This window comes from Caballeronia sp. INML3B (assembly GCF_023631305.1).
Classification (GTDB): Bacteria; Pseudomonadota; Gammaproteobacteria; order Burkholderiales; family Burkholderiaceae; genus Caballeronia; species Caballeronia turbans.
Genome location: NZ_JALQDI010000001.1, coordinates 115085 through 170840, shown reverse-complemented (window position 1 = coordinate 170840; position 55756 = coordinate 115085). Strand labels below are relative to the sequence as shown.

At 63.8% G+C, this 55756-nt stretch carries 58 protein-coding genes (2 of these 58 cut by a window edge); 26 read left to right on the top strand and 32 right to left on the bottom strand.

All coding sequences use genetic code 11. The annotated features are described in order from the left end of the window. Nucleotides 1–139 carry the 3' end of a 16S rRNA (cytidine(1402)-2'-O)-methyltransferase gene (gene rsmI, locus NCS58_RS00775; protein WP_250537609.1) on the top strand. It extends 752 nt beyond the left edge of the window, so only the last 139 of its 891 coding nucleotides appear in the window; its start codon lies beyond the left edge, outside the window; its stop codon occupies nt 137–139. 52 nt (nt 140–191) lie between these two features. Here rsmI and NCS58_RS00770 read toward each other — a convergent pair whose 3' ends face one another. After that, nucleotides 192–797 (bottom strand): septal ring lytic transglycosylase RlpA family protein, encoded by a 606-nt coding sequence (locus tag NCS58_RS00770; RefSeq protein ID WP_250537608.1) that lies wholly within the window; start codon nt 795–797, stop codon nt 192–194. 663 nt (nt 798–1460) lie between these two features. Between NCS58_RS00770 and NCS58_RS00765 the strand changes: the two genes are divergently transcribed. The 3 genes from NCS58_RS00765 (at nt 1461) to NCS58_RS00755 (ending at nt 3291) form a co-directional block, all read left to right on the top strand. Continuing rightward, complete coding sequence (locus tag NCS58_RS00765; RefSeq protein WP_061116672.1) at nt 1461–2105, top strand: MBL fold metallo-hydrolase; 645 nt, start codon at nt 1461–1463, stop codon at nt 2103–2105. After that, entirely contained in the window at nt 2102–2737 is a 636-nt protein-coding gene (locus tag NCS58_RS00760) for a hypothetical protein (RefSeq protein WP_061116671.1), read from the top strand. Before NCS58_RS00765 ends, NCS58_RS00760 begins: the two co-directional genes overlap by 4 nt. 95 nt (nt 2738–2832) lie before the next feature. Further along, the gene (locus tag NCS58_RS00755) at nt 2833–3291 is read left to right on the top strand and encodes an Lrp/AsnC family transcriptional regulator (RefSeq protein WP_008352298.1); all 459 of its coding nucleotides are present in this window, start codon (nt 2833–2835) and stop codon (nt 3289–3291) included. Between the two features lie 8 nt (nt 3292–3299). On the opposite strand, the gene NCS58_RS00750 is transcribed toward NCS58_RS00755, so the two are convergent. From NCS58_RS00750 to NCS58_RS00740, 3 genes are all read right to left on the bottom strand, one after another. Next, nucleotides 3300–4487 (bottom strand): cation diffusion facilitator family transporter, encoded by a 1188-nt coding sequence (locus tag NCS58_RS00750; protein ID WP_061116670.1) that lies wholly within the window; start codon nt 4485–4487, stop codon nt 3300–3302. Nucleotides 4488–4701: 214 nt separating this feature from the next. Continuing rightward, entirely contained in the window at nt 4702–5004 is a 303-nt protein-coding gene (locus tag NCS58_RS00745) for an H-NS family nucleoid-associated regulatory protein (RefSeq protein ID WP_061116669.1), read from the bottom strand. A 356-nt stretch (nt 5005–5360) separates the two neighbouring features. Further along, a complete protein-coding gene (locus tag NCS58_RS00740; protein WP_250537607.1) occupies nt 5361–6041 on the bottom strand; it encodes a HugZ family protein in 681 nt (226 codons plus the stop codon). A gap of 156 nt (nt 6042–6197) precedes the next feature. Here NCS58_RS00740 and NCS58_RS00735 point away from each other — a divergent pair, with 156 nt between their 5' ends. Further along, nucleotides 6198–7421 (top strand): MFS transporter, encoded by a 1224-nt coding sequence (locus NCS58_RS00735; protein ID WP_250477251.1) that lies wholly within the window; start codon nt 6198–6200, stop codon nt 7419–7421. 54 nt (nt 7422–7475) lie between these two features. Here NCS58_RS00735 and NCS58_RS00730 read toward each other — a convergent pair whose 3' ends face one another. Next, complete coding sequence (locus tag NCS58_RS00730; protein ID WP_250477250.1) at nt 7476–8621, bottom strand: branched-chain amino acid ABC transporter substrate-binding protein; 1146 nt, start codon at nt 8619–8621, stop codon at nt 7476–7478. Between the two features lie 543 nt (nt 8622–9164). On the opposite strand from NCS58_RS00730, the gene NCS58_RS00725 reads away from it, so the two are divergent. After that, a complete protein-coding gene (locus NCS58_RS00725) occupies nt 9165–9869 on the top strand; it encodes a dienelactone hydrolase family protein (protein WP_250477249.1) in 705 nt (234 codons plus the stop codon). 41 nt (nt 9870–9910) lie between these two features. On the opposite strand, the gene NCS58_RS00720 is transcribed toward NCS58_RS00725, so the two are convergent. Both NCS58_RS00720 and NCS58_RS00715 read right to left on the bottom strand, forming a co-directional pair. Beyond that, nucleotides 9911–10093, bottom strand: coding sequence for a hypothetical protein (locus tag NCS58_RS00720; protein WP_041730863.1), 183 nt, complete (start codon nt 10091–10093; stop codon nt 9911–9913). Between the two features lie 224 nt (nt 10094–10317). Next, nucleotides 10318–11580, bottom strand: coding sequence for an MFS transporter (locus tag NCS58_RS00715; protein ID WP_250537606.1), 1263 nt, complete (start codon nt 11578–11580; stop codon nt 10318–10320). A gap of 323 nt (nt 11581–11903) precedes the next feature. Here NCS58_RS00715 and NCS58_RS00710 point away from each other — a divergent pair, with 323 nt between their 5' ends. The 3 genes from NCS58_RS00710 to NCS58_RS00700 all read left to right on the top strand — a co-directional run bounded on the left by NCS58_RS00710 (nt 11904) and on the right by NCS58_RS00700 (nt 14112). Beyond that, the gene (locus tag NCS58_RS00710) at nt 11904–12116 is read left to right on the top strand and encodes a hypothetical protein (RefSeq protein ID WP_008352308.1); all 213 of its coding nucleotides are present in this window, start codon (nt 11904–11906) and stop codon (nt 12114–12116) included. Between the two features lie 60 nt (nt 12117–12176). Beyond that, on the top strand, nt 12177–13208 hold the full coding sequence (locus NCS58_RS00705) for a serine/threonine protein kinase (protein WP_061116664.1): 1032 nt from the start codon (nt 12177–12179) through the stop codon (nt 13206–13208). Nucleotides 13209–13383: 175 nt separating this feature from the next. After that, a complete protein-coding gene (locus tag NCS58_RS00700) occupies nt 13384–14112 on the top strand; it encodes a PepSY-associated TM helix domain-containing protein (RefSeq protein WP_250537605.1) in 729 nt (242 codons plus the stop codon). Between the two features lie 282 nt (nt 14113–14394). Here the strand turns inward: NCS58_RS00700 and NCS58_RS00695 are convergent, their stop codons facing one another. From NCS58_RS00695 to mgrA, 13 genes are all read right to left on the bottom strand, one after another. Continuing rightward, a complete protein-coding gene (locus NCS58_RS00695) occupies nt 14395–15414 on the bottom strand; it encodes an XdhC family protein (RefSeq protein ID WP_250537604.1) in 1020 nt (339 codons plus the stop codon). Continuing rightward, nucleotides 15387–15938: a CoxG family protein gene (locus tag NCS58_RS00690; protein ID WP_061116661.1), complete on the bottom strand. Its 552-nt coding sequence runs from the start codon at nt 15936–15938 to the stop codon at nt 15387–15389. Before NCS58_RS00690 ends, NCS58_RS00695 begins: the two co-directional genes overlap by 28 nt. Then, nucleotides 15929–17113 (bottom strand): VWA domain-containing protein, encoded by a 1185-nt coding sequence (locus NCS58_RS00685; RefSeq protein ID WP_250537603.1) that lies wholly within the window; start codon nt 17111–17113, stop codon nt 15929–15931. The genes NCS58_RS00690 and NCS58_RS00685 overlap by 10 nt, the downstream gene beginning before the upstream one ends. Nucleotides 17114–17115: 2 nt before the next feature. Next, a complete protein-coding gene (locus tag NCS58_RS00680) occupies nt 17116–18009 on the bottom strand; it encodes a MoxR family ATPase (RefSeq protein WP_061116659.1) in 894 nt (297 codons plus the stop codon). Between the two features lie 5 nt (nt 18010–18014). Continuing rightward, nucleotides 18015–18815: a xanthine dehydrogenase family protein subunit M gene (locus NCS58_RS00675; protein WP_250537602.1), complete on the bottom strand. Its 801-nt coding sequence runs from the start codon at nt 18813–18815 to the stop codon at nt 18015–18017. 12 nt (nt 18816–18827) lie between these two features. Then, nucleotides 18828–21209 (bottom strand): xanthine dehydrogenase family protein molybdopterin-binding subunit, encoded by a 2382-nt coding sequence (locus tag NCS58_RS00670; protein WP_250537601.1) that lies wholly within the window; start codon nt 21207–21209, stop codon nt 18828–18830. Between the two features lie 104 nt (nt 21210–21313). Continuing rightward, nucleotides 21314–21790 (bottom strand): (2Fe-2S)-binding protein, encoded by a 477-nt coding sequence (locus tag NCS58_RS00665; RefSeq protein WP_061116656.1) that lies wholly within the window; start codon nt 21788–21790, stop codon nt 21314–21316. A gap of 280 nt (nt 21791–22070) precedes the next feature. Continuing rightward, entirely contained in the window at nt 22071–23531 is a 1461-nt protein-coding gene (locus NCS58_RS00660; protein WP_284502063.1) for an amino acid permease, read from the bottom strand. A 157-nt stretch (nt 23532–23688) separates the two neighbouring features. Continuing rightward, nucleotides 23689–24342 carry a response regulator transcription factor RqpR gene (rqpR, locus tag NCS58_RS00655; RefSeq protein WP_061116654.1) on the bottom strand — a complete coding sequence of 218 codons (654 nt, stop codon included), beginning with the start codon at nt 24340–24342 and terminating at the stop codon, nt 23689–23691. Nucleotides 24343–24353: 11 nt separating this feature from the next. Continuing rightward, entirely contained in the window at nt 24354–25226 is an 873-nt protein-coding gene (locus NCS58_RS00650) for a sensor histidine kinase (protein WP_250537600.1), read from the bottom strand. Nucleotides 25227–25567: 341 nt separating this feature from the next. After that, on the bottom strand, nt 25568–26338 hold the full coding sequence (locus tag NCS58_RS00645; RefSeq protein ID WP_061116652.1) for a ferredoxin--NADP reductase: 771 nt from the start codon (nt 26336–26338) through the stop codon (nt 25568–25570). Further along, entirely contained in the window at nt 26325–26705 is a 381-nt protein-coding gene (locus NCS58_RS00640; RefSeq protein ID WP_250537599.1) for a hypothetical protein, read from the bottom strand. The genes NCS58_RS00645 and NCS58_RS00640 overlap by 14 nt, the downstream gene beginning before the upstream one ends. A 109-nt stretch (nt 26706–26814) precedes the next feature. After that, the gene (gene mgrA, locus NCS58_RS00635) at nt 26815–27858 is read right to left on the bottom strand and encodes an L-glyceraldehyde 3-phosphate reductase (RefSeq protein ID WP_061116650.1); all 1044 of its coding nucleotides are present in this window, start codon (nt 27856–27858) and stop codon (nt 26815–26817) included. Nucleotides 27859–28089: 231 nt separating this feature from the next. On the opposite strand from mgrA, the gene NCS58_RS00630 reads away from it, so the two are divergent. Together NCS58_RS00630 and NCS58_RS00625 are read left to right on the top strand one after the other, a co-directional pair. Further along, on the top strand, nt 28090–28887 hold the full coding sequence (locus NCS58_RS00630) for a mechanosensitive ion channel family protein (protein WP_250537598.1): 798 nt from the start codon (nt 28090–28092) through the stop codon (nt 28885–28887). A gap of 65 nt (nt 28888–28952) precedes the next feature. Further along, nucleotides 28953–29156, top strand: coding sequence for a DUF3185 family protein (locus NCS58_RS00625; RefSeq protein WP_061116648.1), 204 nt, complete (start codon nt 28953–28955; stop codon nt 29154–29156). 9 nt (nt 29157–29165) lie between these two features. On the opposite strand, the gene NCS58_RS00620 is transcribed toward NCS58_RS00625, so the two are convergent. Continuing rightward, nucleotides 29166–29942 (bottom strand): phytanoyl-CoA dioxygenase family protein, encoded by a 777-nt coding sequence (locus NCS58_RS00620; protein ID WP_250537597.1) that lies wholly within the window; start codon nt 29940–29942, stop codon nt 29166–29168. A 311-nt stretch (nt 29943–30253) separates the two neighbouring features. Here NCS58_RS00620 and NCS58_RS00615 point away from each other — a divergent pair, with 311 nt between their 5' ends. Continuing rightward, on the top strand, nt 30254–30604 hold the full coding sequence (locus NCS58_RS00615; protein ID WP_250537596.1) for a hypothetical protein: 351 nt from the start codon (nt 30254–30256) through the stop codon (nt 30602–30604). Between the two features lie 5 nt (nt 30605–30609). Here NCS58_RS00615 and NCS58_RS00610 read toward each other — a convergent pair whose 3' ends face one another. Both NCS58_RS00610 and metK read right to left on the bottom strand, forming a co-directional pair. Continuing rightward, nucleotides 30610–31725 (bottom strand): alkene reductase, encoded by a 1116-nt coding sequence (locus NCS58_RS00610; protein ID WP_250537595.1) that lies wholly within the window; start codon nt 31723–31725, stop codon nt 30610–30612. 123 nt (nt 31726–31848) lie between these two features. Beyond that, the gene (metK, locus tag NCS58_RS00605; RefSeq protein ID WP_061116644.1) at nt 31849–33036 is read right to left on the bottom strand and encodes a methionine adenosyltransferase; all 1188 of its coding nucleotides are present in this window, start codon (nt 33034–33036) and stop codon (nt 31849–31851) included. A gap of 274 nt (nt 33037–33310) precedes the next feature. Between metK and NCS58_RS00600 the strand changes: the two genes are divergently transcribed. The 12 genes from NCS58_RS00600 (at nt 33311) to NCS58_RS00545 (ending at nt 46461) form a co-directional block, all read left to right on the top strand. Then, nucleotides 33311–34195, top strand: a complete 885-nt coding sequence (locus NCS58_RS00600) for a lipid A biosynthesis lauroyl acyltransferase (protein ID WP_061116643.1) — start codon at nt 33311–33313, stop codon at nt 34193–34195. Nucleotides 34196–34248: 53 nt separating this feature from the next. After that, a complete protein-coding gene (gene dapF, locus NCS58_RS00595) occupies nt 34249–35121 on the top strand; it encodes a diaminopimelate epimerase (RefSeq protein ID WP_250537594.1) in 873 nt (290 codons plus the stop codon). 15 nt (nt 35122–35136) lie between these two features. Continuing rightward, nucleotides 35137–35856: a DUF484 family protein gene (locus NCS58_RS00590; RefSeq protein ID WP_250477240.1), complete on the top strand. Its 720-nt coding sequence runs from the start codon at nt 35137–35139 to the stop codon at nt 35854–35856. 2 nt (nt 35857–35858) lie between these two features. Next, on the top strand, nt 35859–36809 hold the full coding sequence (xerC, locus tag NCS58_RS00585) for a tyrosine recombinase XerC (protein WP_061116640.1): 951 nt from the start codon (nt 35859–35861) through the stop codon (nt 36807–36809). Between the two features lie 37 nt (nt 36810–36846). Further along, on the top strand, nt 36847–38046 hold the full coding sequence (locus NCS58_RS00580; protein ID WP_250537593.1) for a class I SAM-dependent rRNA methyltransferase: 1200 nt from the start codon (nt 36847–36849) through the stop codon (nt 38044–38046). Nucleotides 38047–38167: 121 nt separating this feature from the next. Further along, nucleotides 38168–39235, top strand: a complete 1068-nt coding sequence (locus tag NCS58_RS00575) for a GTP-binding protein (protein WP_061116638.1) — start codon at nt 38168–38170, stop codon at nt 39233–39235. 567 nt (nt 39236–39802) lie between these two features. Further along, on the top strand, nt 39803–40219 hold the full coding sequence (gene dksA, locus NCS58_RS00570; RefSeq protein WP_035499449.1) for an RNA polymerase-binding protein DksA: 417 nt from the start codon (nt 39803–39805) through the stop codon (nt 40217–40219). Between the two features lie 371 nt (nt 40220–40590). Then, nucleotides 40591–41127, top strand: a complete 537-nt coding sequence (hslV, locus tag NCS58_RS00565; RefSeq protein WP_061116637.1) for an ATP-dependent protease subunit HslV — start codon at nt 40591–40593, stop codon at nt 41125–41127. Between the two features lie 12 nt (nt 41128–41139). Then, nucleotides 41140–42477: an ATP-dependent protease ATPase subunit HslU gene (hslU, locus tag NCS58_RS00560; protein WP_061116636.1), complete on the top strand. Its 1338-nt coding sequence runs from the start codon at nt 41140–41142 to the stop codon at nt 42475–42477. A gap of 336 nt (nt 42478–42813) precedes the next feature. Continuing rightward, nucleotides 42814–43896, top strand: a complete 1083-nt coding sequence (gene ada, locus NCS58_RS00555; protein ID WP_250537592.1) for a bifunctional DNA-binding transcriptional regulator/O6-methylguanine-DNA methyltransferase Ada — start codon at nt 42814–42816, stop codon at nt 43894–43896. 226 nt (nt 43897–44122) lie between these two features. After that, nucleotides 44123–45742 (top strand): glutamate--cysteine ligase, encoded by a 1620-nt coding sequence (gene gshA, locus NCS58_RS00550; protein WP_250537591.1) that lies wholly within the window; start codon nt 44123–44125, stop codon nt 45740–45742. 152 nt (nt 45743–45894) lie between these two features. Then, nucleotides 45895–46461 (top strand): hypothetical protein, encoded by a 567-nt coding sequence (locus tag NCS58_RS00545; protein WP_061116917.1) that lies wholly within the window; start codon nt 45895–45897, stop codon nt 46459–46461. Nucleotide 46462: 1 nt separating this feature from the next. Here NCS58_RS00545 and NCS58_RS00540 read toward each other — a convergent pair whose 3' ends face one another. After that, nucleotides 46463–48025, bottom strand: a complete 1563-nt coding sequence (locus NCS58_RS00540) for a DHA2 family efflux MFS transporter permease subunit (protein ID WP_061116633.1) — start codon at nt 48023–48025, stop codon at nt 46463–46465. A 125-nt stretch (nt 48026–48150) separates the two neighbouring features. After that, nucleotides 48151–48645 carry a MarR family winged helix-turn-helix transcriptional regulator gene (locus tag NCS58_RS00535; protein WP_061116632.1) on the bottom strand — a complete coding sequence of 165 codons (495 nt, stop codon included), beginning with the start codon at nt 48643–48645 and terminating at the stop codon, nt 48151–48153. 203 nt (nt 48646–48848) lie between these two features. Between NCS58_RS00535 and NCS58_RS00530 the strand changes: the two genes are divergently transcribed. Both NCS58_RS00530 and NCS58_RS00525 read left to right on the top strand, forming a co-directional pair. Continuing rightward, nucleotides 48849–49130, top strand: coding sequence for a hypothetical protein (locus tag NCS58_RS00530; protein ID WP_250537590.1), 282 nt, complete (start codon nt 48849–48851; stop codon nt 49128–49130). Nucleotides 49131–49314: 184 nt separating this feature from the next. Next, a complete protein-coding gene (locus tag NCS58_RS00525; RefSeq protein ID WP_250537589.1) occupies nt 49315–50859 on the top strand; it encodes an efflux transporter outer membrane subunit in 1545 nt (514 codons plus the stop codon). Nucleotides 50860–50862: 3 nt separating this feature from the next. Here NCS58_RS00525 and NCS58_RS00520 read toward each other — a convergent pair whose 3' ends face one another. The 7 genes in view from NCS58_RS00520 to NCS58_RS00490 are tightly spaced (at most 36 nt apart) and all read right to left on the bottom strand, a layout consistent with a single transcriptional unit that may run on beyond the window. Beyond that, nucleotides 50863–51642: a type II secretion system protein N gene (locus tag NCS58_RS00520; RefSeq protein WP_061116629.1), complete on the bottom strand. Its 780-nt coding sequence runs from the start codon at nt 51640–51642 to the stop codon at nt 50863–50865. Beyond that, complete coding sequence (gspM, locus tag NCS58_RS00515; RefSeq protein WP_061116916.1) at nt 51639–52142, bottom strand: type II secretion system protein GspM; 504 nt, start codon at nt 52140–52142, stop codon at nt 51639–51641. The genes NCS58_RS00520 and gspM overlap by 4 nt, the downstream gene beginning before the upstream one ends. Continuing rightward, on the bottom strand, nt 52139–53485 hold the full coding sequence (gspL, locus tag NCS58_RS00510) for a type II secretion system protein GspL (protein ID WP_250537588.1): 1347 nt from the start codon (nt 53483–53485) through the stop codon (nt 52139–52141). The genes gspM and gspL overlap by 4 nt, the downstream gene beginning before the upstream one ends. Nucleotides 53486–53521: 36 nt before the next feature. After that, entirely contained in the window at nt 53522–54640 is a 1119-nt protein-coding gene (gene gspK, locus NCS58_RS00505) for a type II secretion system minor pseudopilin GspK (protein ID WP_061116627.1), read from the bottom strand. Next, nucleotides 54637–55311, bottom strand: coding sequence for a type II secretion system protein J (locus NCS58_RS00500; protein WP_086960773.1), 675 nt, complete (start codon nt 55309–55311; stop codon nt 54637–54639). The genes gspK and NCS58_RS00500 overlap by 4 nt, the downstream gene beginning before the upstream one ends. Next, nucleotides 55289–55678, bottom strand: coding sequence for a type II secretion system minor pseudopilin GspI (gspI, locus tag NCS58_RS00495; RefSeq protein WP_061116625.1), 390 nt, complete (start codon nt 55676–55678; stop codon nt 55289–55291). Before gspI ends, NCS58_RS00500 begins: the two co-directional genes overlap by 23 nt. Further along, nucleotides 55678–55756: the 3' end of a GspH/FimT family pseudopilin gene (locus NCS58_RS00490; RefSeq protein ID WP_035499420.1), read on the bottom strand. The gene runs 395 nt beyond the window's last position; the window shows 79 of its 474 coding nt (coding positions 396–474); its start codon lies beyond the right edge, outside the window; the stop codon is at nt 55678–55680. The genes gspI and NCS58_RS00490 overlap by 1 nt, the downstream gene beginning before the upstream one ends.

Below are 55756 nucleotides of genomic sequence, written 5' to 3'. Positions count from 1 at the left end.
ACTGCTCGCGACGCTGCTGGAAGAGTTGTCGGTGAAGAGTGCGGCGCGCATCGCCGCGACGTTGACGGGCGCATCGCGCAGCGCGCTGTACGAGCGCGCGCTCAAGCTGGCAAAGCGGCACGAAAGCGCAGACGAATGAAAACGGGCCGTCGCGAGACGGCCCGTCCGGTTCTGCAAGGCGCGGCGTGAGATCAGTTCACGTTGTCGTCGGCAAGCGATTGCGCCTGCTCTTCGCGCGCCGCACGCGCTTCCTGCTGCGTGAGACCTTCGATCTTCACCTTCTGCGTGCCGGCGCCGCGCATGCCGAGCACCGCTGCGGCAGCATACGACAAGTCGATCACGCGCCCGCGCACATACGGACCGCGGTCGTTGATCTTCACGACCACCGTCTTGTGGTTGGACTCGTTCGTCACGCGCACCCACGACGCCAGCGGCAACGTGCGGTGCGCCGCGGTCATCGCGTTCATGTTGAACTTCTCGCCGCTCGCCGTCTTGCGGCCATGGAACATGCGGCCGTACCACGATGCCTTGCCCTTCTGTTCGAAGCTGCCGGCGTCCGGGCCGGTCGTGATCGGCTCGGCGCTCGAAAGCGACTGAGCCTGGGCCGGCTTGTCGGCCGGCAGGGCGGAAAGATGGGAATCGAACGCGAGCGGCGCCGTCGAGCGGGCATTGCTCGTGCTCAGAGAGTCTGTCTTCTGAGGATTGGCTGCGACATCGCCCGAACCCGGCGCGGCGCAACCGGCCAGCACACCAACTGCTAGCAGGCTTCCGACATGTCGAATAAATCGAGCATTCATAGACGTGTTTACGATAAAAGGAGCGGCCGCGCTGCGCTGGTCGGCGCGCGCATGGCTGCTCGAGGCTTTGCCGTGCAAAGCAGAACTCCGCTCGGTCAAGCGAACGGCGAAACTGTGCTCGGATGCGGCGCACTCGTGCCGCAAACGCCCGGTTATTGTTCACGTCTGGCGCAACCTGTCCCCGGCAGCCTGACCAGACCCCACAAGCCGCCATCGAACTTGGCATCAATTCGTGCGCTGAAAACCCTTAGAGCGCAGGAACGGCGGCGTAGGCCCCATCCGGCATGATGGCTGCAAAAACCATCAGACAGACGCGCGGCGTCTGGCCGGACAAGACGTGTGCACCTACTCGAGGTGCTTGAGTTGCAATTGCGAGGCTTTTGGCCCCGGAACAGCGTACTGACAGCGATTGTAAAAACGCACTAGCGTTTCAACCTTCGCCTATTGACGGCATGGTTAAGTCCATGCACAAGTACTGCCATTATACAAAAAAACAGCGGTTCGTCCCGCCGGACCCAACATTTGGTCATTGATTTTCGCTATGACCGTAAGAATTGCCAGTTTGCGGCGGATTCCCAAGTGCTTTCAGCATCACCATTGCATGCGTTCTGGCACCGGTACAATGGACGTTTTTACAGTCCTGCGCGTACCGACGACAGTCATATGAAAGTCATTCTCGTTCCCGTGACGCCCTTTCAGCAGAACTGCTCGATCGTGATCTGCGACGCGACGCGGCGCGCCGCTGTCGTGGACCCGGGCGGTGACATCGAACGCATCATCGAGGAAGTAGAACGGCAGGGCCTGACCGTCGACAAGATTCTCCTGACGCACGGCCACCTCGATCACTGCGGCGGAGCAAAGGCGCTCGCCGACCATTACGGCGTACAAATTGAAGGACCGCACCGTGAAGACGCGTTCTGGATCGACCAGTTGCCCGCGCAGACTCAGCGCTTCGGCTTCTCGAGCGCGGAAGCGTTCACACCGGAACGCTGGCTGGTCGACGGCGACACCGTGCAATTCGGCAACGAGTCGATGGAAGTTTATTTCTGCCCGGGTCACACGCCGGGCCACGTCGTGTTCTTCAGCCGTGAGCACAAGCTCGCGTTCGTCGGCGATGTGCTGTTCGCCGGTTCCGTCGGACGCACGGATTTTCCGCGTGGCAATCACGCTGAACTTATCCGCTCGATCCGCGAGAAGCTGTGGCCGCTCGGCGACGAGGTCACGTTCGTGCCCGGTCACGGCCCGGCATCGACTTTCGGCGAAGAACGGCGCACCAACCCGTTCGTGCGCGACGGAGTGACAGCGTGAACGCGATTCCCGAAATCTACGTCAGCACCGACGTCGAAGCCGATGGCCCGATTCCCGGACCGCATTCCATGCTGAGCTTCGCCTCGGCAGCGTTCACGGCCGACAAGCAACTCATCGGCACTTTTTCGGCCAATCTCGAAACGCTGGAAGGCGCGGCGCCCCATCCGGTCCAGGCCGCATGGTGGAAAACGCAGCCGGACGCGTGGGCCGCGTGCCGCAAGGATTTACAGAAGCCGGAGATCGCGCTGCCGGCTTATGTCGAATGGGTGGAGGCGCTGCCGGGCAAGCCGGTGTTCGTCGCGTATCCGGCGGGCTTCGACTTCACGTATATGTTCTGGTACATGATGCGCTTTGCCGAGCGCTGCCCGTTCTCGTGGTCCGCGCTCGATATCAAGACGCTCGCCTTCGCGATGACCGGCCTGCCGTATCGCAAGGCAATCAAGCCGCGTCTGCCGAAGCATTGGTTCGATGAGCTGCCGCACACGCACGTCGCACTCGACGACGCGATCGAGCAAGGCGCCCTCTTTTGCAACATGCTTGCGGAGCTGCGGGCATCGCAGGCCGCGATGGCTCGGACATCGGCCGAACCGAGCGGCGATGCCGAAGGTAAAACCGCGCAGTCAGGCCAGTGAGTTAGGGAAACTCCCTCAGTGCGGGCGCCTTGCATTGCGTTTCTTTTCTGGCGCCTCTACCATGAGAGTCAAATCGCGACCGAACGGAGGCGCAGTTGACTCTCGATACATTCTCACAAAAAATCCTGCGTCTTCTGCAACTGGACGCACGACGCTCCGTTCAGGAAATTTCCGACCAGGTCGGCTTGTCGAGCACGCCGTGCTGGCGCCGCATCAAGGATATGGAGCAATCGGGCGTCATTCAGCGCTATACGGCGCTGCTCGACCGCGAGAAACTCGGCCTTCACGTCTGCGCGCTCGCGCATATCCATCTCACGCGTCACACCGAAGGCGGCGTCGAGCAGTTCGAGCGGGAAATCGCCACTTGTCCGGAAGTCACCGAGTGCTATAGCACGACCGGCGAATCCGATTACATCCTCAAGATCGTTGCGCCGGATATCAAGGCGTATGACGCGTTCCTGCACGATCGCATCTTCAAGATTCCCGCCGTCGCGCAAGTGCGAACGAGCGTGGTGCTTCGCGAAATCAAGTTCGACACGCAATTGCCGCTCTGAGCGGCGTTTTAGCGTGGCGTATCGATCGCGCGCTTCGTCGCCGAGGCGGGCGCGTAATCCAGCGCTTGTGCGATGTGAATCTCACGCGCTCCGATCTTGCGCCTGAGCGCGTCGAAATCGATCGACTCCAGTTTCGCTGCGGTGTCCGGCGCGCCTGGCGCGGGCAGCATGACATCGACATTGAAGCCGCTGCTCAGGTAATGCAGGTTCAAGCTCTCGACGGGCATTCCGTGTTGTGCGAACGCCGCCCGCACAGCGTCGCTGACGGTTGAACGCAACGGAAAGTTGCCCGGCAGCGGATTGAGTTCATCGAGTTCGGGGTCGACATGAATGAGTGCGTCGATGACCCGCGTGTCGGCCAGCATGTTCGCGCGCGCCGATTCGGCGATGTAGTGGCCTTCCGAAACCGAGATGAGCGGATCGACCAGAATGTGCGCATCGACGATGGCGAGATCGCCCATTTTGCGTGTGCGGAACTCATGGACCTCACGCACGCCGGGCGTGGCCAGCAGAATAGTTCGCAAATCCTCGGTAGTCGTTTGATCGAGCGCGCGATCGGAAAGGTCTTGTAATGCGTCCCACGCAAACGTCCATCCCATCTTGCCGATCATGAAACCGACGAGCGCAGCGGCGATCGGGTCCAAAATGCGGAATCCGGCCAGACTGCCGATTATCCCAAGCGCGACAACCAGCGAAGAAGCGGCATCGGATCGCGCGTGCCACGCATTTGCGACGAGCATCGAGGAGCGCACCCGTTCAGCCGCCCGCAGCATATAGCGAAAGAGCGCTTCCTTGGAAAGGAGCACGATTATCGCAACAGCCAGCGCGCCGACCTTTACCGGCGGAATATCCTGAAGGTTGACGATTCGCGCGCCTGCGCGCCATAGCATTCCGACGCCCACCGCGACGAGTAATCCGCCGAGGAATAATGACGCCACGGTTTCATACCGGCTATGCCCGTAGTTATGATCGACGTCCGGGGCCGCGCCTGCGTGCTTGTTCGCAATCAACACGAGAAAATCCGACACGATGTCGGCAAGCGAATGAACGCCATCCGCAATCAGTGCCTGTGAGTGCGCAACAAAGCCCACGACGAGTTGCGCTGCGGTAAGCCCGCTATTTACCGCGATGCTCGTCCAGGTGGTTCTTCGGGCAACCTCCTGCTTTTCCGCAGCGTGCGTTGTTGAAAGCGGCATGTAATTATGCTCGGTGTACTCGGGCCTTTTCAGATTCCTATTTTATCAGCGGTGCGTCGCGACGCTTTTATGCGTCAACGACAATAGTCCGGAATCGGCCTTGAACACGCCGGCTGCGTGCAGAATAAGTGACCGAAGAGGCCGTTTATGCAACTGCGAAATAAAAAAGCCGCGTGTCGAGACGCGGCTTTTCAGGCACGATCCTGCTCAGCGCTTATTTGCCGATGAGGAAGCTGTCCCGATCCTGTCCGGCGATCCACTTCGGCGGCTTGCCGCGACCGGACCACGTGCTGCCGCTTTCGGGATCACGATATTTCGGCGCCACACCAGAACGGCTGCGCGCCGCCTTCGTACCTTTAGCACCCCGACCGCCAGCCAGTTCCTGAAGCGTGATCCCGTAATCCGCCATTTTCTGCTTGATCTCATTAAGCACTTCGGCGTATTCGCGCGACTTGGCTTCTTCAATCTGGCGTTCGAGAGACTCGCGTTGTGCGAGGAGTTCCTTGTATGACGGCATGGCAATTCCCTAAGTGGTTTGCTGGCTTGCGAATCAACGCGCTCGCTTTCAGTTATCAGTATAGCCTCGGCTGGCACGCAGATTAACACAGTTCTCTTTAACGCGGCATGTGCGAATCGCCACTTAATAAAAAGTTTCGCAACTTTCTTCGTAACATTTGCCGAAAATTCCGAAGTTTGGCGCGGCTGATGAGCTGGTGTAAAAAACCCGCTCCTTTGACCTGCCGCCGGCAGCGTGGCATCCGATGAAAACAACGACGATAAAGTCAGCCGCAAAGTTTCATGAGATGACAATTTACCCGGTTCATTGAGCCAGTCTGTGCGATCGCCGCGAAATCGGGCCGCAACAAGCCGGATTTATCGCTGTGAAATGTCGCGTTGCCGCTCGAAACAATCCTTTAGCGCCGCTTTCAATTCCTCGTTCGTCTGTTTCGGGTAATCGAATGTAAAACGATTGCGCGTAGCGGTAAGCAGCAAATCGCAGCCGTACCGGTCCACCCCCAATAAGCGGAGATTCTCCGGGCGGCCCGCGAAAGCATCAAAATATTCCCATAACGACGATTCGTCTGCCGCGCTAACCGGTGGCAGCGCATCGAGTTCTTCGCCGGCGAGCCATCCCATCGCGCCGAATCCGCCGATATACCGCATGCGTTCCACCGACATCACCCAGAAAGAGAAATCGCCGAGTTCCAGATAACGCGCCGCATCCGGGTGATACCGCAGATAACGGCGCGCGAGTTCGGCGCCCTCCTCCGGGCTCGCGGGCGCGAAGCTGCCGAGCATCGTCAGGCGTTGACCGTCCAGCACGCCGCCGTCCGCCGGATGTGCGACCAGAAACCCGGCGCGCGCATCGGCGTGAAGATTGCGCGTGTGCTCGGCAAGATGGCTGATCAGCAGCATCGGCACGTGACGAGCGGTCGGCGCGAACGGCAGCGCTGTCGGATAGGGAAAGCCGCGCGGCTCGCGCGAATGCGTGGCGAGCGTGCCTTCGGACATGCGATGCAGCAAATGAAGCGGCGCTTGCGGTGGAATGTTCATGCAGGTCTCGTTCGTTCGTCGATTCGTCGAACGATGGTAATGCAGCGCATCCCAGCGTGTCGCCTGGCCGTTCGATAGAATCGAAAGCCTTCGCGTCCGATGGCATCATGCCCGGTCACGCTCTCGTTTCGCGCAACCTTCAAAACGGTTCCTCTCGTGTCCGACTCGACTACCGCCTCCGCCGCCTGCGAAATCAATCCGACGCTCGCGCTGCATCGCAGCCTTCCGCATGCCACGCGCGTCCGTGCACGCTACGCGACGATGGCCGTCTTCTTCATCGCGGGCATGATGTACGCGTCGTGGGGCGTGCACGTGCCGACCGTGCGCGACAAGTTCGCGCTCAGCCCGGGCATGCTGTCGTTTGCACTGCTCGCCGTCGCGGGCGGTTCGATCTTTGCGATGCTCACGGCCGGATCGTGGATCGCGCGTGCCGGCACGCGCACCGCCTGCCTGGCGGGCGGCATCACGATGATGCTCTGCGGCTCGCTGATCCTGGTGACGCCTTCGTATTGGCTGCTCCTGATCGTGCTTGCGATCTTCGGCTTCGGCATGGCGACGCTCGATGTCGCGATGAACGCCGAAGCGAGCGCGGTCGAACAGGCATTGGGGCGCCCGATCATGTCGTCGCTGCACGGCATGTTCAGCATCGGCGGGATGGCGGGCGCGGCAGTCGGCGGCGCGCTGCTCGCGCACGGGCTCTCACCCGCCGCACATCTCGCGCTCGCATCGGGCGTGAGCCTCATCGTCCTGCTCGTTTCGATGCCCGCCGTGTTACCGCATGTTCCTCATCACGACGAGCACGCAAAGGCGTCGTCGTCGAACCGCTGGCGCTCGGGCGCGCTGTGGGCGCTCGGCGGCCTGGCGCTGATTGCGCTGATCGCGGAAGGCGCGATGTACGACTGGGCCACCGTCTATATGCGCGATGTCGTCGAGGCCACGCCGTCGGTGTCGAGCGCGGCCTACGCGGCGTTCTCCGGCGGCATGGCGGCCGGGCGCTTCGGCGGCGACGCGGTGCGCGCGCGTTTCGGTGCGCCGCAACTGATCTTCGGAAGCGCGGGTCTCGCGTTCATCGGCATGGTGATGGCGCTCGTGTTGCCGAACACCATCGCCACGATGACCGGATTCACGCTGATGGGCCTCGGTCTCGCGAACATGATGCCTGTGCTGTTCGCGGCGGCGGCGCGCGTCGAAGGCGTCACCGCGGCCGAAGGACTCGCGCAGGTCGCGGGCCTCGCGTACTTCGGCTTGCTGCTCGGGCCGGTGCTGATCGGCGGGGTCGCGCAGATCAGCACGCTGCCGACCGGCCTGTGCGTCGTGGCGGCGTGCTGCCTGATCATCACGGTCATCGGGCCGCGCATTCTGAAGCGCTGGAAAATATAAAGCGCGCGGGCCTTTCGGCTCCGCGCGCTTTCCGAGACCGAAGTCCCGCGTCGATTACATCTTCACGACGTCGAGCAGCGTCTTCTTGCCGCCCTTGTAGTTGTACAGCGAGATCACGCCGTGCTTCAGATCGCCCTTCGAATCGAAGGTCGTCTGGCCGATCACGCCCTTGTAGTCCGTATTCGGCATCGCGGCGACGATCTTGGCCGGATCGGTCGAGTTGGCGCGCTTCATCGCGTCGACGATGATGTACACCGCGTCATACGTGAACGGCGCGTAGATCTGGATCGGCTGGCCGAAGCGCTTCTGGAACTTGTCCGCGAACTGCTTGCCGCCGTCCATCTTCTCGAGCGCCATGCCCGCTTCCGAGCACACGACGTTGTCGGTCGCGTCGCCGGCCAGATCCGACAGCTTTTCGGTACAGACGCCGTCGCCCGCGAGAACCTTCGCGCGCAGGCCGAGCTGCTTGGCTTGCTTGGCGAACGGGCCGCCGGTCGCGTCCATGCCGCCGTACATCACGGCGTCGGGGTTTTCGCCCTTGATCTTGGTCAGAATGGCGCGGAAGTCGACAGCCTTGTCGTTGGTCGCGTCATGCGAGATCACCTTGAGGCCGAGCGACTTGGCGGTCTTCTCGAATTCGTTCGCGAGACCCTGGCCGTAAGCGGTCGAATCGTCGACCACGGCAACCGTCTTCACCTTCAGGCTCTTCGCCGCGTAGTTGGCGAGCGCCGGGCCTTGCTGCGCATCGGTCGCGACGACGCGATACGTCGTCTTGAAGCCTTGCTGCGTGTAGGTCGGGTTCGTCGCCGACGGGGAGATCTGGACGATGCCCGCGTCGCTGTAAATCTTCGAAGCCGGAATAGACGTACCGGAGTTCAAGTGACCGACGACGCCGACGACCTTGTCATCGACCAGCTTCTGCGCCACCTGCGTGGCGGTGCGCGGGTCGGCTGCGTCGTCCTGCGCGTCGAGTTCCAGCGTGATCTTCTGGCCGCCGATCGTGAGACCCTTGGCGTTGATCTCTTCGACTGCGAGCCGCGCGCCGTTTTCGTTATCCTTGCCTAGGTGAGCAATGCCGCCGGTCAGCGGAGCGACGTGACCGATCTTGACGACCTGGTCGGCTGCTGCGGACGTTGCCAACGTAGCGAACAGCACGGCTGCAGCGCTGATCGGCAACAGTTTGTGAAGCTTGGTGTTCATGTAAGTCTCCAGTTTCGGTCCCAAAAACAACGTAATCGCCCTGTGCCCCGTCTTTCATCACGATCGCTCAGTCCCGTGGACGACCACGCCGGATGCATCGTCATGCACTTGGCAAGTCCTTCCGGCGGCCGTTCGTGGCAGCCGCCATCCGCACTGCGCGCAAGTGTAGGGTTGTCAAATTAATTTAGGGAAGTTTTTTAAGATAGTGGTGTCACTACCAATTAACGGCCAGTTGTGATGCGCCGCCGTTTGTGGTGGTGTTCGCGCGAAGACGCCCTGTGCATGCGGGTTTGCGCGACATCGGCGCGCAAAGGTTTGACTGTCATTCAAGTTCGATTGGCACGCACCGATAATCCCTGCCGGCCGTCATCATTAGCCTGTTCTTTTAAAGCTTCTTTTTAGCTTGCGTTTAGATCGGAGGCTCTAAAAACCGGCTGCGCGTCAAACGGCGTGCCAAGCGCAGGGCGGACGGTCAGGGCGACTGAAAGGGAAAGCTGGCAAACTCACCCGGCCAACCTTTTCACATACGCAAGGAGTATCGACGTGACCGTACCCGTGACTTCCCGCTGGATCGACATCCCGGCCGATGGCGACAGCTTCCAGGGCTATCTCGCGCTACCCAGGACAGGCACCGGGCCTGCCGTGATCATCCTGCAGGAGATCTTCGGCGTGAACGGCCACATACGCAGCGTCGCCGATCAATACGCCGCCGATGGCTATGTCGCGCTCGCGCCCGACGTCTTCTGGCGCACGCAGCCGCGCGTCGAGCTGGGCTACGAAGGCGCGGATCGCGAAAAGGCGATGGAACTGCTGCAAAAGACCAAGCTCGACGCCGCTGTCGCCGATGTCGGCGCGGCCGCGGATGCGCTGGGCGCGCTGCCCGAGGTGACGGGCAAGATCGCCGCGATCGGCTATTGCTTCGGCGGCCGGCTCGCGTATCTCGCGGCGGCGCAGGGTTCCGTCGATCTGGCGGTGGCCTACTACGGCGGCGGCATTCAGAATGCGCTCGATAAAGCCGATCAGGTCAAAGTGCCGATGCAGTTCCACTACGGCGAACTCGACGCGCACATTCCGCCCGATGCGGTGGATGCCGTGCGCCAGAAGTTCGCCGGCCGCAAGGATTCGGCGCTGTACGTCTACCCGCAAGCCGACCACGGTTTCAACTGCGGCGATCGCGCGTCGTACAACGCCCGGGCGTCAGCGCTCGCGCACGGGCGCACGCTGACCTTCCTCGGCGAGCATCTGTAAAAGCAAACTGCATGAGCGAGCGCGCCCGCACGGGGCGCTCGTTATATCAGCGCGGGCAAGCCTTCGACGAGAAGAAAGGCGGCGAGCACACCGAGCAGCGCACCGAATACACGCAGGACGTTGTTCTTGAAATGCGTCGCGCAGGGAATGGCCCCAAGGAACAGCGCGCCAGCGAGCGCCATCGGGATGATCAGGATGAAGTCGCCGATCGTGAAGTACGTCATAGTGCGTCTCCCTTCGTCTTGCTTCTGGCTTTGATCGTCGCGCGGTGAGAAGCTGCATCGACGATTCGAGTATAGGCCGCTCAAGTCAAAGGCGTCGGTGATCTTCGTGCGATGGGAAACCCGAGCGATGCACGAAAGCCTTGCCTGACAAGGCTTGACGCGCGCCCGTTTTTAAGCAAACACGGAAAACCCTTAGCTTCGCTTCTTTTCAACCGGCTTTCGACTCACGCGACCGGCGCGCGCTCGCGCCGGTTCAGGTACGTCGCGCCCGCCAGTCCGACGAGCAGCAATCCGCCGATCAGCCCGGCCACGCCCGTCCATCCGAACTCGGTCCAGAAGTGGCCGCCGTACGATCCGATCAGGCTCGATCCGATGTAATACGCGAGCAGATAGAGCGCCGCCGCCTGTCCTTTGGCCTGCGCTGCGAGCCGCCCGACCCAGCCGCTCGCGACCGCGTGGCCGGCGAAGAAGCCGAACGTCAGGCACGCGATACCGGCGATGATTACCGGCAGCGCGTTCGACAGCGTCAGCGCAATGCCGAGCATCATCAGGAAGAGACTCGCGATCAGCACGCGGCCGCGTCCGAAGACATCGGCCATCTTGCCGGACCACGGCGACGCGACGACGCCCGTGAGATACACGGTGAAGATCGCGCCGATCTGCGTCTGATTCAGTTGAAACGGCGCGCCGAGCAGCCGGTAACCGACGTAGTTGTAGAGCGTGACGAAACTGCCCATCAGCACGAAGCCGATGAGGAACAGAAACGGCAAGCCGCCGTGCCTCAAATGGCCGGCAAGCGAGCGCCGATGATGCGCGAACCCGACGCCGCGCCGAGGCTTGAACCGCCGCGACGGCGGCAGGAGCGAACGGAACGCGAGCGTGGCGAGCAAACCCAGCAGCCCGATGCCGCCGATCGCGACGCGCCAGCCGAACAGGTCCGCGAGGATGCCGCTGATCACACGCCCCGCCATCCCGCCGATTGCAGTCCCGCCGACATACAAACCCATCGCGAGACCGAGGCCTTCCGGATGCACTTCCTCCGCGAGATACGCCATCGCGACGGCGGGCACGCCGCCGAGCGCGAAGCCTTCGAGTGCGCGCACCGCGAGTAGCGCGTGCCAATCGGGCAGCACCGCGGCGATGACCGTCAACACCGACGATGCAAGCAGCGAAAGCGTCATCAAACGGTGGCGGCTCCAGCTTTCCGAGACGAATCCCGCGATGAAGATGGCAATCGCGAGCGCCGCCGTGCTCACCGACACCGCAAGCGCGCTGACAGCCGGACTGACGCCGAATGCCTTCGTGAACTCGGGAAGCAACGGCTGCACGCAATACAGCAGCGAGAAAGTCGCGTAGCCGGCGAACAGCAGCGCAAGCGATGCACGCCAGTAGGCGCGCGAGCCGCGTTCGAGATACGGCGCGGCGTCGGCGGCGCGGTTGGCATTATCGTCGGCGTTCGGGCGCTCGGGCGCCGGTGCAGCATTCACGAATGAAGTCTCCGCTGAAAAACTCTCGACGATACGCCGATCCCTAGGGTTTTGCCTAATACGACACACGCTCTTCGGCGACGATCACCGAGTAATTACTGCGAGTCGTCTGCGATCGGCAACATAACGAGCCAAATGGCGTCGCGCCGACGCATCGCGATGCGCTAAAGTAAGAGCACAATCGTTCATGAAAGCCGCGCATGTCGCGCTTCCCGCAACAAAGACGCGGCGATTGTCTGGTGCACGAGCCGTGAAAAGCCTGTGCTTGGTGAAATATATGACCGGCGTTTTATCCTCAGCCGGCGTTGAAACGGGGATTCATCATGCAAATCGGTTCGATTGTCCGCTCTGTGCATATTGCCGTGCCTCAGGGTGCGCGCGGCATCGTCATGCGCATTCTCGGTGACATGGCGATGGTCGCCTGGTACGCGGGCGAGCCCGGCGTGACCAAGCTGCTCAATACGGAGCCGTTCTTTCTCGAAGACCTGATCGATACGGGCGATGTCGTGCGCCCGTCGAACACGGTCGTTCATTGAACGGCGCCGCATCGTTGATGTAATGATGCCGCCCGCGCGAAGGCGCGGCACAATGCCGGGATGAACCCAATCGATCCCGATTCCCAAGGCGCGCCTGCCGATGACGCGCCGCCCTTCGCCGGCCTCACGCCCGAGCGCGTGCTCGATGCGCTGGACAGCGTGCTGATCCCCGTGGGCACACGCACCGACGGCCGCCTGCTGCCGCTCAACAGCTACGAGAACCGCGTCTATCAGGTGGGCGTCGAAGACGGCGCGCCGGTCGTCGCGAAGTTTTATCGTCCGGAACGCTGGTCGAATACGGCGATCCTCGAAGAACATGCATTCGTCGCCAGTCTCGTCGAACGCGAGATTCCGGCGGTGCCGGCGCGCGTGCTCGAAGGCGCGACGCTGCACGAATTCGACGGTTTCCGCTTCTCGGTTTTCGAGCGCCGCGGCGGACGCGCGCCCGATCTCGACCACACCGATACGCTCGAATGGCTCGGGCGCTTCATCGGGCGCATTCACGCGGTGGGCGGACTCGAGTCTTATCGCGAGCGACCCACGCTCGATATCGAGACGTTCGGCTACGAACCGCGCGATTTTCTGCTGACGCATGGCTTCATCCCCGCCGATGTGCGCGAAGCCTGGGAAACCGTCGTATCGATGGCGCTCGAAGGCGTCGCGCAATGCTTCGACCGCGCGGGCGACGTGCGGCATCTGCGTCTGCACGGCGACTGTCATCCGAGCAACGTGCTCTGGACCGACGCGGGCCCCCATTTCGTCGATTTCGACGATAGCCGAATGGGTCCGGCGATTCAGGATTTATGGCTGCTGTTGCCCGCCGGACGCGCGGACGCATCGCGCGCGCTCACGGATCTGCTCGCCGGCTACGAAGATTTCTGCGAGTTCGATCAGCGTGAACTGCATCTCGTGGAAGCCTTGCGCACGCTCCGGCTGATCCACTACTCCGCGTGGCTGGCGCGCCGCTGGAACGATCCCGCGTTTCCGGCCGCCTTTCCCTGGTTCAACACGCAACGCTATTGGGAAGACCGCATCCTCGAACTGCGCGAGCAAGTCGGCGCGATGCAGGAAGGGCCGCTCTGGCCCGTCTGAAACTTTTCGTGACATTCGCGCACTGTCAGGCAATCGCAAAGCATTGAAAAGCGCTTTGCCGCGTGTAATGATAACAATTCTCATTTGCCCGCCTTTCGTCGATCGCCGCGCGTTCGTTCGCGTATAGCCGATCGGGGCGCGGCTTTGCCTGCTAACGCCCGATCTGGAGAGACGCGTGAACGCGCCTGACACCCTCAATCCGCAGCCGCCCGCGACGAGCGGCCCGACGCACTATCGCCCGCATGGACGCCTCATCGACGATGCCGAGCAATTCGCGCGCAAGAACCGCTCGCGCCGCTCGACGTTTCTGAAGTGGCTGCGCAAGGTGCACGGCTGGATCGGCTTGTGGGGCGCGCTGCTCGGCCTGCTGTTCGGCATGACGGGCTTTCTGCTGAATCACCGCGCGCCGCCGCTGCGCATTTCCACGGGCGAGCCGCAGGTTTCGCAGATGCAGATGCCGCTGCCCGCCGAAGGCTTCAAGACGCCGCGCGACATGGGCGCGTGGCTGAAGAAGGAATTGAAGCTCGATGGCAACCTCGGGCGCACGCGCCGCGAGCCGGCGCATCCGGTCGGCTGGGGCGACAGGAGCACCATGCAGCCGGAGCAATGGTCGGTGATGGTGGCATCCCCCGGCGGCAGCGTGATGGCCGAGTACTGGGTGGGCAACAACTTCGTGTCGGTGAAACGCACGGAAAACACCGTCCTCGCGATGATGACCAACCTGCACAAGGGCGTGGGCCTGAGCGTGGGCTGGGTGCTGCTCATCGACACGTTTGCGGGCAGCATCGTTCTTCTTTCGCTGACCGGCGTGTTGCTGTGGACCGAGTTGAACAAGAAGCGAACGGCGGGCGTGGTGATCGTCGCGACATCGTTGATCGCGGCGATTGTTTGCGGGTTGATGTGACTTCCGGCTACGCGGCGCGCTTTCCCGTCCCCGGGTTATGCCGCGTGGGTCACAGATAAAGGCCGCTCCCCAGCACCACGATCGTCAGCACATCGAACGCCGCTCAGAAAATCTTGAGCGGCATTCCGCCCGGCAGCACATCGCCGATCAAAACCTCCCCGGGCATTCGATGCAGACTTCGAGCCAAGGAGGGAAAGGCTTCGCGTCAGCCTATCCGGCCACGCAAACGAGAGATGCGGACCAAGGACGCATCGTCAGGATTTCGTAGTCATTGCGGCGCGCTCAGACGCCGCACACTTCGCCTCTCCCCGCTACCTCGCGCGCCGCCTTCGCGCCTTCGACCTGCAACAACTCCGGCAACGACACGCCGTTCTTCGCCGCCGTGACCTCCGCGAGAATCGACACGGCAATCTCCGGCGGCGTCCTGCTGCCAATGTAGATGCCCACCGGTCCATGCAGCCGCGCGAGTTCGGCCTCGCTGAGATCGAACTCCTTGAGGCGCTCGCGACGTGCCGCGTTATTGCGCCGCGAACCGAGCGCGCCGACATAGAACGCGCGTGTCTTCAACGCTTCCATCAACGCGAGATCGTCGAGCTTGGGATCGTGCGTGAGCGCGATCACCGCGCAGCGCTCGTCGAGCTTCATGTCCATGACGGTGTCGTCGGGCATGGTGCGCACGATCGTCGTACCCGGCACGTTCCACTCTTCCGTATATTCCTCGCGCGGATCGCAGACGGTGACCTGATAGTCCAGCCCGACCGCGATGCTGCACAGATACTGCGACAGCTGCCCCGCGCCGATCACCAGCATCCGGTAGCGCGGGCCGTGAATCGTCAGAAGCCGCGCGTCGTCGAAAAGCACGCCGTCGGTGGCTTGCGCGGGTTCGAGGTGCACATCGCCCGTCGCCATGTCGAGCGTGCGCGCGACGAGCCTGCCGCTTTCCACCGCCGCGCACAGTTCGGCAATGCCGCTCGACATCGTCAAAGGTTCCAGCACGAGCTGGATCGTGCCGCCGCACGGCAAGCCGAACCGGTGCGCCTCTTCCGCGCTGATGCCGTACTTCACCGCCTCCGGCTTCGTCTGCTCGATGCCCCGTTGCCGCACGCGGTCGATGAGATCGTCCTCGATGCATCCGCCCGACACCGAGCCGACGACGTGACCATCGCCGCGCACGGCGAGCATCGCGCCCTCGGGCCTCGGCGACGAACCCCACGTCTTCACCACCGTCACGAGCAACACGCGATGCCCCTCTTCGAGCCATCGCGCGCTGTTCTTCAGGACTTCGAGATCCACGCTGTCCATGATTTCTTTCCTTTCTCCTGCCCTTCCTGCACTTCTCCGCCGTTTTCGTCGGCGGCGCCTGCACCCTGCGATTCCTGCCCGCCCTGCAACTGCGCGCTGAACCGCTTGAAGAATTCACCCGCAATCTTACGCGCCGCGCCGTCGACAAGCCGCGAGCCGATTTGCGCGAGCTTGCCGCCGACCTGCGCGTGCGCACTGTAGCTGAGCTTCGTCGTGTCGGCTTCGTCGCCGGGTTCGAGGTTCACGGTCGCGCTGCCCTTGCTGAAGCCGGCCGCGCCGCCCTGCCCTTCGAACACGATCGTGTAAGTATGCGGGGCGTCGATATTCGTGAGCTCCATTCTGCCCTTGAAGCGCGCCTTAACCGGCCCGACCGACGCGGTCATCGCGACGTTGTAGGCGTTCTCGCCGTCGGCGTCGATGCTGTCGCAGCCGGGAATGCAGACCTTCAGCATCGACGTGTCGTTGAGCGCTTCCCACGCGCGCGCCTGAGGCACGGGTAACGTGTGTGTTTCGGTCAGTTCCATCGCGGGCCTCCCAAGGGCTTGTGTTGCGACAGGACGGCGAGTTCGCGGCCCACAGCGCCGAGGCTGTCGAGGTTATGGGCCGCGAGCATCGCATCGACGTGCGGCAGGATCGCGCGCACGCCTCGCGCGCGCGGCGTGAAATCGGCGAAGCGCAACAGCGGATTGAGCCACACGAGCCGATGCGCGAAGCGTCTGAGCCGTTGCATCTCGGCATCGAGCACGTCGATGGCTTCGTGATCGAGGCCATCGGTGACGAGCAGCACCGTCGCCCGACCGGCCAGCACACGGCGGGCCCAGCGTCGATTGAACTCCGCGAGCGCCGCGCCGATGCGCGTGCCGCCCGACCAGTCCGCCACCTGTGCCCCGAGCGTCGCGATGGCGACATCGGGATCGCGTTCGCGCAATGCGCGCGTCGCATTGGTCAGGCGCGTGCCAAACAAGAATACCTGGAGACGTTCGCGCGACTGCAATAGCGCGTGACAGAAATAGAGCACGGCACGCGAGTACGCGCTCATCGATCCGGAAATGTCGAGCAGCAAGACGAGCGGCGGCCTGCGCTCGACCGCCGCGCGATACTTCCACACGGTCCAGTCGCCGCCCGAGCGGACGGCATGGCGCGCGCTCGCCTTGAGGTCGGCGTGCGTGCCGCGCGACGCCGCCTTCAGCCTGCGCGTCGGCTCGGTCGCGAGCGGCATCCGGTGCGCGCGGATCTGATGCCGCAGCGTGCGCCATTCGTCGGCGCTGAGCGTATCGAAGTCGCGATGACTCAGGCGTTCCTGCGAGCTGAACGTGATGCGCGCGTGCGCCTCTTCGGGTTTCGATTCCGACGCCTGCGCTTTCGATGCCGCGGCGCGCGTCGCCAATGCATCGGCTAGACGGTTGTTGCGCTTCGGCGGCGGCAGGCCGCCCTTCACCTTCGGCAGCAATAGCGCGCGCAGCTTGCCTTCCCAGTCGGGATCGCGCCAGAAGAGATCGAATGCGGCGTCGAAGATGTCGCGCTCGTCATTCGCGTGAACGAGAAGGCACGCGAGCGTCGCGCGCACGTCGTCGCGGCGATTCAGATCGACGAGACGCAGCGCGTCGAGCGCATCCACCGCGTGCGCGGGCGACATGCCGAGACCCGCGGCCCGCAGGAGCCTCACGAAATGCACGACATTGCGGGCGAAGGGTTCCATCGTCATGGCGTGGCGGAGAGGCATTGCGCGAGCGTGTCGGCGTCCATGCGCGCGAGATCGTCCTGATACTTGAGCAGCACGCCGAGCGTGTCCTGAACCGATTGCGGATCGAGTTCCGACACCGACAACGCCGCGAGCGCGCGGCACCAGTCGATCGTTTCCGCGACGCCCGGCGCCTTGAACAGATCCAGCGTGCGCAGCGCGTGCACGAACGCGACGGCGCGCTTCTGCAAATCCTGCCCCGCTTCCGGCGCGCGCGCCGCGACGATCGCGAGTTCGACGTCGCGCTCCGGATAACCGATCCATTGATAGAGACAGCGGCGCTTCAGCGCATCGTGGACTTCGCGCGTGCGGTTCGATGTCATTACGACGAGCGGCGGCCGCGCCGCCCGCACGGTGCCGTATTCCGGAATCGATACCTGAAAATCCGACAGCAATTCGAGCAGAAACGCTTCGAACGGCTCGTCGGCGCGGTCGATCTCGTCGATCAGCAAAACGCGGCGCGCATCGGGGTTCGCGGGATCGGGCAGCAGCGCCTGAAGCAACGGACGCTTCAGCAAGAACTCGCCGCGATACAGCGAATCGTTCGAAGGCGTCTCACCCGAGGCCTCCGCGAGCCGCAGCGCCATGATCTGCCGCGGATAGTCCCATTCGTAGAGCGCGCTGGCAGTATCGAGTCCTTCGTAGCATTGCAGACGCAACAGCGTAGTGCCGCACACGCCCGCCGCCGCTTTCGCGAGCTCGGTCTTGCCGACGCCCGGCTCGCCTTCGAGAAACAGCGGCCGCTGCATCCTGAGCGCGAGAAAGAGCGCCGTCGCGAGCTCGCGGTTCGCGAAGTACCGATGCTCGCGCAACCGCGCGAGCGTGTCGTCGATGGAGCCGGGCTCGCCCTGCATCGCGATCAGAAGGACATCGCGCGCTCGATCGCGCGGCCCGCGAGCACCGGAATCAGATGCGCGCGATATTCGGCGCTCGCGTGCATGTCCGAGTTCAGCTCGTCGGGCAGGATCCTGACGCCCCGCGCCGATGCGACCGAAAAGTCCTTCGATAACGCCGCTTCGAGCTCGGCCGGACGAAACACGGAAGACGCCGCGCCCGTCACGCCGACGCGCACGCCGTCTCCGAACTTCGCGACGAACACGCCGACGAGCGCGAAGTGCGACGCCGGATTGCGAAACTTCTCGTAGCCCGCACGCTCGGCGAGCGGGAACTCGACGGCCGTGATCAGCTCGTCGGGTTCGAGCGCGGTCGTGTACATGTCGATGAAGAAATCGTCCGCGCCGATGCGCCTTCTGTCCGTCACGACGGTCGCGTTCAGCGCGAGCACGGCGGACGGATAGCACGCCGCCGGATCGTCGTTCGCGAGCGAGCCGCCGATCGTGCCGCGCTCGCGCACCTGCCGGTCGCCGATGCGCCCCGCAAGGTCCGCCAGGCCAGGCAGCGCCTTCTTCACGTCGGCGTTCGATGCGACCTCCGCATGGCAGACCGCGCCGCCGATAGTGAGCGTGCTGCCATCGAGCGTGACGCCTTTCATCGACGCGATGCGCGTCACGTCGATCAGCGCCGACGGCTGCGCGAGGCGCAGGCGCATCGTCGGCAGCAGGCTCTGGCCGCCCGCGAGAAACTTCGCGTCGCCGTTCGCGCCGAGCGTGCCGACCGCCGCCTTCGCTTCGTTCGGCCGTTGATAGTCGAATGAGTACATTTTTCGGGCTCCTCAGGCGTGTTGGGCGTTGTGCATCGCGGTCCAGACGCGGTGCGGCGTCGCGGGCATCTGCAAGTCCTTCACGCCGAGCGGCGTGAGCGCATCGAGAATCGCGTTGATCACGGCCGGCGGCGAGCCGATCGCGCCCGCCTCGCCGCAGCCCTTCACGCCGAGCGGATTGTGCGTGCACGGCGTGCCCTTCGCGGTCTCCACGGTGAAGTTCGGCAGATCGATCGCGTGCGGCATCGCGTAATCCATGAAGGAGCCGGAGAGCAGCTGGCCGGTGCTGTCGTCGTAGACGCAGCGTTCGAGCATCGCCTGGCCGATGCCCTGCCCCAGCCCGCCATGCACCTGCCCTTCGACGATCATCGGGTTGATGACGTTGCCGAAGTCGTCGACCGCCGTGAATTTCTGGATGCGCGTCTCGCCCGTGTCCTGATCGACTTCGACTTCGCACACATACGCGCCCGACGGATAGGTGAAGTTGGTCGGATCATAGAACGCGTTTTCGTTGAGGCCCGGCTCCATCGTTTCGAGCGGGAAGTTGTGCGGCACGTACGCGGCGAGCGATACATCGACGAACGACTTCGTGCGGTCCGTGCCCGCGACGCTGAATACGCCGTTCTTGAACTCGATGTCCTCCACCGCCGCTTCGAGCAGATGCGCGGCGATCTTCTTCGCCTTCGCTTCGACCTTGTCGAGCGCCTTCATGATCGCCGAGCCGCCAACGGAGATCGAGCGCGAGCCGTATGTGCCCATGCCGAACGGAATGCGGCCGGTGTCGCCGTGAATGATCTCGACGTTATCGATGGAAATGCCGAGCCGGTCCGCGACGACCTGCGCGAACGTCGTTTCGTGCCCTTGTCCGTGGCTGTGCGAGCCGGTGAAGACGGTGACCGAGCCTGTCGGATGGACGCGCACTTCGCCCGCTTCGAAGAGGCCCGCGCGCGCGCCCAGCGCACCCGCCACGTTCGACGGCGCGAGCCCGCAGGCCTCGATATAGCACGAATAACCGATACCGCGCAGCTTGCCGTTCTTCTTCGATTCTTCCTTGCGCGCCGCGAAGCCTCTCACGTCGGCGAGTTCGAGTGCGCGGTCGAGACACGCGTCGTAGTCGCCCGTGTCGTAGGTGAGACCGACCGGCGTCGCGTACGGAAACTCGCGGATGAAGTTGCGGCGGCGCAATTCGACCGGGTCGATATTCAGCTCGCGCGCCGCCGTCTCCACGAGGCGCTCGACGACATACGTCGCTTCCGGCCGGCCCGCGCCGCGATAGGCATCGACGGGCACCGTGTTCGTGAACACGGCTTTGACTTCGGCGTAGATCGCGGGCGTCGTGTATTGACCGGCGAGCAGCGTCGCGTAAAGCACGGTCGGGATCGACGATGCGAACGTCGACAGATACGCGCCCATGTTCGCCGTCGTATGCACGCGCATGCCGATGAACTTGCCGTCCTTGTCCAGCGCGAGCTCGGCCTTGGTCACGTGATCGCGGCCATGCGCGTCGGAGAGGAAGGCTTCGGAACGCTCGGCGGTCCACTTGATAGGCCGCCCGACTTTCTTCGACGCCCACGTCAGCGCGACATCTTCCGGATAGAGAAAGATCTTCGAACCGAAGCCGCCGCCTACGTCCGGCGCGATCACGCGCAGTTTCGATTCCGGCAGTTGCAGCACGAACGCCGCCATCAGCAAACGCTCGACGTGCGGATTCTGATTCGCGACGTAGACCGTGTAGCTGTCGTCGTGCTTCGAATAGCTCGCATTGACGGCGCGCGGCTCGATCGCGTTCGGCACGAGGCGCTGGTTCACGATATCGAGCGTCGTCACGTGCGCGGCCTGGGCGAACGCGGCGTCGGTCTTCGCCTTGTCGCCGTGGCCCCAGTTGTAGCAGACGTTGTTCGGCACGCTGTCGTGCACGAGCGGCTGCCCGGCATCCGATGCGCTTGCCGTATCGACGGTCGCGGGCAGTTCGTCGTAATCGACCTCGATCAATTCGAGCGCGTCCTTCGCCTCCTTCACCGATTCCGCGACGACGAGCGCCACCTGATCGCCCACGTGCAACACCTTGTCGTGCGCGATGACGGGATGCGGCGGCTCGTGCATCGGCGAGCCGTCGGTGCTGTGGATGAGCCAGCCGCACGGCAGGCCGCCAACGTTCTCGCCCGCCATATCCTTGCCGGTGAAGATGCCGACCACGCCCGGCGACTTCATCGCCGCTTCGATATCGATGCGCCTGATCTTCGCGTGCGCGTGCGGCGAGCGCAGGAATACGCCGTAGCTTTGCTGCGGCATGACCACGTCGTCGGTGTACTGGCCCGCGCCCGTCAGGAAGCGATAGTCTTCCTTGCGCTTGACGCCGGCGCCGATCAGTTTCTGTTGCTCAGGGGCATTCATCACGGTCTCCTTGCGCCCGGAGTTGGCGCTTTAACGCCTTGCTCGAGCCCGCACAGGGCGAGAAAGGCGCGATTCATCGTTTCGTAAGGGAGATGGGCGTCGCGTCAGGCGCCGGATTTCATGGCCTGCGCGCCGTGGAGAACGGCTTTCACGATGTTGTGATACCCCGTGCAGCGACACAGATTGCCGTCGAGCTGTTCGCGCACGTCTTCTTCGGAAAGGTCCGGTGATTGCGCGGCCAGCGCGCTCGCGGTCATCACCATGCCCGGCGTACAGAAGCCGCACTGCAAACCGTGACATTCCTTGAAGGCCGCCTGCATCGGATGAAGCTGGCCGTCCTTAGCCATGCCTTCGATGGTCGTCACTGTCATGCCATCCGCCTGCACGGCGAGGATGTTGCACGACTTGATCGCGCGGCCGTCGAGATGAACGGTGCACGCGCCGCACTGCGCGGTGTCGCAGCCGATATGCGTGCCGGTGAGCCTGAGTTGATCGCGGAGGAACTGGACGAGCAGAAGATGCGGTTCGACGGTGGCGGTCACGGGTTTCCCGTTGACCGTCAGGCTGATGCTGAGCGCCATTTTCACTGTCTCCTTTGCGATCAGAGCCGGCGCTTTTGCGCCTCACTCTGATCCCATGCAGTTTCACTGCTGTGGGATGGACCAGCCTTGCGCCACGCACCTGCCTACTGCCGCCGCGAGCGTTCAGCCGGATTGGGTGTTATGTGATTGTGACATCGAGTAAAACACAAATCGGCGGGCGTCGCTATCCGCGCGAACGTCCGTCCCATATTCACGGAATCGCGGCCGCAAAAGCAAAGCGCCGCCTCTCGGGCGGCGCTTTTGCGAAGGACGATGGCGCTCAGTGCGCCACGGTTTCGCGCTTCTTCTGCGCGTTGGCGGCCGACGCGGCGGCACGCGGCGCTTCGAGAGGCGCGCGTCCGAGTACCGAGTGGCGGCGCGAGTACAGGAAGTAGATCGCAAGGCCGATCACGAGCCACACCGCGAACGCGATCCATGTCATCGCCTGGAGATTCATCATCAGGAACAGGCACGAGGCCACGGCGAGAACGGGCACCACGGGCACGCCCGGGCAGCGGAACGCGCGCGGCAGATCCGGATGCGTGCGGCGCAGGATCAGCACGGCGATGGAGACCATCGAGAACGCGGCGAGCGTGCCGATGTTGATCAGTTCGGCGAGCACGTTGAGCGGGACGAGCGCACCGATCAGGCCGAAGAAGATGCCGACCAGCCACGTCGTGAAGAACGGCGTCGCGAAGCGCGGGTGCACGCTCGACAGCCGCGCGGGCAAGAGGCCGTCGCGCGACATCGCGTAGATGATGCGCGTCTGACCGTAGCTCATCACGAGAATCACGGTGAGCATGCCGAGCACGGCGCCGAGATCGATGAAGCCCGCGACCCAGTTCTGGCCGGCCATTTGAAGCGCGAACGAGACCGGATGCGGATTGTTCGCGAACTGCGCCGCCGGCACGATGCCCGTCACGACAGCCGCGACCGCCACGTACAGCACCGCGCACACCGCGAGCGACGAGATGATGCCGATGGGCAGATCGCGCTTCGGATTTTTCACTTCCTCGGCCGCTGACGACACCGAATCGAAGCCGATGAACGCGAAGAACATCACCGCCGCCGCGCCGAACACGCCGGACCAGCCGTTCGGCATGAACGGATGCCAGTTCGCCGGCTTGACGTGGAACACGCCCACGGCGATCACGAGCAGCACGACCGTCACCTTGATCGCGACCATGATGTTGTTCACGCGCGTGGATTCCTTAACGCCGACCGAGAGCAGCGACGTGATCGCCATCATCACGAGAAACGCGGGCAGGTTGAAGAAAGTGACGTGGCCGGGCACGGCGCCCGGCGCGGCGGAAAGCGCCGTAGGCAGCGAAATGCCGAAGCCCGACAGCAGCGATTGCAGATAGCCCGACCAGCCGACCGACACCGCCGACGTCGCAAGCCCGTATTCGAGCATCAGGTCCCAACCGATGATCCACGCGGCAAGCTCGCCGAGCGTCGCGTACGAATAGGTGTAGATGGAGCCGGCGACGGGAATCGTCGACGAGAATTCGGCGTAGGCGAGGGCGGCGAAGCAGCAGGCGATCGCCGCGACGATGAACGAAATCATGAGCGCCGGACCGGCCTGCACGGCGCCGGTGCCGGTCAGCACGAAAATCCCCGTGCCGATGATGGCCCCGATCCCGAGGAATGTCAGATCGAGGGCGCCGAGCGTCTTCTTGAGCGACGTGCTTTGCGCGCCGGCCAGCATGTGCTCGATATTTTTCTTGCGGAACAACGACATTGCGATGAGTCTCCTTCTGGCGCGCGGGCGCCCTGCTGCGGGAAAACCCGACATTTTATCGGAGACTCGGAGATTGCCCGGTAAATGGGCACCGGGCGCGCTTTTGCGGCGATTTTCTACAGATTCATCCTCGATTTATCTTGTACAAGATAAATTGTTATCCGGCGATGGCCGGATTCATATCGACGAGACGGTTGCTCATCACATAGAAAGTAAGCTCCGCGTTGTTCGCGAGCTTCATCTTTTCCAACAACCGTGCGCGATAAACGCTCACCGTTTTAACCGAAAGCGATAAGGCATGAGCGATGTCGGTCAGCCGCTTTCCCGAGGCGAGCATGCAGAGCGTCTGATATTCGCGGTCAGACAGCTTTTCGTGCGGCAGGCGCTCGGTGTCGAGCGCAACGTAAGTCGCGAGCGCTTCGGCCATTTCGGGGCTCACGTACTTGCGGCCCGCCGCGACCTGCTGGATCGCGCCGATCATCAGCGCCGGGTCCGCCGTCTTCGATACGTAACCCGACGCGCCCGCCTTCAGCGCGCGCACCGCGTATTGATCCTCCCGATACATCGAAAACATGAGCACCGGCAGACGCGGACTTTCGCGCTTGAGACGCTTCAGTACGTCGATACCGTTCACGTCCGGCAGCGAGATATCGAGCATCGCGACGTCGAGCGGACGGCGCGCGGCCAGCGCGAGCGCCTGCATGCCGGTCTCCGCCTCCGACACTTCGGAAGCAACGCCACGTTCCAGAAGCAATTGCGCGACGCCGCGGCGCACGATGGCGTGGTCATCGGCGAGCAGGATTCTGAGCATCGCGGGCGGCCTCAGGCGCTGAACATGTGTGGCGTGACGAGCGCGAAGAGACCGGGACGCGCCGCGGTCCACGGCAGACGCGCGCGCACGCATGCGCCGACGGGCTTCGCCGCCGCGACGCGCAGATTGCCGCCGAGCGCCTCGCAGCGCGCGCGCATCCCCGAGAGGCCGAAGCGCCCGCCCTTGCGTCGTGCGGTCGCGCTGATGCCGACGCCGTCGTCGGTGACAGTCAGCATCACGCCTTGGCCATCGAGCGAAATGGTCACGCTCGCGCGCGCCGCCTGCGCGTGGCGTGCGACGTTGCAGAGCGCTTCCTGCATCACGCGAAAGAGTGCGAGCGACATGTCGCGCGACATGCGATCCAGCCGCGCATCGTCCGGGCAGGAGAAGTCGATGGAAATTGCCGTGCGGGCGCCGAAGCACGCGATCCAGTCGGCGAGCGTGGCGGCGAAGTTCGCGTCGAAGGTCGGCGTCTGCAACCCTTCGACGATGCGATGGCTCGTCTCGCAGACTTCCGCAAGCGCGGCGCGCGCCTGACGCAGCGCGTCGGCGAGCGCGGCGGGCGCATCGACGGGCAGCCGGTGCTCGGCGCGCGCGAGGGCGAGATTCGCGACAGTGAGCGCCGCGCCGGTTTCGTCGTGGAGATCCTGTGCAAGCGCCTGGCGCGCGCGCTCTTCCGTGGCGGCGAGCAGCGCGGCGAGTTCCTGGATACGGGCGGTGAGGCGCTGAATCTGACGATCGCCCTTGAGCTTGGCGTCGATCAGCGCGGAATAGGGAGAGGCGAACGGCGCGCCGGAGCATTCGGGCGCCGGTGACGGAACGCCCCGCAGCGGGGCGCGGCGAATCGGGCTCTCTTCGAGCGTGATCGTAGCCGACGGATTCATTCACTATCCTCGCGTTGAGCGCAACTTGAGCTACGTCCTCGGCAAGCTCACGAGAGGCGTAACTGAATTTACACTCTGTAACATCGATGACGGACTGCGCGGTCTTGCGCGCCGTTTCAGCGTTACCGGATCATATCTCAAAAATATGATAAATCCATGTCCGGCAAGGCTTCGCCGAACGAAGTTCATGTCATTTGCCAAGTCGCTGCGCATAATGCGTAGGAAAAACACCTACTGACGGCCGCCAATTTGTAACAAGACGACCTGCGGCGCGACGCGGCGAGACGAAAAAAAACCGGAGCGCGCGGCTCCGGTCTTTGCATAGGCGGTGTCTTGCCGGCTCAGCCGACGAACGCTTTCTCCACCACATAGTGGCCAGGATGATTGTTGCTGCCTTCCTGGAAGCCCATTGTGTCGAGCAACTCTCGCGTATCGCGGAGCATGTGCGGGCTGCCGCAGAGCATCACGCGATCGTTTTCGATCGAGAACGGCTCGAGCGCGAGATCCGCGAACAGTTTCTTCGTCTCGATCAGATCGGTGATGCGGCCGCGGTTCGCGAATTCCTCGCGCGTGACCGTCGGGTAATACACGAGCTTCTCGGAGACGATTTCGCCGATATGCTCATGCGCCGGCAGGTGCTCGGTGATGAAATCCTTGTACGCGAGTTCGTCGACGAAACGGCACGTGTGCGTCAGCACGATCTTCTCGTAGCGGTCGTAGACGTCCGGGTCCTTGATGATCGACATGAACGGCGCAAGGCCGGTGCCGGTCGACAGGAGCCACAGCGTCTTGCCGGGCAGCAGGTTGTCGGCGACGAGCGTGCCCGTCGGCTTCTTGCCGATGAGCACCGAATCGCCGACCTTCAGATGCTGCAGGCGCGAGGTAAGGGGGCCGTCGGGAACCTTGATGCTCAGAAATTCGAGATGCTCTTCGTAGTTCGCGCTCGCGAGGCTGTAGGCGCGCAGAAGCGGCTTGCCGTCGACTTCGAGACCCACCATCGTGAACTGGCCGTTCTCAAAGCGGAACGAGCTATCGCGGGTGCAGGTGAAACTGAAAAGCGTATCGGTCCAGTGGTGGACGCTCAGAACGGTTTGAGAATTAAGGTTGCTCATGGCTTCTTGAACTGTGCGAAAACGGTGACGCTCTGACGCTCGCGGCTGATTTGCGGCTGATTTGCGGCCGATGCCACGCCGGGCCGGCGTCGAACATAAAGCGCGCTACGAGGGCGCTGCGCTGCCCGAACAGGACGATCGAATGGGGGAAGGTCGCTGATTGACCCGAAACCCAGATTCGAAGACAGCGTTTCACGCCGCGCCATGCGTGAACGTCGCGCAAAAAACCAGACAGCCCGGCGCAATCGGCTATTTTAACCCGATAGCCGTTTCGCGGTCCGAATGTCATGACGGCGGCAAAGGCGCGCACGCGTGCCTCGTGGGCGAACGTGCGTGCTGAAGAAGTGCGCTTTTCTGCTGGCTGCATGGCCGGCGGCCAGGACCGGCGGCGATCGCTGCCGAGAAGCCGAGCCCGCATCATAGCAACGGACGCCGTCCTTATCCCGAAATACCCTCCTGGCGAAAGGCTGGGCGCGTCAGATACGTTGATCCGTCGACGGCTTTTCCCACAGATTGATGCCGCCTTCCTGCGCGTGCTGATCGATCTCCGCGAGCTCTTCCTTCGTGAACTCGAGGTTCTTCAGCGCGCCGACGTTCTCCGCGACCTGTTCCGCGCGGCTCGCGCCGATCAGCACCGACGTCACGCGCCCGCCACGCAGCGCCCACGCGAGCGCCATCTGGGCGAGGCTCTGGCCGCGCTTCTGGGCGAGTTCGTTGAGCTTGCGCACGTGCGCGAGGTTCGCGTCGCTCAGATGCTCCTGCTTGAGCGACCCGCCGCCCGGCTTGTTCACGCGCGCGTCCTGCGGGACGCCGTTCAGGTACTTGCTCGTCAGCAGACCTTGCGCGAGCGGCGTGAACGCGATGCTGCCGGCGCCGACATCGTCGAGCGTGTCGAGCAGTTCCTCTTCGATCCACCGGTTCAACATGTTGTACGACGGCTGATGGATCAGCAGCGGCACCTTGTGCTCCGCGAGCAGCTTCGCCATTTCACGCGTCTTCGTCGCGGAATACGATGAGATGCCGACATAGAGCGCCTTGCCCGAATGCACGGCCGTCGCAAGCGCGCCTGCTGTTTCTTCGAGCGGCGTGTCGGCGTCGAAGCGGTGCGAATAAAAGATATCGACGTAATCGAGGCCCATGCGCTTCAGGCTCTGATCGAGGCTCGCGAGCACGTACTTGCGCGAGCCGCCGCCCTGGCCGTACGGGCCAGGCCACATGTCCCAGCCGGCTTTCGACGAAATCAGCAATTCGTCGCGATACGGCCGGAAGTCGTCCTTGAAGATGCGCCCGAAGTTCGCCTCGGCGCTGCCGTACGGCGGCCCATAGTTGTTCGCGAGATCGAAATGGGTGATGCCGAGATCGAATGCGGTGCGAAGAATGTCGCGTTGTGTCGAGATCGGCGTCGTATCGCCGAAGTTGTGCCACAAACCAAGCGATAGCGCGGGCAGCTTCAGCCCGCTCTTGCCGCAGGTGCGGTATTGCATCTGCGTATAACGCTCGGACGCTGCTTCGTAGGCCATGACGGATTTCCTCTGCGGATTGCGAATTGATCGGACGGCGACCGGCAGGAGAGCGCACTGGATATGCGTGTGCACGCGCCCTGCCAAGGGCGTCAATGGTAAGCCAATCGGGACAAAGCGCGCAGACGCGCTTCGCGTTCCCGCTATTCGGCATCGGCCGAATGGTCAGTAATGGGAACGATCGAACGCGAATCGGGACAAATGCAGATTCTTTTGCAAGGAACCTGACTCATGGATTCGATCGACAGACTGCGCCCCGCCTACGACTCCTTCACCGCAATCGCCGTGACCTACGGCATCGACATCTTGCTGGCGATCCTGATTCTCGCGGTGGGATGGTCGATTTCGAACGCCGTCGCGAACGCGATGCGCCGCACGCTCGGCCGCACCAATGTCGACGCCACGCTCACGCCGGTGCTGGCCAGCCTGGCGATGTGGGCGATCCGCGTCGTCGCCATCGTCGCGGCGCTCGGCAAGTTCGGCATTGCCGCAGCCAGCATCCTGACCGTGCTCGGCGCTGCCGGTCTTGCCATCGGCCTCGCGTTGCAGGGCACGTTGCAGAATATCGCGGCCGGTCTGATGCTTCTGCTGTTGCGGCCGTTTCGTGTGGGCGACTACATCGAAGGTGTGGGCACGACGGCGGGGACCGTCAATGAAATCGGACTGTTCACGACGCGCCTCACGAAAGCCGACGGCATCGTCATGTTCGTGCCGAACAGCCTCATCTGGGCGAATGCCATTACCAACTACAGCGCGAACGATCGCCGGCGCGTCGTCATTAACTTTCAGGCGCAGCATGGGCTGAAGGTCGAAACCGTGCTCGCGGAATTGCGCAACCTGATGAGCCAGGATGCGCGCATCGTGCAGGACGGGCCGTCGGCGCCGTGGGTCGCGGTCGCCGATTACACGGATACCGGCGTCAAGTACAACCTCGGCGCGTGGACGAGCCGGAGCGATCATCAGTACGTCATGGCCGATCTGCTGCGCAAGATCCAGCCCTACACGCGCGAAGAGGCGCAAGCCGCCTGAAGCGGAGTGGACGCGCCCGTGCAGACCCGCTAACCTGACGCGCCCTCAAGTTACGAGAACATGTTATGACCCGAGCGATTTCCGTTGCGCTGCTTGTCGGCGGCGTCGTGCTGCTGTATTTCGGCGGCCAGTCGTTTCATTCGCTCTCCAACGACGTCTCGCGCTTCTTCACCGGCTCGCCCACGAGCAAGACCATCTGGCTGATCGCGGGCGGGATCGTCGCGTCGCTCGCGGGGCTGATCGGCCTCGCTTTGCCGTCGAAGCGCTGAACTGAACGCTCAGACCAGCGGCACTTCCGGTTTCGACGCCGAGCGCGTGCCGGGCAGCGCCACGTTGCTCGCGCCGCGATACGTGAACACGAGCGAGAACTTCACCTGATCGGTGAGGTTTTTGCCCGCCGAGTGCAACGTGTTGCAGTGGAAGAAGACGACATCGCCCGCTTCCAGTTCGGGCGACACCGCCGTGCGAATCAGCGCCGCATTCTCGGGCAGATCGGAGCGGAAGAACTTGGCTTCGTCGAAGCGATCGGACGTAAACGGCAGCTTGTGCGAGGTGGGCACGAACCACAGTGCGCCGTTATCCACCTTTTCGTCACCGAGTGCGACCCATGCGGATACCAGATCGTCGCGCTCGAACGCCCAGTAGCGCACATCGCGATGCCAGCCCGTCAGGCTGCCGTACGCGGGGTGCTTCGTCATCATGCAGTTGTGATGTGCGCGCGACAGATACGGCGTCTCGCCGAAATACAGCTCCATCCAGCCGCGCACGTCGGGTGACGTCGCGAACTCCGCGAAGAGCGGATGCCGCACGTAAGCGTCGAGAAGACGGCGCACCGTATGTCCGCCGGGCGCGTCCTTCGAATCGGGCGCGCCGGGATATTTCAGATCGGCCTCGAACTCCACGGGCGCAGCAGCCTCGGCGAGTTGCTGGCGGGCGACCTCGCGCATCGCATCGCAACGTCCCTTCGTGACCAGTCCCTTAACGATCACATAGCCTTTTTCGCGCAGTTCGCGCACCTGTTCTTTCTTCGATTTCAACGCGTTTTGATCAGACATTTCAGTTCTTGCCTCCAACGGCTTTCGATTTTATTCATGCCGTCGACGCTATATCCGGAATTAGGGCGAATACGGCGATTGTAAATCCGGCAGCGCGGGAAGGCCCGTGTGACAATGCATCGGCCGATTTTCATCAGCAACCGCTTCATAAATCGACAGGGAAAACGCGGACTTACCGGGGTAACAAAGGTCTTGTACATTGGGCACTTCATTCGGTGCAACTTGGCAAACGCTGTTGAATCGAAGCCTTGAACGCTATTTTTGAGACGACTATCGTCGAGTCTGCTTCCACGCAATCGACCTCCGCTGACATGAACCACCGAATCGCTATCGGCTTGACTCGCGTTGCCTCGCGGGCCGCGCGCCCTGCCCGCCGCGGCATGATCCGCGCGTTGCGTCATCACTCCGCCCGCACTCAGGTGCTCGCCGAGCAATTGAAGAACGTGCATCCGGTCGATGGCATCCGGTCGTGGTTCCGCGGTTTCTTCTTCAATTTGCGCGTGCGCACGGCTTCGCGCCGGGTGTCGTTGCGAGCGCTTTTGCGCCGTCCGGTGCAACTGCGCGCACCGGCGCCCAAGCCGAAGGCAGCCGCGCTGACGAGCCGCCGTCCGCGTCGCGTGTCGGCGAGCAGCGCCGGCTGGTACGCGTTCGCCGCGCGCTGAGCGACTCAGTCGGGCCTGGCGTCGTCGAGTGCCGGGTAGTCGGTGTAGCCTTTTTCTCCACCGCCGTAGAACGTCGCCTCGTCGGGCGTGTTGAGCGGCGCGCCTGCGCTGAAGCGCTCGACCAGATCCGGATTGGCGATATACGCGCGACCGAAGGCCACGGCATCGGCTTCGCCTCGCTCGATGCGCGCGTCCGCCTCCTCCGCCGTGTACTCGCCGCAGACGATGATCGCGCCGTCGTAAGCCTCACGCAGCGCGCGACGATAGCCTTCCGAAAGCGGCGCGCCGCCCGCCCAGTCGCCTTCCGCGAGATGCAGATACGCGACGCCGATGCGCTTCAACTCCTGCGCCAGATACAGCGATGACGCCTCGCCATCATCGTCTTGCAGGTCGAATTCCGTGAAGTTCGGCGAAATGCGTATGCCCACGCGATGCGCGCCCATCACGCCCGCCACCGCCTCCAGCACATCGACGACCAGTCGCACGCGATTTTCGATTCCGCCGCCATAGTCGTCCGTGCGCCGGTTGGTGCCCGTCGCCATGAACTGATGCAGCAGGTAGCCATTGGCCGCGTGCACTTCGATCATGTCGAAGCCGGCACGCTTCGCGCGCTGCGCGGCGTCGACGAACTGCAGAACGATGCCCGGCAGCTCATCGGCTTCGAGCGCGCGCGGTTCGTCGGCATCGGTCATGGCGTATGAGCCGTCCTCGCATTTCACGAACACCTGCGTGTTGCGCGCGCGCACCGCGGACGGCGCGACGGGCGATGCGCCGTCTTCCTGAAGCGATCGATGCGACACGCGCCCCACATGCCATAACTGCGACGCAATGCGTCCGTGCCGTGCATGAACCGCGCCCACGACGGATTTCCATCCGGATTCCTGTGCATCCGAATAGATGCCCGGCGTCGCGAAATAGCCCTGACCTTGCCGCGATACCTGAGTCGCCTCGCTGACGATGAGACCCGCACTCGCGCGCTGCGCGTAAAAGTGCGCGCTCATTTCGGACGGCACATCGCCTGGCTGTGACGCGCGGTTGCGCGTGAGCGGCGCCATGACGACGCGATTGGGCAACTGCAGATTGCCGATGGTGACAGGTGAGAGAAGCGAGTCGAACGGCATGGCGGTTCCATTGGCGGCGGGGGTGTCGTCCGTGGAAGTCGCAATAATCGCGCCGCGAAGGCATAAAAAAACCGGCGAGCGCAATGCTCGCCGGTTCGTGTCCCGCTCGTTCAGCGAATGGCGTTACGCCACGCTCGCGACCGGTTCCGTGCCCGCCGCTTCGGCCAGGACGAGCGCCTTGTCCGCGGATTCCCACGAGAATTCCGGCTCTTCGCGGCCGAAGTGGCCGTACGCCGCCGTCTTTTCGTAGATCGGGCGCAGCAGGTCGAGCATCTGGATGATGCCCTTCGGACGCAGGTCGAAGTGCTCGAGAACGAGCTTCGTGATCTCCGCATCCGACACGCGGCCCGTGCCGAACGTATTCACCATCACCGAAGTCGGACGCGCGACACCGATCGCGTACGAGACCTGAATCAGCGCGCGCGATGCGAGACCCGCCGCAACGATGTTCTTCGCGACATAACGGCCCGCATAGGCCGCCGAGCGGTCGACCTTCGACGGGTCCTTGCCCGAGAACGCGCCGCCGCCGTGCGGAGCCGCGCCGCCGTACGTATCGACGATGATCTTGCGGCCCGTCAGACCGCAGTCGCCTTGCGGACCGCCGATGACGAAACGGCCCGTCGGGTTCACCAGGAACTTGATGTCGCCCTTGATGAGTTCCTTCGGCAGAGTCGGCTTGATGACTTCCTCGATGACCGCTTCGCGCAACTGCGACAGGTCGATGTCCGGCGAGTGCTGCGTGGAGAGCACGACGGTGTCGATGGAGTGCGCCTTGCCGTCGACGTAACGCACGGTGACCTGCGACTTCGCGTCCGGACGCAGCCAGGGCAAACGGCCGTCGCGGCGCAGGTTAGCCTGGCGCTCGACGAGGCGGTGCGAGAGGTGGATCGGCAGCGGCATCAGCTCGGGCGTTTCGTCGCACGCGTAGCCGAACATCAGACCCTGGTCGCCAGCGCCTTGATCGAGGTTGTCGTCGTGCGCCTTGTTCACGCCTTGCGCGATATCCGGCGATTGCTTGTCATACGCGACGAGCACCGCGCAGCCGCGATAGTCGATGCCGAAGTCGGTGTTGTCGTAACCGATGCGCTTGATCGTGTCGCGCGCGACCTGGATGTAATCGACGTTGGCGGTGGTCGTGATTTCGCCCGCGAGGACAACGAGACCGGTGTTGCAGAGCGTTTCCGCCGCGACGCGCGAATATTTGTCCTGCGACAAGATGGCGTCGAGGATGGCGTCGGAGATTTGATCGGCGACCTTGTCCGGGTGGCCTTCGGAAACGGATTCGGAAGTAAAGAGATAGTCGTTCGACACGCTTCAGACTCCATTTGAGTACGGTTGATATTCACGTAGCCGTCTTCGTCTGGAGTCTGAAGCGGCGACGCTTTAGCGGATGTCTTTCCGGGCCGGCGACTTCCACAAGTTCAGAAGTCTCCGACCCGCTTCGCCCCGCAAGTTGTCCATTAACTCGGCGAAGGTTTTATTATACCGGTTTCCCTTGTTTTCACAGAGCCGAACGCTTGCCGCTATCCACCACGCATCAACCATCCGCACTTCGCGGCCGTCCGTCCGTTCGCTGGAGCCGCTCATGCTAGGGCGCATCGGCGTCGCGCTCGCCATCGGCTTTCTCAAGTTTCTGGCGCTCATTCCGTACGGCATCACCGCGCGTTTCGGCGACGCCCTCGGCTGGCTGCTCTATCAGATTCCGAGCCGCCGAAAGCGCATCGTTCACACGAATCTCAAACTGTGCTTCCCGGAGTGGTCCGACGAAAAGCGCGAGGACATCGCGCAGAAGCATTTTCGGCACGCGATCCGCAGTTATGTCGAGCGCAGCGTGCAATGGTTCGGCTCGGCGAAAAAGCTCGAGAAGCTGATTCAGGTGGAAAGCGCCGTCGATCTAACCGATCCCGATCTGCCGCCCACGCTCTTTCTCGGCCTGCATTTCGTCGGCATCGAAGCGGGGTCGATTTTTCTGAACTATTCGCTGCATCGTCGCTGCGGATCGCTGTATCAGCCTTTTTCGAATCCGCAGATCGAGGAGCTCGCCAAGACGCAGCGCGCGCGCTTCGGCGCCGACATGGCGAGCCGCGCCGACAGCGCGCGCATCGTGCTGCGCTGGCTGCGCGACCGCAAGCCGGTGATGCTCGGCGCGGACATGGACTACGGCATGCGCAACTCCACGTTCGTGCCGTTCTTCGGGATTCCGACCTGCACGCTGACGGCCGTCGGCCGGCTCGCCAAGACGGGCAAGGCGCAGGTCGTGCCGTTCATCGGCGAGGTTCTGCCGGATTACAAGGGTTATCGGCTGAAGATCTTCGAGCCGTGGGACAACTACCCGACCGGCGACGACGAAGCCGACGCGCGCCGCATGAACGCGTTCCTGGAAGAGCAGATTCCGCACATGCCCGAGCAGTACTACTGGGTCCACAAGCGCTTCAAGACGCGGCCCCCGGGCGAGCCGAGCTTTTACTAAAAGCGTGTGCGCGGCGCGAAACGCCGCGCTGGCGGGTCACATACAATAGCGCGATGAAACTCAAATTCACCAAGATGCAAGGCGCGGGTAACGACTTTGTCGTGCTCGACGGCTACACGCAGGCGCTCGATCTGACCGCGGAGCAAGTGCGCGCGCTCGCGAACCGCCATTTCGGCGTGGGCGCGGATCAGTTGCTGCTCGTCGAAAAGCCGACCATCGACGGCGTCGACTTCAAGTACCGCATCTTCAATTGCGATGGCGGCGAAGTCGAGCATTGCGGCAACGGCGCGCGCTGCTTCGTGAAGTTCGTGCGCGATCGCCGGCTGACCGACGCATCCACCGTGCGCGTGCAGGTGCAGAACGGCATCATCACGCTGACGATGCAGGAAAACGGCGAAGTCGTCGTCGATATGAGCACGCCGGTGTTCGATCCGCCTCGCGTCCCGTTCGACGCGCAAGGGCTCGAAGGCCGGAAGGAAGGCAACGACACCCTCTGGCCGCTCGACGTGAATGGTGAAACGCGCCCGATCTCCGTCGTATCGATGGGTAATCCGCACGCGGTGCAGATCGTCGACGATGTCGAGGCTTATCCGGTCCTGACCGAAGGTCCGCTCATCGAGCGCCACGCGCGGTTTCCGAAGCGCGTCAACGCGGGCTTCATGCAGATCGTCGATCGCCATTCGGTGAAGCTGCGCGTCTACGAGCGCGGCGCGGGCGAAACGCTTGCGTGCGGCACGGGCGCATGCGCGGCGGTGGCCGCCGGCATCCGCCGCGGCTTGCTCGAAACGCCCGTGCGCGTCGAAACACATGGCGGCACGCTCACAATCAGCTGGAGCGGCGCGCGCGACGAATCCGCCGCGCTCTTCATGGCGGGCCCCGCCGCGACCGTTTTCGAGGGTGAAATCGAGCTCGATCGCATCGTCTAACGCATACACGTCACCATGAATCCACGCGAAGTCGCCGACTACCTGCTCGACAACCCCGATTTCTTTGCCGAGCACGCGGAACTGCTCGGCACCATCCGGCTTTCGAATCCGCACGGCAAAGCCGCCGTGTCGCTGCAGGAACGCCAGATGGAAATGCTGCGCGACAAGAACAAGCAACTCGAACGGCGTCTCGCCGAGCTGCTGCGTTACGGCCACGAGAACGACAGCATCTCGAGCAAGTTCAACCGCTGGACCGTGCGCGTGATTTCCCAGCGCGATCCGTACGCGTTGCCCGCGACGATCAGCAAGGGCTTGTGCGAAGTTTTCGACGTGCCACACGCCGCGCTGCGCGTGTGGGATATCGACGAAGCGTACCGGCAGGCCGATTTCGCTCGTCAGGTCGGCGAGGAAGTGCGCATATTCACAAGCAGTCTCGCCGCGCCGTACTGCGGCGCGAACACGGGCTTCGCGGCAGCGCAGTGGCTCGGCGCGGTGAATTCGGCATCGGCGACGGTCCCGCCCAGCGACGGCCCGCCCGACACCGACCGTACGATCGAATCCGTCTCGCTGATCGCGCTGCGCGATCCGCAAGCCGGCCCGGATGCGCCGAGCTTCGGCCTGCTCGTGATGGGCTCGCCCGATCCGCGCCGCTTCCACGACGGCATGGCGACCGACTTCCTCACGCAGATCGGCGCGCTGGCGAGCGCCGCGCTGTCCCGCTTGCTGCCGCACTGAACATGGACGCCGCCGACGCCCCGAAGGATGCCCCCCAAGGCGGTGTGATCGCCGACTATCTTGCGATGCTGGAGCATCAACGGCATCTGTCCGAGCACACCCTGCGCGGCTATACATACGAGTTGAGCGAACTGCGCGCCCTCGCCAAGGACCGTCCGCTCGAGTCGCTGACCGCCGCCGATATCCGCGGCGCGGTCGTGCGGGCACATGCGGGCGGGCTGTCGTCGCGCTCGATCGCGCATCGGCTGTCGGCGTGGCGCGCGTTCTATCGATGGCTCGCCGAGCGTGTCGAGATGCCCGCGAATCCCGTCGCGACGGTGCGCGCGCCGAAACGCGAAAAGACGCTCCCGAAAGCGCTTTCCGTCGATGACGCCAGCCGGCTCATGGACGCGCCGCAAGCCGGCACGACCGAAGCACTGCGCGATCACGCGATCCTCGAACTCTTCTACTCGTCGGGCCTGCGGCTCGCCGAACTCGTCGGGCTGGACGTGCGCCACGTCGATACCAAAGAACATACGTCGCAGGGCTGGATCGATCTGGCGAACGCGGAAGTCACGGTTCTGGGCAAAGGAAAGCGCATGCGCAAAGTGCCCGTCGGCAGCAAGGCGCTCGAAGCATTGCGCGCATGGATCGACGTGCGCGGCGAATTCGTCAAGCTCGATCCGCACGCGCTCTTTCTCTCCGTGCGCGGCAATCGCATGTCGCCCGGCGTGGTGCGCGAGCGCGTTAAGCGGCTCGCGCTGCAGGCCGGCATTCCGTCGAACGTGCATCCGCACGTGCTGCGGCATTCCTTCGCCACGCATGTCCTGCAATCGAGCGGCGATCTGCGCGCGGTGCAGGAGCTGCTCGGCCACGCGAGCATCACGGCCACGCAGGTTTATACGTCGCTCGATTTTCAGCATCTCGCCCGCGTCTACGATGCGGCGCACCCGCGCGCAAAGAAGCGCGATTGATCCCGACAGCGCCTCGCGCGCTGCATTAATCAACGCAATGAACACCATCACGCTCAAACCGGCGAAGGACAAATCGCTCGTCCGCCGCCATCCGTGGATCTACGCGAACGCCATCGCGCGCATCGACGGCAATCCCGCGCCCGGCGCGACCGTCACCGTGCGCGCCGCCGATGGGCGCTTTCTCGCGCGCGCGTCGTACAGCCCGCACTCGCAGATCAGGGCGCGCGTCTGGACGTTCGACGAGAGCGAGCCGGTCGATCACGCGTTCTTCAAGCGCCGCGTGCAGCGCGCCGTCGCGCACCGCCAGACGATGGTGAAGGACACCGGCGCCACGCGTCTCGTCTTCGGCGAAGCGGACGGCTTGCCGGGACTGATCGTCGATTACTACGTCGGGGACGAAGGCACGCACGCGCAGCTCGTCTGCCAGTTCATGGCAACGGGCGTCGAAGCGTGGAAGGAAGCGATCGTGCAGGCGCTGATCGCCGCGACCGGCTGCCCGAACGTCTACGAGCGCTCGGACGTTTCGATCCGCCAGAAGGAAGGCCTCGAACAGACGACCGGCGTGCTCGCGGGCGACGCGCCGCCCGAGACGCTCATCACGAACGAATGCGGCGTGCGCTATCACGTCGACGTGCGTAACGGCCACAAGACAGGCTTCTATGTCGATCAGCGCGACAACCGCGTGCTCGTCGCGCAGAACGCGCAAGGCCGCGAAGTGCTGAACTGCTTCTGCTATACAGGCGGTTTCTCTCTCGCCGCCTTGAAAGGCGGGGCGACACGCGTGGTTTCCGTCGATTCGTCCGGTGAAGCGCTCGCGCTGGCTCGCGAAAACGTCAAGGCGAACGGGTTCGACGCCGAAAAGGCCGAGTGGCTCGACGCCGACGCGTTCAAGACGCTGCGCCGTCTCTACGACGAAGGCCAGCGCTTCGATCTGATCGTGCTCGATCCGCCGAAATTCGCGCCGTCGAAGGAAACCGTCGATCGCGCCGCGCGCGCCTACAAGGACATCAATCTGAGCGGCTTCAAGTTGCTCCGTCCGGGCGGGCTGCTCTTCACCTATTCGTGCTCCGGCGCGATCGATTCGGAGCTGTTTCAGAAGATCGTCGCGGGCGCGGCCGCGGACGCGCGCGTCGATGCGCGGATCCTGAAACGGCTGGGCGCGGGCGTCGATCATCCGCTGCTGACGGCGTTTCCGGAAGGCGAATACCTGAAAGGGCTGCTGTTGCAAATCGCCTGATCGGCCTAATGTAGCCGCGATGCACTGCGGCGCGGAGCACGGAAGCGTCGGCTTGACAAATATGTTTCAATACCCGATTCAGTGCGATCTACGTATTACAGACAAGGACACAGGCGACACCATGATCCCCGTAACCATCCTGACCGGCTTTCTGGGCAGCGGCAAAACCACGCTGCTCAAGCGCATCCTGAACGAGCAGCACGGCATGAAGATCGCCGTGATCGAGAACGAATTCGGCGAAGAGAACATCGACAACGAAATCCTCGTGCAGGAAACGAACGAGCAGATCATCCAGATGAGCAACGGCTGCATCTGCTGCACGATCCGCGGCGATCTGGCACGCGCGCTCGAAGATCTCGCGAATCGCAACAAGGCGGGCACGCTCGATTTCGACCGCGTCGTGATCGAAACGACCGGCCTCGCGAATCCGGGTCCGGTCGCGCAGACGTTCTTCATGGATAACACCGTCGCCGACGAATTCCTGCTCGACGCGATCATCACGCTCGTCGACGCGAAGCACGCGAATTCGCAGCTCGATCAACACGAAGTGGTGCAGCGGCAGGTCGGCTTCGCGGATCGTCTGTTCGTCACGAAGTCCGATCTCGTCTCGGCCGACGAACTCGAAGCGCTGAAGCATCGCCTGCTGCACATGAACCCGCGCGCGGCGATCAAGGTCGTGAATTTCGGCGATGCCGACATCAAGGAAATTTTCGACCTGCGGGGCTTCAATCTGAACTCGAAGCTCGAAATCGATCCGGACTTCCTCGCCGAAGACGATCACGATCACGACCACGCGCATGACGATCACGATCATTCCACCTGCGGCCACGATCACAGCCACGATCACGAGCACGAGCACGGACATCACCACCATCACGCGCACCACGACGACAAGATCAAGTCTTTCGTGTACCGCAGCGAGAAGCCGTTCGATCCGAACCGCCTCGAAGATTTCCTCGGCGGCATTCTGCAGATCTATGGCGAGCGGCTGCTGCGCTACAAGGGCGTGCTGTATATGAAGGGCGTCGATCGCAAGGTCGTCTTCCAGGGCGTGCATCAGATGATGGGCAGCGACCTCGCCGGCAAGTGGATGCCGATCGAAAAGAAGAACAGCAAGATGGTGTTCATCGGCATCGAGCTTCCGAAGGATCTGATCACCGACGGCCTCGACGCCTGCCTCGTGAAGTAATCCGGCATGCATCTCGCTTGGATCGTGCACGGCACGCGCGGGCGAAAAACGGGCACCGAAATAAAACGCCGCACGCGATTGCCTCGCGTGCGGCGTTTTTCATGATCGACTTTTAGTGCGCGTGTGTAACCGCGGGCACGAACCGACATCGCTTTTTGCACGTTCAAGCGTTATATTTTTGAAATTCCGGCGCGAATTGACAGGGTTTTCCTCGGTTATCGTCGGAATTTGCGGTTCAGTTACAATACAGCCCCACTGGAGAAGGGCAGTTTCGCTGAATGCGCGTCTTTCAGGCGCTCGCTCGGCGGACGTTAGGAAAAGGGATGTCCCGTCGGGACGATGCCTCGATTTGCCGGGGGAAGGCAAATCAAGACAAAGCACCGGGGCCGGAAATCCGGGGCCATGCGAATGCGCCCGGTCATCCGGAGCATCATCCAAGATCGGTTTCCAGAGGAGTTCGGCCCCGCATCGGCGCGTCGCGCAGCCCAAGCGTCCTGATGCGCTGCATGCGGGTAACGCAAGTGCGGGCGTTGCGCAGACATCGCCTTACATTGAAGAAGCAAGCAGATGACAACGAAACTCTTGACCGAAGCCGAAATCCTGAAGATGAGCGAGAAGGACTACATGAACGAGGATCAACTCGCCTTCTTCAAGAACCGGCTCGAGCAGTTGCAAGCGGACATTCTGAAGAATGCCGGCCAGACGACCGAAAATCTGCGGGAAACGGTGATCGTGCCGGATCCGGCGGATCGCGCAACCATCGAGGAAGAACATGCACTGGAGCTGCGCACGCGTGATCGCGAGCGCAAGCTTCTGAAGAAGGTGCAGCAATCGCTCGCGCGCATCGATTCGGGCGATTACGGCTGGTGCGAAGAGACCGGCGAACCGATCGGCATTCCGCGCCTGCTCGCGCGCCCGACGGCCACGCTCTCGCTCGAAGCTCAGGAACGCCGCGAACTGCGCCAGAAGCTTTTCGGCGACTGAAATCGTCGTCGGCAGGCGAGCGTCGCGGGACCGGCCCGCCACGGGGAAGACGCCGCCGCGAAAAGCTGCTCGCACGTAATTGCATCAGGAGAAAGGCACCCATAGAAGGGGTGCCTTTTTGCTTTCCGGCAGGTAAAAACGGCGGGCGACGACACCACATGCCTTGATAAATCTGCCGCCGCCCTAAAATTCACTCGACGCGCCCCGCAACAGCCTGATCGCGGCTGGCGCGCGCGCGGCGCCGTCCGCCCGAGGCCTCGAGCTCTGACGGAACCCCGCGCCGTGCACTCCATCGAATTCTCGACTGCGCGGCGGCCGGTCGCTCGACGACGAAGCCGCCCGCGTCCTTCTGGTTTTCACAAGGAACGCACATGGAACAATTTCACGGCACGACCATCGTCTCCGTGCGCCGCGACGGCAAGGTCGCGCTGGGCGGCGATGGTCAGGTGACGCTCGGCAACATCGTCATGAAAGGGGGCGCGAAGAAAGTGCGCCGCATCTATGGCGGCAAGGTGCTGGTCGGCTTCGCCGGCGGCACCGCCGACGCGTTCTCGCTGCTCGATCGATTCGAAGCGAAGCTCGAGAAACATCAGGGCAATCTGACGCGCGCCGCCGTCGAACTGGCGAAAGACTGGCGCACCGACCGCATGCTGCGCCGGCTCGAAGCAATGTTGATCACGGCCGACAAGGACACGACGCTCGTCATCACCGGCAACGGCGACGTGCTCGACCCGGAACACGGCATCGCCGCGATCGGCTCGGGCGGCGCATACGCGCAAGCGGCGGCGCAGGCGCTCGTCGAGAATACGGATCTCGCGCCGCGCGATGTCGTCGAAAAGGCGCTCACCATCGCCGGCGACATGTGCATCTACACCAACCACAATCGCGTCATCGAGACGATCGAATAAAGGACCCAAGCGATGACCACCATGACTCCCTCCGAAATCGTCTCCGAACTCGACAAGCACATCATCGGCCAAGGACGCGCGAAGAAGGCGGTTGCCGTCGCGTTGCGTAACCGCTGGCGCCGTCAGCAGGTCGCCGAGCCGTTGCGTCAGGAAATCACGCCGAAGAACATTCTGATGATCGGGCCGACGGGCGTCGGCAAGACCGAGATCGCGCGCCGTCTCGCGAAACTCGCGGATGCGCCGTTTATCAAGATCGAAGCGACCAAGTTCACCGAAGTGGGCTACGTCGGGCGCGATGTGGACAGCATCGTGCGCGATCTGATCGAGATTTCCGTCAAGCAGACACGCGAATCCGAGATGAAGAAGGTGCGTACCAAGGCGGAAGATCGCGCCGAAGACCGCATTCTCGACATCCTGCTGCCGAGCGCGCGCCCGGTCGGCTTCGGCGCGGCCGAATCGAGCAGCGAAGGCGATAACGCCACGCGCCAGACCTTCCGCAAGCGCCTGCGTGAAGGCGCGCTCGATGACAAGGAAATCGAGCTCGATGTGGAAATGCCGCAAGTCGGCATGGACATCATGGGGCCGCCGGGCATGGAAGACATGACCGAGCAGATCCGCTCGATGTTCGCGAACATCGGCGGCGGCAAGAAGACGCGGCGCAAGGTAAAGGTCAAGGAAGCGCTCAAGCTCCTGACGGATGAGGAAGCCGGCAAGATGCTCAACGACGAAGAGGTCAAGAGCAAGGCGGTGCAGAACGTCGAGCAGAACGGCATCGTGTTCCTCGATGAAATCGACAAGATCGCGTCGCGCAGCGAGGCGGGCGGCGCCGAAGTGTCGCGCGCGGGTGTGCAGCGCGACCTGCTGCCGCTCGTCGAAGGCACGACCATCAACACGAAGTACGGGATGATCAAGACCGATCACATCCTGTTCATCGCGAGCGGGGCGTTCCATCTGGCCAAGCCGAGCGATCTGATCCCCGAGCTGCAAGGGCGTTTTCCGATTCGCGTGGAGCTGGATTCGCTGTCGGTCGGGGACTTCGAATCGATCCTGAATTCGACCGACGCGAGCCTCGTGAAGCAGTACAAGGCGCTGCTCGCAACCGAAGACGTCGAGCTCGATTTCACCGACGAAGGCATCCGGCGTCTCGCTGAAATCGCATTTTCGGTGAACGAGAAGACCGAGAACATCGGCGCGCGACGGCTGTATACCGTCATCGAAAAGTTGCTGGAGGAAGTGTCGTTCGCGGCGGGCAATCACACGGGGCAGCCGGTGCGGATCGATGCCGCATACGTAGACCGCGCGCTCGGCGAGGTGGCGGAGGACGAAGACCTGTCGCGCTACGTGCTGTAACGACCGCGGCGGTGCATGCAACGAACCGGGCTGCGAGCCCGGTTTTTTGTGCCTGCCGCGTTTGAAACGTGGCAAAAAAGGCGGGCAAAAAAAAGCCCGCCTGGTCGGCGGGCTGAATCCATATCAGGAGGAGACATGGAGGAGACAGTTCCAATAATACACAGACGGTTGATGCGACGCAATAGAAATTTCGGTACAAACCCCTATGGCGTCCGTTTGTGGTATCTGCGCGTCACTTTTCAAATCCCGCGTGCCGATGACACAGCAAGAAACGGCGCGTAACCTCATCTGCGTGGCTCTACAGTGGTCCCGTACCCAAGAGCCTCGAGGTCCATCATGAAAACCGTAGCAGCGCCTGTTTTTTCATCTGACGAATGCCGCTGGCAGGCGGTCGTCGATCGCGACGAGCGCGCTGACGGCGCCTTCTTTTTCGCCGTGCGCACGACGGGCGTGTTCTGCCGGCCGTCGTGCGCGGCACGTGCGCCGCGTCGCGAGAACGTCGAGTTCTTTCCGACGACCGATGCAGCCGTCGCAGCCGGATATCGCGCGTGCAAGCGTTGCCAGCCGACGAGCCTGCCGCGCGAGCTGGCGATCGTCGAGCGCGCGTGCAAGGTGCTCGACGCCGATCCGCAGCAGCGCATGACGCTCGCGCAACTGAGCGATGCCGTCCACGTCAGTCCGTTCCATCTGCAGCGCCTGTTTTCGCGGATCGTCGGGATTTCGCCGCGGCAGTATCAGGCGGCACAGCGGGCGGGCGTGTTGCGCGATGCGTTGCAGCGCGGCCGCGACGTCACGCGCGCGACGCACGACGCCGGCTTCGGTTCGCCATCGCGCATGTACGAAGCCGTGCCTGCGGAACTGGGCATGACGCCGTCCGCGTACAAACGAAAGGGCGCGGGACTGACCGTGCGTTACGCGACCGCCACGACGCCGCTCGGCACGGTGCTTGTCGCCGCGACCGACAAGGGCGTTTGCAAGATCGCTTTCGGCGACGATGCCAACACGCTCATCGATCAACTCGCAGCCGACTTTGCGCAGGCCGGACGCGTCGAGGATGCAGCGAGGATGGAGCCGTTCATCGCGCAGATTCGCGCGTATCTTCAAGGCACGCGCGAGCGTTTCGACTTGCCGCTCGACATCGGCGCGACCGCGTTCCAGCGGCGCGTGTGGGACGCGTTGCGCCGCATCCCATACGGGCAGACGCGCAGTTATACGGATATCGCCGAATCGCTCGGCACACCGGGCGCGGTGCGGGCGGTGGCGAATGCGTGTGCGTCGAATCCGGTCGCGCTCGCGATTCCGTGCCATCGCGTGATCGGCAAGGACGGCGCGATCGCGGGCTATCGTTGGGGCAGGCCGCGCAAGGAAGCGTTGCTCGAAACCGAGCGCGCGCACAACGAAACCAACAAGGTCGCATAAAGCACGGGCGCTCGCCGTCGACAGACGCGCGAGCGCTTCGATCTCCCCCGCGAGCCGCGCGAAGCGGCTCCACCGCGCGGCCACGCGTCCCGCGAACGTCCCGAAAACCCCGCAATCCGTTGCCAGTTCTGGGCGCAAGCACGCCTTACACCGAGATGTTAAAGTGCCCGCTACCCTAAAAATACGACCGGGCGCACGCCGCTCGCGCTCCTCGCAGAACGCTTCAATGGCAAACAAGAATTCCGCTCACACCAAGGCCGGCGCTTTCGAGCGCAGGCTTGCCGCGCTTGCGTCCGGCCCGCACGCCGACGCGTTGCGTCAAGGCTTGCGCGGCATCGAGAAAGAAAGTCTGCGCGTGACGCCGCAAGGCAAGCTCGCCGTGACGCCGCATCCGCGCGCGTTCGGCTCGGCGCTGACGCATCCGCTCATCACGACCGATTATTCCGAGGCGCTCGTCGAGCTCATCACGCCCGCCGAATCCGATGTGTCGATCACGCTCGATCGCCTCGACGCGCTGCATCGCTTCGCCTACGCGCACATGGGCGACGAGCTGCTGTGGAACAACTCCATGCCGAACTCGCTGCCGCCCGAGGACGAGATTCCGTTCGGCTATTACGGCACCTCGAATATCGGCAGGTTGAAGAATGTGTACCGGCGCGGACTCGCGCTGCGTTATGGCCGCACGATGCAATGCATCGCGGGCATCCACTACAACTATTCGCTCAGCGAAGACGTGTGGCGCGCATGGCAGGCGCTCGACAAGACGAGCACGCTATCCGCGAAAGACTTCCAGTCCGAACGCTACTTCGCGCTGATCCGCAACTTCCGTCGCACGAACTGGCTGTTGATGTATTTGTTCGGCGCATCGCCGGCGCTGAACAAGCGCTTCGTCGAAGGCAAGGCGCATCATCTCGAAAGATTCGATGGCGACACGTTCTACTTGCCGCACGCGACCAGCCTGCGCATGAGCGATCTGGGGTACGCGAACAATCCCGCGCAGGCGGACCTGCTGCCGAGCTACGACAACCTCGACGCCTATCTCGATGTGCTCGCCAAAGCCGTGAGCCAGCCGTATGCGCCGTATGAAGCCATCGGCACGCGGCGCAACGGCGAATGGGTGCAGATCAACGCAAACGTGCTGCAGATCGAAAACGAGTTCTACTCGACGATCCGCCCGAAACGCATCGCGCACTCGGGCGAGCGTCCGCTGCACGCGTTGGCTGAGCGCGGCGTGCAGTACATCGAAGTGCGTTGCCTCGATATCGATCCCTTCGAGCCGACCGGCATCTCGCTGGAGACGGCGCGCTTCCTCGACGCCTATCTGCTCTACTGCGCACTGGAGGACAGCCCGCTGCTGTCGTACGACGCCAACATCGAGGCGAACGGCAATTTCAGCACGGTGGCGAAGGAAGGGCGCAAGCCTGGGCTCGCGCTGCAACGTGATGGCGCAAGCGTGCCGATGCAGCAGTGGGCCGAAGCGCTTTTCGATGCGATCGAACCCGTCGCGAAGACACTCGACGCGCTCAACGGCAACGACGAACACACGCGCGCACTCGGGGCGCTGCGGCCGCGTATCGCCGATGCATCGCTCACGCCGTCCGCTCGCGTCTTGCAGACGATGCGCGACAAGCAGCAAACCTTCGACGAGTTTGCGCTCGAACTCAGCGCGCGGCACGCGGAAAGCTTCCGCGCACGGCCGCTTTCCGTCGACGAAGAGCGCGCGATGGAAGAGCTTGCTGCAAAATCGGTGGTGGAACAGGCGGTGGTCGAAAGCCGCGACACCGAATCGTTCGATGCCTTCATCGCGGCGTATCAGGTCTACACGCTGAATCCCGCGAGCGCGTGATCTCGCCCTGTTGCTTCGAGCAGGATTTTCCGCCTCAGCGCCGCAGGGCGCCGGCAATGCTTACCGGCTTATGCAACAGAGGGAAACGCGTCACAACGTCATCCGATTTGACGAGTCAAAATATGGCCGACTTTTCGACGATCGGGGGTGCAATGAAAAAGAAGTTCTTCGGCGCAGTCGCGCTGGGGGCGGCGGCGCTCGCGCTGTTGAGCGGGTGCGCGGTGCAGGATCAGGTCAGCAGCACCACGATGGAGCAGGCCACGCAACCGCTTACTTGCATGAGCAAGGCCGAATGCGACGCGTGGTGGGCGCGCGCGCAAGTGTGGGTGACCAACCATTCGGAGTACAAGCTGCAGACCGTCACGGATTCGATCATCCAGACCGCCGGGCCGTCGAGCGGCAAACGCGCGCTCGCGTACCAGATCACCAAGACGCCGACCAACGAGGGCACCGCGACCATCGGTTTCGCGGCGCATTGCGACAATCCGCTCGGCTGCCAGCCGAATCCGTGGGAGGCGGGCGCCGACTTCAAGCAGTTCATTCGAAACGGTCCCGGGCTGCGGAAAACGGCGACGCCGCAGGCCGGTACGATGCCGCCCGCCGCACCTGCACCCGCGCCTGCGCCGAGCGGCGTGCAGGTCAGTCCGCTGGATCAGCCGGTTCCGCTCAACCTCGAAAGCCAGCCGGGCCAGTCGGCGGCGCCGCTCACGCCTCAATAATCTAGTGTCCCATCGAGGCTGACGCGCCCTTCTTCGGCCGCGTCAGCCAGACCATCACGGCCAGCACCAGAAACGCGTAGAACGAGATGCGGAAGAAGTCATTGGTTGACATCATGTACGCCTGCGCCGACACCACGCGATCCAGTTGCGCCGTCAGCGCCTGTCCCGACAGGCCGAGTCCCGAAAGCAGATCCGAGTATGCCGTCGTGCCGGCCGAATACGGCGTGACCGATTCGGTGAGCCGCGCGTGATGGCGGATCATGTCGTTCTCCCAGAAGGTCGTGCTGACCGCAGTGCCGATCGCGCCTGACAAGGTCCGCAGAAAGTTCGACAAACCCGCCGCTCCTGCAAGCCGCTCGTCGGAGACGCTGGACAGCGTGATCGTCGTCATCGGCACGAAAAAGCACGCGACACCGATACCCTGAATCAGCCGCGGATAGATGATCTGGTGAAACGGCGTGTCGAGCGTGAAAGTCGAGTTCCAGTGCGACACGAAGGCAAACGTGAGGAACGCAAAACTCGCGACCACACGCAGATTCAGCCGATGCATGTTCTGCCCGATGATCGGCGACAGCACCAGCGCGAGAATGCCGACCGGCGCGGTGGCAAGGCCCGCGAGCCACGGCGTGTAGCCGAGCACGGTCTGCAGCCACAGCGGCAGCACCACGACCGAGCCGAAGAACGCAAGAAAGCCGAGCGACGTGATCAGCACGCCCATCGCGAAATTGCGGTCGCGGAAAAGCGAAAGATCGATCACGGGCTCCTTCTCCGTCAGCTCCCACGCGAACATGAAGGCGAGCGACACCGCCGACACGATTGCCAGCGTCACGATGAAGCTGGAGCTGAACCAGTCGCGGTCCTTGCCGAGGTCGAGCATCATCTGCAGGCTCGCGACACCGATCACGAGCAGCGCGAGCCCGACGCCGTCGATGCGCTGCTTCGTTGTCTTCGTCTCGTGGCCGCGCAGCAGGAAGAACGCGATGGCCGCCGAAAACACGCCGATCGGCACATTGATATAGAAGATCCACGGCCAGGTGAAGTTGTCGGTGATGTAGCCGCCCATCACCGGGCCGAAGATCGGCGCGACGATAACGGTCATCGCCCAGAGACCGAGCGCGAGGCCGCGCTTTTCGGGCGGATAGCTGCGCATCAAGATGGTTTGCGACAGCGGGACCATCGGGCCGGACACGAGACCTTGCAACAGCCGGAACGCAATCAGCGATTCGAAGTTGTGCGCGAGGCCGCAGAGCGCCGATGCGATCGAAAACAGCAGCACGGAAATGGTGAACAGCTTCACCTCGCCGACGCGGCGTGCGAGCCAACCGGTCAGCGGCACCGCAATCGCGGACGCGACGGAGTACGACGAGATTACCCATGTTCCTTCGCTCGTCGCGACGCCCAGATTGCCGGAGATGGTCGGCACCGCGACGTTCGCGATCGACGTGTCGAGCACTTCCATGAAGGTGCCGAGCGCGAGGCCCATCGTCAAGAGGGCGAGGATGCCGCCTGTGAGCGGCATGGGCGTGGGCGGGGTTGCGGGCGTGCTGGTCGAGGATGTAGACATCTTTCAGTTCTCCGGCGCGTGGACGGCGCTCAAAACGCGCATCGCACGCAAACTATTTCTTGTCGCGGCATTCTCTGCCCAGACAGTGAAAGCGGCGCTATAGACGTCGGATTTTGTCAGCTTAATCAGGCTAGATCGTCATCGAGCGTGCATGGAGCGCAATCGCCCGCCGGCGTGTTTCCGATGATGCGCGCGAGCATCGCGATCAGCAGGTCCAGTTCCGCGGGGCTGAAACCGCGCAACTGCTCATTGAGCACCGCCGCACCGATCACCGGTAAACGCTTGGCGGCATCGCGTCCGCGCTCCGTCAGACTGAGCTCGACGACTCTCCGATCCGCCTCGCTGCGCGCGCGGCTCACGAAGCCCTTCTTTTCGAGCCTGTCGAGCATGCGCGTCATCGAGCCGCTGTCGTAGGACATTTCGCGCGACAACTCGAGCGGCGTGCGCGCCCGCCCCGACGCCAGCATGAGCATCACGCCGATTTGCGGCGATGTGAGGTCGAGCGGCTTCAGCGCCTGATCGGTTCGCATGATGAGTACATTGCGCGCCTTGGCGAGGTAATAGCCGAGGCTCGTTTCGAGCTGAATCGTGGCGGGATCGTAAAGCGGTTCGCTATTCATGCAACGTGGTAAGCGGCTGGCGCAGGTCTGCGACTAGGTGGCGTCTCTATAAGGCAACAATTCCGAAAAAGCAATCAGCAGTATCTTGAAAAGTAGTTGCACAGTCAATATTATTCTATGCAACGAGTTATGCACTTGATGCGCCGCCCGAGACTATGTTCTGACCGCCTGCCGTCGTTCGCCGACGCCCGAGAGACCTTCCAATGACCCGCTTTGTTCGCACCGCCCGCCGACGCTTCGGCCCCATCAGCAGCATGCTCGCCAACGCTTCACGTCACTTCGTCCCGCCGAAGCTGAGTTCGTGGAGACTCGCGTTGTATCTGATCGTGTTCCTGCTGCCGGGCGGTTCGTTCGTGGTACTGGGCATGGGATGGTTCGAGAACCGGCATCGGCGCAAGGCGACGGCATCCGCGCCGACGAAGGCGCCCTCCCGATCCCTTCTCGCCGCGCCGTGCCCCGGCGGCGGCGGCGCCAGCGGCGCGTGACCCACCCGTAACGCGTCGTAACCTATTCCCGCCGCCGCGTAACACCCGCCTTACGGCGAACCCGTTACGCTAACGTCTGCCTGACGAGCGCGCATGATAAGCGCCCGTCGCGTTCCGTTACCATTTCGGCTTGCCGCGTCCGTCGCTTCGGAGGCGCGGCGCCGACAGGAATTCCGACAAGCAGATGCCGCATCGCCCCGCCTTTCCCGCTTTCCCCGTTACGCGCCCGCTGACCGCCGCCGCGCTCGCCGCCACGCTTGCGGTCTTCATCGCCGGTTGCGCGGTCGGCCCCGATTATCAGCGCCCCGCGGCAACGATCCCGGCCAGCTATAAGGAAGCGCCCGAAGGCTGGAAGGTCGCGCAGCCCGGCGACCAGGCCGATCGCGGAACCTGGTGGACCGTCTATAACGACGAGCGCCTCAACGACCTCGAAACGCGTCTGAACCAGTCGAATCAAAGCATTGCGCAGTTCGCGGCCGCGTACCGGCAGGCGCGTGCGCTCGTCGGCGAGGCGCGCGCGGCATATTTCCCGACGATCGGCGCGTCGGCTTCGGCTTCGCGTTCCGGAACCGGCGCAGGCAACCGGTCGACCAACAGTTCCAGCTTCGGACAGCAGGGTTCGGTGAACAACCAGTTCAGCCTCGCGCTCGACGCATCGTGGGAACCGGACCTGTGGGGCAGCGTGTCGCGCACCGTCGCCGCGCAAACGGCGGGGCAGCAGGGCGCCGCCGCCGATCTCGCCAACGCGCGGCTGTCCGCGCAGGCCACGCTCGCGCAAGACTATTTCCAGTTGCGCTCGCTCGACGCGCAGCAGAAGCTTCTGGACGAAACCGTCGCAGCCTACGAGCAATCGCTCAAGCTCACGCAGAATCAGTACGCGCAAGGCATCGTCGCGCGTTCCGACGTGATTCAGGCGCAGACGCAATTGCAATCCGCGCAAGCTTCCGCCATCGACAACGGCGTCGCGCGCGCGCAGTTCGAACATGCGATCGCGGTGCTCGTCGGTGAGCCGGCTTCGACCTTCTCGCTTTCGCCGATTCCGCTCGACGCGACGCCGCCCACCGTGCCCGTGCAGATGCCGTCCGCGATTCTCGAACGTCGGCCGGATATCGCATCGGCGGAGCGCAAGGCGGCGGCGGCGAACGAGCAGATCGGCATCGAAATGGCCGCCTATTTTCCGACGCTCACACTCTCCGCACAGGGCGGCTTCGAAAGCTCGGTGCTGTCGCAATTGCTGCGCGCGCCGTCACGTTTCTGGACGCTCGGGCCGGACATCGCCGCGACCATTTTCGACGGCGGCCTGCGCTCCGCGCGCACGGAAGCCGCGCGCGCCGCCTACGACCAGAACGTCGCGACGTATCGGCAAACGGTGCTGACCGCGTTCCAGGACGTCGAAGACAATCTCGCGTCGCTGCGCATTCTGGAAAGGGAAATCGTGGTGCAGCAGCAGGCCGTCGAATCGGCGCAACAGGCGCTCGCAATCATCAACAATCAGTACAAGGCGGGAACGGTCGCGTTCATCAGCGTGCTGACCGCACAGACCACCGCGTTCACCGCGCAGCAGAAGCTGGCGAATATCGCGGGGCAGCGAATGGTGTCGTCGGTGGGACTGGTGAAGGCGCTCGGCGGCGGCTGGGATGTGGCGCAAATGAATCGCGAAACGGGCGGCGTGGAAGCGCCCGCCGCGGCTGCGTCCGCTGCAAGCGCGACGCAAACCGCCAATCGCTGATTTTTAACGCATGAAGGTCAGCGCAACCGTATCCGGATCGGTATGACGGCCGAGCAGGTTCAGAAGGCCTGCGAGGTTTTCACGCTGATTCGGCGCAGCCGTCGCGGTGCCCTGAAACGACGTCGATTCCGGCGAGATCGAGCCGTTGCCGGTCAGCATGAGCGGCCCTTTGCTCGTCGAAAGATCGATCGTCGCGGATGCGCCCTGCGCCTGCAGCGCCACGCGATACGAACCGAGCGGCTTGACACGCGAGACGCGCGAAGCCATGTCGTCGAGCGTGACGACCAGTTGGCCGTACGTGTTGCGGTTGAGCAAGCGGAACTCGGTCCACGAAAGCCGCACGCTGCCATCGAAGTCGAGCGTGTTGAACGGAGCGCCCAGACCCGCGAGCAGCGTCGCGGGCACGGCGATCTGGCCTGGCGTGACCGTCGCGCCGCGCGTCGTGGCATCGACGGTCACGGCGTCGGGCATCGCGTCGGTCTGGCGCATCGTCATGTGCACGCGGCCGGTGAAGAGCGGCAGAAAGGACGTCGTCCATTCGATGCGCCCCGGCAGAAGCGTCGCGCCCGCGCCGTCGTTGCCCGCGGCGAGCATCAGCGTGGCCGAGCCGCTCCACAGCGAGCCCGCCGGATCGACCAGGTTCACGTGGCCGCCCGTGGCCTTCGAAAATTGCGGCACGATCCACGCGGCGGGCATCATGGCGAGCAGCGTGCCGGCGACCGATATCACCATCACGAAAAGCGCCGGCAGCGCGAGCCGGAAACGTCGCGTCCAGTAACTCATTTCGCGCCGGCCGGTTGCAGCGACGCCGTCAGATCCACTTGGCCATCCGGCTTCAGCGCCGTGACGTGCGCCTCCGATACCTGCACTTTGAACTGCTTGCGCGCGTCGTCGAGCCACATCGTCCAGTTCGGGAACGACGCGTTCTTCAACTGAATCTGCACCGCCGCGCCGATCACCTGGATCTGCGTCGGCTGCATGCCGTTGTCGGCAAGCGACTTCGCGAGCGCATCGCGCAACGCGCCGCCCGTCGGCATCACGCCTTCGGCGGCGGGCGCGAGCGAGCGCGCGTCGTTGGCCTGCGCGGTCATCGTCGCGAGCTGGCGCTGCATCACGGGCAGGCTTTCGCGCAGCCGCGCGCGGCCTTCGTAGGCGGGCGCCCACAGCACGAGATACACGAGCGCGAGGCCGAGCGCGAGGCCGCCCCACATCAGGAGCGTCTTCTCGCGCGGCGTGCGCACTTCCCAGAATTCCGACAGTGAACGTGCGATTTCCGCTTTCATTGGCCGCTCCTGATCGTCCATTTGCCGGTGTTGCTATCGATCGAACCGTTCAGGCCGTTCGCGGCGAGGCGCTTCGTCAGGTCGGGATCGACCTTCGTTTCCGGCTTGAAGGTCACTTCCAGATGACGGTCGCGATAATCGAGGGCCGCGACGCCGTTCACCGGCACGGGCCCGAGCGAGCGCGCGAGTCCGTCCGCGAGCGAGAGGAAATCCGATGGCGACAGCTCGCCCGACGCCACACGCAGGCGATCGAGATTGCGCGTCATCTGATCGGGCGCGTCGAGCACGACGGTCGTTTTCGGAAATGTGTTGAGCAGCAGATCGGTTTCCTGCGCGGCAATCGCGTCGCGCTGACGCGCGAGTTGCAGCCATTGCACGTTGATGCCGATGATCGACACGACGATCGACGCCGCCACGAGCGCGATCGGCACGCGCAGGCGCCGCATCGTCGCGCGGTCGAGCCGCCACGGCTGCGCGGCGAATTCGAACTGGCACAAGTCGAAGCGGCTCGCGACGGCATTGCGCGCGAGCGTTTCGAATGTGACGGGCTGCGCGCCGGCGACCGCGGCTGCGGCATTGCGCGAACCCGACAGGCGCGGCTCGTCGCCGGGAAGATCGGCGAGCGAATAGAGCGTCACGGGATGATCGCCCGCGAGTGCCGCGAGTGTCGCTGAAATCGAATCGGCGGGCAGCGCGAGGCCTTCGCCGAGCGCCGCGCGTTCGCCGCGCGCAATCGCGATTTCGATGCGCGGCGCACCGAGCGCGGCCGGCGAGGGCGCGGCCAGCTCGCCGATCAGCGCAGGCGCGGTCGAGACGACCTGACCGAGCAGCCCCGCGATGAAGGGCGTCGATGGCGCCTCCGTTGCCTCGCCTTCCGCGGCTTCTGCAACAGGCGGCACAGCCGCGACCGGCAGGCAGCGCATAGCAGGCACGGCCTTCACATTGCGATGCCCCGCGCCCGAAAACGCGCCCAGCACGAAGCGGAACCAGCCGCGATCGATCACGGCGAGCACGCGCTTGCCATCCGCGAGTTCGACCGGATCGACCGCGATGTGGCACGTCTGCGGATCCTGAATCAGTTGATCCTCGATGACGTTCGGCAGCGCCTGCCGCAAGCGCGGCCCCTTGAGCGGCGGCATGGAAGCGGCGAGCAGGAGCGTGTCGCGGGCCGCGACGATCAGCACGGTCGCGCTCGCACGCGGCAGAAGCCCGAGCGCCGCGCGGCCGACGCGCTGCGGCGCGCCGCGCTTGTCGAGCAGCAAAAACGGCAGATCCGGCAGATGCCACTCTTCCGAGCGCACCGCCGGATCACGCGGCGGTAATAAAACGATCAGTGTGCTCAATGGCCACTTCCTCTCATCAATGACTGCGGCACGTCTTCACAGCGCATCGCGCGTGTAGACGATGCGCGTCGTATGCGTCGTCGGGTCGCGATACACGAGCGTCGTGCGCTCCAGTTGCGCGCGTTCATGTTCGACGCGACCGTGGATCACGAAATACTTCGTGGTGACGTCCATCTCGTTCGGGTCCATCGACACCGTCTTGACGCCCGCGCCGGTCAGCGCGAGCTGCACGTTGCCGACATCGTGGAAGAACACCGTCTCCCGGCGCGCGACGAACGCCTGTCCCTGCGACAGGTTCATCCCCGGCACCACGGCCGCCACCACTTCCGCGGGCGCGGTGTTCATGTTCACGGCGGTCGTCGTCGGCAGCACGGTGACGAACGGCCGAAGCTTGGCGACCGCTTCCGGCGAGAAACCCGGCACGTCGAGCAGCGAATCGACGGTGATCATTTGCAAAGGCGCGACGGGCGCGTTGCTGTCCGCGTCCTTCAGTCCGGGATCGTCGGTGAAATTGCCGCCGCCCGTGCCGCCGCCTTGCGCGATCGCGGCCAGCGTCGTCGCTTCGTTGTTCGTGCCCGCCGCCGTGGTCGCGCTGTTGCCCGTCTGCGTCTGAAAGCGCGTGGCCGAGCGCGCGAGACCCGCGCGCATCTGCAGCGCCACCGTCTTCGCGAGCGAGCCGTTGATGCCGAGCATCGTGAGCAGCCGCTGGAACGCCTGAATCTGCGCGACGTTGATGGTCAGCACGCCGGGCGTCGGCGTCGAGACCAGATTGCGCAGGTTGAACTTCGCCTGCGCGTCCTCGATCGAGCCGGACAAATAGGTCGATGCGCCTTGCTGCGCGCGCACTTCGCCGATCTGCCCGAGGAAATCCGACAGCTTCGTCTTCGCGATCGGCACGCCCCATACACCGCCGAGATACGTGACCGTGGGCGAGGTATCGGCTTCCGAGCGCAGGATGAGGCGCGTCCAGTCGAGCGCGCTGCGCGAAATCCACTGCGCCTGCGCGAGCAGCCGCTGATTCTCGATGCGGCGAATCTGCACCTGCTGGCGCCACAGCATGCCCGACACGAGAATCGCCGCGAGCGATACGACCAGGAGCGCGCTGATGATCGCGACGCCGCGTTGCCTCTTCGGATTTGGAGCGCGCATGCTCATTCTCCGACCAGAAACACGCGCGTGAGCGGCGTCGCGAGCGTGCGCGCGCCGACCGCGATCTGAATGCCCGACACCGCGCGTGCCAGCGGCGCGTTGCCGAGCTGCGGCACCTTCAGGTTGTTGCCGTTCTGGTTGATCTGCGCGAGCACGTCGGTCATGCGCGTCGTCCAGCCTTTTTCCGGAATGTAGACGCGCGTCGCGAGCGAGGCCACGCCGCCCATCAACGGAATCGAGCTCCAGCCATCGCCCGTATCGCCCGACGAGAGCGCGCGCCGCACTTCGCCGACGTTCGACAGCGGCGGCGACGCAAAGCGCACGATGCGCCCGTTCGACAGCCGGTAGCGCACTACCTGAAGCCGCGGCGGCGTACCCGGCGCGAACACGCCGCGCACGATCTGCAGCGAGCCGTTGCCGACCTGCACGGCGGGCTGGCCGGCTTCGTCGTCGGTGGCGGCCTGGCGCGCGTCGATACGCATCTGGTCGAACAATTGCGCGACGACGCGCTCGTCTTCCATCGCGTTCTCGATCGTCGCGCGGCCGCGGATCACCGAGTCGAGCCCGCGCCACGACAGCACCGCGAGCACCGCGAGAATCGCGATGGCGATCAGCATCTCCAGCAGCGTGAAGCCGCGCTGCTTTCTGCCGCGGTCAGAGCGAGCGGTTCGTTTCATTCGCCACCACCGTGACCATTTGCGCCAGATTCCCGGAGCGGCCGGGCGTCGAGACGAACATCTCGACGCGCCGGAAAATCGGATTGGGCGTCTGGCTCACGCGCTGCGTGCACAGGAGCTTCAGATTGCCCTGCGAGCAGTCGAAAGTGCGCGAGCCGATCGGCGGAAACTGATGCGAGAGCCGCAGTTGCGCGAGTTCGTTGTCCGCGCTCCAGCCCGCGAGCAGCCGCCGGTGCAGGTCCGCTTCGCCCGTCGCGAGCGAGCCGACCGCGCGCACCGATGCGGCGAGCGCCACCGCGATGATCGCCAGTGCGACGAGCACTTCGATCATCGTGAAGCCGCGCTGATGCCGACGATGTTCGCGCATCACCGCACCTGATAGCGGCCGTTGCCGCTTCCGACGATCGTCACGCGGCCCACGGCCGAGAACAGCGTGATTTCCATC

Coding starts and splice junctions, on each gene's coding strand:
- NCS58_RS00770 (WP_250537608.1), bottom strand. CDS start 797: ATGAATGCTCGATTTATTCGACATGTCGGAAGCCTGCTAGCAGTTGGT.
- NCS58_RS00765 (WP_061116672.1), top strand. CDS start 1,461: ATGAAAGTCATTCTCGTTCCCGTGACGCCCTTTCAGCAGAACTGCTCG.
- NCS58_RS00750 (WP_061116670.1), bottom strand. CDS start 4,487: ATGCCGCTTTCAACAACGCACGCTGCGGAAAAGCAGGAGGTTGCCCGA.
- NCS58_RS00745 (WP_061116669.1), bottom strand. CDS start 5,004: ATGCCGTCATACAAGGAACTCCTCGCACAACGCGAGTCTCTCGAACGC.
- NCS58_RS00740 (WP_250537607.1), bottom strand. CDS start 6,041: ATGAACATTCCACCGCAAGCGCCGCTTCATTTGCTGCATCGCATGTCC.
- NCS58_RS00730 (WP_250477250.1), bottom strand. CDS start 8,621: ATGAACACCAAGCTTCACAAACTGTTGCCGATCAGCGCTGCAGCCGTG.
- NCS58_RS00720 (WP_041730863.1), bottom strand. CDS start 10,093: ATGACGTACTTCACGATCGGCGACTTCATCCTGATCATCCCGATGGCG.
- NCS58_RS00710 (WP_008352308.1), top strand. CDS start 11,904: ATGCAAATCGGTTCGATTGTCCGCTCTGTGCATATTGCCGTGCCTCAG.
- NCS58_RS00705 (WP_061116664.1), top strand. CDS start 12,177: ATGAACCCAATCGATCCCGATTCCCAAGGCGCGCCTGCCGATGACGCG.
- NCS58_RS00695 (WP_250537604.1), bottom strand. CDS start 15,414: ATGGACAGCGTGGATCTCGAAGTCCTGAAGAACAGCGCGCGATGGCTC.
- NCS58_RS00690 (WP_061116661.1), bottom strand. CDS start 15,938: ATGGAACTGACCGAAACACACACGTTACCCGTGCCTCAGGCGCGCGCG.
- NCS58_RS00685 (WP_250537603.1), bottom strand. CDS start 17,113: ATGGAACCCTTCGCCCGCAATGTCGTGCATTTCGTGAGGCTCCTGCGG.
- NCS58_RS00680 (WP_061116659.1), bottom strand. CDS start 18,009: ATGCAGGGCGAGCCCGGCTCCATCGACGACACGCTCGCGCGGTTGCGC.
- NCS58_RS00675 (WP_250537602.1), bottom strand. CDS start 18,815: ATGTACTCATTCGACTATCAACGGCCGAACGAAGCGAAGGCGGCGGTC.
- NCS58_RS00670 (WP_250537601.1), bottom strand. CDS start 21,209: ATGAATGCCCCTGAGCAACAGAAACTGATCGGCGCCGGCGTCAAGCGC.
- NCS58_RS00665 (WP_061116656.1), bottom strand. CDS start 21,790: ATGGCGCTCAGCATCAGCCTGACGGTCAACGGGAAACCCGTGACCGCC.
- NCS58_RS00660 (WP_284502063.1), bottom strand. CDS start 23,531: ATGTCGTTGTTCCGCAAGAAAAATATCGAGCACATGCTGGCCGGCGCG.
- rqpR (WP_061116654.1), bottom strand. CDS start 24,342: ATGCTCAGAATCCTGCTCGCCGATGACCACGCCATCGTGCGCCGCGGC.
- NCS58_RS00650 (WP_250537600.1), bottom strand. CDS start 25,226: ATGAATCCGTCGGCTACGATCACGCTCGAAGAGAGCCCGATTCGCCGC.
- NCS58_RS00645 (WP_061116652.1), bottom strand. CDS start 26,338: ATGAGCAACCTTAATTCTCAAACCGTTCTGAGCGTCCACCACTGGACC.
- NCS58_RS00640 (WP_250537599.1), bottom strand. CDS start 26,705: ATGCAGCCAGCAGAAAAGCGCACTTCTTCAGCACGCACGTTCGCCCAC.
- mgrA (WP_061116650.1), bottom strand. CDS start 27,858: ATGGCCTACGAAGCAGCGTCCGAGCGTTATACGCAGATGCAATACCGC.
- NCS58_RS00630 (WP_250537598.1), top strand. CDS start 28,090: ATGGATTCGATCGACAGACTGCGCCCCGCCTACGACTCCTTCACCGCA.
- NCS58_RS00625 (WP_061116648.1), top strand. CDS start 28,953: ATGACCCGAGCGATTTCCGTTGCGCTGCTTGTCGGCGGCGTCGTGCTG.
- NCS58_RS00620 (WP_250537597.1), bottom strand. CDS start 29,942: ATGTCTGATCAAAACGCGTTGAAATCGAAGAAAGAACAGGTGCGCGAA.
- NCS58_RS00615 (WP_250537596.1), top strand. CDS start 30,254: ATGAACCACCGAATCGCTATCGGCTTGACTCGCGTTGCCTCGCGGGCC.
- NCS58_RS00610 (WP_250537595.1), bottom strand. CDS start 31,725: ATGCCGTTCGACTCGCTTCTCTCACCTGTCACCATCGGCAATCTGCAG.
- NCS58_RS00600 (WP_061116643.1), top strand. CDS start 33,311: ATGCTAGGGCGCATCGGCGTCGCGCTCGCCATCGGCTTTCTCAAGTTT.
- dapF (WP_250537594.1), top strand. CDS start 34,249: ATGAAACTCAAATTCACCAAGATGCAAGGCGCGGGTAACGACTTTGTC.
- NCS58_RS00590 (WP_250477240.1), top strand. CDS start 35,137: ATGAATCCACGCGAAGTCGCCGACTACCTGCTCGACAACCCCGATTTC.
- xerC (WP_061116640.1), top strand. CDS start 35,859: ATGGACGCCGCCGACGCCCCGAAGGATGCCCCCCAAGGCGGTGTGATC.
- NCS58_RS00580 (WP_250537593.1), top strand. CDS start 36,847: ATGAACACCATCACGCTCAAACCGGCGAAGGACAAATCGCTCGTCCGC.
- NCS58_RS00575 (WP_061116638.1), top strand. CDS start 38,168: ATGATCCCCGTAACCATCCTGACCGGCTTTCTGGGCAGCGGCAAAACC.
- dksA (WP_035499449.1), top strand. CDS start 39,803: ATGACAACGAAACTCTTGACCGAAGCCGAAATCCTGAAGATGAGCGAG.
- hslV (WP_061116637.1), top strand. CDS start 40,591: ATGGAACAATTTCACGGCACGACCATCGTCTCCGTGCGCCGCGACGGC.
- hslU (WP_061116636.1), top strand. CDS start 41,140: ATGACCACCATGACTCCCTCCGAAATCGTCTCCGAACTCGACAAGCAC.
- ada (WP_250537592.1), top strand. CDS start 42,814: ATGAAAACCGTAGCAGCGCCTGTTTTTTCATCTGACGAATGCCGCTGG.
- gshA (WP_250537591.1), top strand. CDS start 44,123: ATGGCAAACAAGAATTCCGCTCACACCAAGGCCGGCGCTTTCGAGCGC.
- NCS58_RS00545 (WP_061116917.1), top strand. CDS start 45,895: ATGAAAAAGAAGTTCTTCGGCGCAGTCGCGCTGGGGGCGGCGGCGCTC.
- NCS58_RS00540 (WP_061116633.1), bottom strand. CDS start 48,025: ATGTCTACATCCTCGACCAGCACGCCCGCAACCCCGCCCACGCCCATG.
- NCS58_RS00535 (WP_061116632.1), bottom strand. CDS start 48,645: ATGAATAGCGAACCGCTTTACGATCCCGCCACGATTCAGCTCGAAACG.
- NCS58_RS00530 (WP_250537590.1), top strand. CDS start 48,849: ATGACCCGCTTTGTTCGCACCGCCCGCCGACGCTTCGGCCCCATCAGC.
- NCS58_RS00525 (WP_250537589.1), top strand. CDS start 49,315: ATGCCGCATCGCCCCGCCTTTCCCGCTTTCCCCGTTACGCGCCCGCTG.
- NCS58_RS00520 (WP_061116629.1), bottom strand. CDS start 51,642: ATGAGTTACTGGACGCGACGTTTCCGGCTCGCGCTGCCGGCGCTTTTC.
- gspM (WP_061116916.1), bottom strand. CDS start 52,142: ATGAAAGCGGAAATCGCACGTTCACTGTCGGAATTCTGGGAAGTGCGC.
- gspK (WP_061116627.1), bottom strand. CDS start 54,640: ATGAGCATGCGCGCTCCAAATCCGAAGAGGCAACGCGGCGTCGCGATC.
- NCS58_RS00500 (WP_086960773.1), bottom strand. CDS start 55,311: ATGAAACGAACCGCTCGCTCTGACCGCGGCAGAAAGCAGCGCGGCTTC.
- gspI (WP_061116625.1), bottom strand. CDS start 55,678: ATGCGCGAACATCGTCGGCATCAGCGCGGCTTCACGATGATCGAAGTG.